This is a genomic window from Streptomyces sp. Tu6071 (genome assembly GCF_000213055.1).
In the GTDB taxonomy this organism is placed as follows: domain Bacteria; phylum Actinomycetota; class Actinomycetes; order Streptomycetales; family Streptomycetaceae; genus Streptomyces; species Streptomyces evansiae.
The window spans coordinates 6,663,340-6,719,469 of sequence record NZ_CM001165.1 but is presented as its reverse complement, the minus strand read 5'-3'; the positions used below and the strand labels follow the sequence as shown (position 1 = coordinate 6,719,469).

The window sequence follows — 56,130 nt, the reverse complement described above, 5'->3', positions numbered from 1 at the left end:
CGGACTCGCGGCCGAGCCGCCACACCTGCTCGACGACCCCGGCGGTGTCGGCGACGGGGAAGGTGTTCGCCATGGCGTGGACGGCGGTGTAGCCGCCCTTCGCGGCGGCGCGGGTGCCGGTGAGGACCGTCTCGGAGTCCTCGCGGCCCGGCTCGCGCAGGTGGGTGTGGAGGTCGACGAGGCCGGGGAGGAGCACGCGCCCGGCGGCCTCGACCACGGTCGCGTCGCCCGCCTCGATGCCGGGGCCGACCCGGGCGATCGTGTCGCCGTCGATGAGGACGTCGGCGCTTTCGCCGCCGAGGACGCGGGCGCCGCGGATCAGGGTCTTGTTCACGGAGGTCATGTGCTTACTTCTCCTCGGCCTGGACGGCGGCGGGTCGGCTGTGGGTGGGGGCGGGTTCCTGGCCGCCGAGCAGCAGGTAGAGCACGGCCATGCGGACGGAGACGCCGTTGGCGACCTGCTCGATCACGGTGCAGCGCGGCGAGTCGGCGACCTCGGCGGTGATCTCCATGCCGCGCACCATCGGCCCGGGGTGCATGACGACGGCGTGCTCCGGCATCCGCGCCATGCGCTGCCCGTCGAGCCCGTAGCGCCGCGCGTACTCGCGCTCGGTCGGGAAGTACGCGGCGTTCATCCGCTCGCGCTGGACGCGCAGCATCATGACGGCGTCCGCCCCGCCCAGGGCCGCGTCGAGGTCGTAGGAGATCTCGCAGGGCCACGTCTCCACGCCGACCGGGAGCAGGGTCGGCGGGGCGACGAGGGTGACGTGGGCGCCGAGGGTGTGGAGCAGGTCCACGTTGGAGCGGGCGACGCGGCTGTGCAGGATGTCGCCGACGAGGGTGACGCGGCGGCCCTTGAGGTCCGCGCCCATCGGCTCGGGGCCGAGGAGCCTGCGGCGGAGCGTGAAGGCGTCCAGGAGGGCCTGCGTGGGGTGCTGGTGGGTGCCGTCGCCCGCGTTGATGACGGCGGCGTCGATCCAGCCCGTCGTGGCGAGGCGCTGCGGGGCGCCCGAGGCGCCGTGCCGGACGACGACGGCGTCGACGCCCATCGCCTCCAGGGTCTGCGCGGTGTCCTTGAGCGATTCGCCCTTGGAGACGCTGGAGCCCTTGGCGGCGAAGTTGATGACGTCGGCGGAGAGGCGCTTCTCGGCGACCTCGAAGGAGGTGCGGGTGCGCGTGGAGTCCTCGAAGAAGAGGTTGACCACGGTACGGCCGCGCAGGGTCGGCAGTTTCTTGATGGGCCGGTCGGCCACCCGCGCCATTTCCTCGGCGGTGTCGAGGATCTGGACGGCTTCGTCGCGGGAGAGGTCGGCGGCCGAGATGAGGTGTCGCATCATCCGGGGCTCCTGGAGTACGGCTCGGTGAGGTGTGGGGGTACGGCGGCGGGGCGGCGCTCGGCGCGGCGGGACCGCTCACGGGCGTGCGGGCACACCGGCTCACCCGTTCGGGCGAGCGGGGGTCTGCGGGTGCGCGCTAGCGCGGGGCGGTGCCGCCGAGCAGCACGGCGTCGCGGCCGTCCTCCTCGGTGAGCTGCACCTTGACGGTCTCGCGCAGCGAGGTGGGGAGGTTCTTTCCGACGTAGTCGGCGCGGATCGGCAGCTCGCGGTGGCCCCGGTCGACGAGGACGGCGAGCTGGACGGCGCGGGGGCGGCCGATGTCGCCGAGGGCGTCGAGCGCGGCGCGGATGGTGCGGCCGGAGAAGAGCACGTCGTCGACGAGGACGACGAGGCGTCCGTCGAGCCCTTCGGCGGGGATCTCGGTGCGACCGAGGGCGCGGGCGGGCTTGAGGCGCAGGTCGTCGCGGTACATCGTGATGTCGAGCGAGCCGGTGGGGACCGGGCGTCCGGTGATCGCGGCGAGTTTCGCGGCGAGCCGCTCCGCGAGGTGCACCCCGCGGGTGGGGATGCCGAGCAGCACCACGTCGTCGGCGCCCTTGGCGCGTTCGACGATCTCGTGGGCGATGCGGGTGAGCACCCGGGCGATGTCGGGGCCTTCGAGCACGGGCCGGGGCCCGCCGGGCTCCTCGTCGAGGGGGTGGTCCTGGGTGTGGCTGTCCATCGAGGGACCTCCTTCTCCGCCTCACGGGACGGCTCTTAAAGGACGTCTGAATTGCGCCACCCACGCTACCAGGGGCAAGAATGAGGACGGGAACCCCCCTGCCCCCGGGCCCGGTGACGCCTGTCACCACGCGGGCAACGGGGTGTGGGGGTCCCCCGGGCGGAAGCCTGGGGGGCGGAGGTCCACCGGTTCCGCTTGACGCAGGCAAATCACGCTGCGTAACCTCACCGTGAGTCACCAGCCTTCTCGGCTGGGCCGCACATTGTCACAGTGTCCGGGGAGCTATATGTCCAGCGAATACGCCAAACAGCTCGGGGCCAAGCTCCGGGCCATCCGCACCCAGCAGGGCCTCTCCCTCCACGGTGTCGAGGAGAAGTCCCAGGGGCGCTGGAAGGCGGTCGTGGTCGGTTCGTACGAGCGGGGCGACCGCGCGGTCACCGTCCAGCGTCTCGCCGAGCTGGCCGACTTCTACGGGGTTCCCGTCCAGGAGCTGCTGCCGGGCACCACGCCCGGCGGTGCCGCCGAGCCGCCGCCCAAGCTCGTCCTCGACCTGGAGCGTCTGGCCACCGTCCCCGCGGAGAAGGCGGGCCCGCTCCAGCGGTACGCGGCGACCATCCAGTCCCAGCGCGGGGACTACAACGGCAAGGTCCTCTCGATCCGCCAGGACGACCTGCGCACCCTCGCCGTGATCTACGACCAGTCCCCCTCGGTCCTGACCGAGCAGCTCATCAGCTGGGGAGTGCTGGACGCGGACGCGCGCCGGGCGGTGGCGCACGAGGAGGGCTGAGTCCCGCCTCGACAGCGCGCGTGAAGGGTGAGCCGGATTGACCGGCTCACCCTTTCGGCGTAATCGCGGGCAGGCAGTCGGGAGCCGCGCGCGGGCCGGGGCCTCTCAGGCCGCCGCCACGCCCGGGTAGAGCCGCCCGATCACCTCCGGCAGGAGGCGGGCCGCGAGGCGCGGGGGCAGCGCCTGGAGGACGGCGAGGACGGGGGCCATGCGGTCCGGGAGGGCGCCGTCGCCGATGCCCGCGAGGTCGAGGGCGAGGGCGACCTCGGCGGGGCCGACACGGTCCGGGTCCAGGGCCGCCGCGGCCTCGGCGATCGCCGGGTCCACCGTGACCGGGCCGTGCGCGTGGGCGCGTACCACCGCCTCCGCGAGGTCCTTCAGGAGCTGTTCCACGGTCTCGGGGGCCGCGACGGCCGCCGTGACGGTCAGGTGCACGTTGGCGGGCGAGCCCGCCGCCGCGGGCTGCGGCTGGAGGTACCAGCCGGCCGTCCGCATCTCGTCGGCGACGACGAAGGGGTCCGGGCCGCCCGGCGCGGCGGCCACCGCGAGGAGCGAGGCGGCGGGCGTGCCGAGGACCCGCAGCCCCGGGACGCGCGCGACGCCGTCCGCGAGGGCGGTACGGGCGTGGTGCACGCGGACCGCGAGATCCGTGTACCCCTCGGTGCCGATCCGCTCGGTGACCGCCCAGGCGGCGGCGAGCGGCCCCGCCGACTTGGTGCCCTGGAGCGTCGCGTTGACGACCGGGTAGCCGGGCCAGTCGGCGTGCGCGAACCACCCGTGGCGGCGCAGTTCCGCGTCCCGGAAGAGCAGCAGCGAGGCGCCCTTGGGGGTGTAGCCGTACTTGTGCAGGTCGACGGAGAGCGAGGTCACGCCCGGCACGGAGAGGTCGAAGGGCGCGAGGTCCGCTCCCTCGGGCGCGCGACGCAGGTGGCCGAGGTACCAGCCGCCGATGCACGCGTCCACGTGGCACAGCACTCCGCGCGCGGCGGCCTCCCCGGCGATCTCGGCGACGGGGTCGAGGACGCCGTGCGCGTACGAGGGCGCGGAGGCGACGACGAGCGCGGTGTCCCCGGTGAGGGCCGCGCGCACGGCGGCGGGGTCGGGGCGGAAGCTCTCCGGGTCGACGGGGACGGTGACGACCTCCAGGCCGAAGAGGTGCGCGGCCTTGTGGAAGGCGGCGTGCGCGGTGGCGGGCAGCACGAGCCGAGGGCGCGTCACGCCCCGTACCGCGCGGGCGTGTTCGCGTGCCGTGAGGACGGCGAGGAGGCAGGACTCGGTGCCGCCGCTCGTGAAGGTCCCGGCCGTGCCGGGGGTCCCGCCGAGGAGCGCCGCGGCGCGGGCGACGAGGTCGTTCTCCAGGCGGACGACGCTCGGGAAGACGGTCATGTCGAGCCCGTTGACCCCGGCGAAGGCGCCGTGCGCGGCGGCGGCGAGCGCGTCGAGTCCGCTGTCGGCGGCGTCGTACACGTACGCGAGCGTGCGACCGCCCTTGACGGGGACGTCGCCCGCGCGCAGGGCGGCGAGGCGCGCGAGGATCGCCGCCTCGGGCGCGGGGAGCGCGGCGGGGCGGGGCAGTCCGAACGGGCTCATGCGGCTCCTTCCGGTCCGGGGCCCGCGCGGGGCGTGCTCCCGGGGAACGACAAGATCGGCGCTCACATGGTGTCCCCCGCGCCCCGCGCGCACAGCCCCTGCGGCGCGAATCCGGCCACGCCCCGCGCCGCCCGCCACGCCACGCGCCGCCCACCGGGCCCCCGTACGCCGACGGGCCCGTGCGTACGAGGTCCGGTCAGTCGACCGGGCCGCGCAGTTCGGGCTTGAGGTTCTTGAAGCGTCCGAGCAGACCGTTGACGAAGGCCGGGGAGTCGTCGGTGGAGAACTCCTTGGCGAGTTCCACCGCCTCGTCCATCACGACCGCGTCCGGCGTCCCGTCGACCCACACGAGTTCGTGCGCGCCGAGCCGCACGATGTTGCGGTCGACGACCGGCATGCGGTCCAGCGGCCAGTCCACCGAGTACTTCGCGATGACCTCGTCGATGCGGCGCGCGTGCTCCGCGTACCCCTCGACGAGCTCCATCGTGTACTCGCTGACCGGGGGCTGCTGGGTGTCGCCGCGGGAGTGGCGCACCCAGTCCGCGAGCACCGTGAGGACGTCGGTGCCGCGCTGGTCGGCCTCGAAAAGGATCTGGAAGGCGCGCTTGCGTGCCGTATTGCGAGCAGCCACAATCAGCCGTTCACTCGGCCGAGGTAGTCGCCGGTACGGGTGTCGACCTTGATCTTCTCGCCGGTCGTGATGAAGAGCGGGACCTGGATGGTGTGCCCGGTCTCCAGCTCGGCCGGCTTGGTGCCGCCGGTGGAGCGGTCGCCCTGGACGCCCGGCTCGGTGTTGGCGATGACCAGCTCGACGGCGGCGGGCAGCTCGATGTACAGCGGGTTGCCCTCGTACATCGCGACGACGGCCTCGAAGCCCTCCAGGAGGTAGTTGGCGGCGTCGCCGACGACCTTCGGGTCCACGTGGATCTGGTCGAACGTGTCCATGTCCATGAACACGAAGTACTCGCCGTCCTTGTACGAGAACTGCATCCCGCGCTTGTCGACGTTGGCCGTCTCGACCTTGACGCCGGCGTTGAAGGTCTTGTCGACGACCTTGCCGGAGAGCACGTTCTTCAGCTTGGTGCGCACGAAGGCGGGGCCCTTGCCGGGCTTGACGTGCTGGAACTCGACGACGGACCAGAGCTGGTCGTTGTCGAGCTTGAGCACCAGGCCGTTCTTGAGGTCGTTCGTGGAAGCCACGGTTGCGGAATCTCCTGGACGATGGGTCCTCTCCCCCAGGTCCTTGGGACCTCGGGAAGAGCTGGTGGACGACCGCGGCGCCGCCCCGGCCCGAGGGCCGTCTGCCCTAGAGCGCGAGCAGCTCCTTGGTCGTGATGGTGAGTAGCTCGGGCCCGCCGTCCGCCTCGGGGCGCACGACGAGTGTGTCATCGATCCGGACCCCGCCCCTGCCCGGGAGGTGGACCCCCGGTTCGACGGTGACCGGCACACAAGCGTCCAGTTTACCCATGGCGGACGGGGCGAGCTGCGGGTCCTCGTCGTTTTCCAGCCCGACCCCGTGTCCGGTGAGCGCGGGCAGGTCCGCTCCGTGCCCCGCCGACTCCAGCGCCTGGCGCACCGCGCGGTCCACGTCGCGGCAGGCCGCGCCGGGCAACAGGGCCTCGCGACCGGCCCGCTGGGCGGCGAAGACCGCGTCGTACAGCTCGATCTGCCACTCCTCGGGCGCCGTCCCGATGACGAACGTCCGCCCGATCTCGCTGCGGTAGCCGCGGTACGTGGCCCCCAGGCACACGGAGAGGAAGTCGCCCTCCTCGACACGGCGGTCCGTGGGCCGGTGCCCGGCGAGCCCGGCGTGCGGCCCGGTGGCGACGGAGGTGGCGAAGGCGGCGCCGTCCGCGCCGTGGTCGACGAGGCGGCGCTCCAGCTCCAGGGCGAGGTGGCGCTCGGTGCGCCCGACGAGGATCGACTCCAGGAGTTCGCCGAGTGCCTGGTCGGCGATCTCGGCGGCGATCCGCAGTGCCCCGATCTCCTCCTCGTCCTTGACGAGCCGCAGTTGCTCGACACCGCGCCCGAGGTCGCCCAGGCGCAGGCGCGGCGCCGTGTCGGCGAGGGTGCGGTGGCGGGCGACGGTGAGGTGGTGCTCCTCGACGGCGAGGATCTCGGCGCCGTTGGCCGCCGCGGTCTCGGCGGCGGCGACGGCGGGGTCCGAGGCCGGGCAGGCGAGGACGTGGACGCGCAGCGCCTCGTCCGCGAGGCCGCCGGGCGGGCTCGCGGCGAAGAGGATGTCGGGGCCGCCGCGCTCGGCGCCGAGCAGCAGGACGGAGCCCTCGGGGGCCTCGCCGCCGAGATAGCGGACGTTGGCGGGGCGGGAGACGAGCGCCGCCGTCTGGCCCGCTCCCGCGGACAACTGCCTCAGCCGGTCCCTGCGTGCCGCGTGCGCCTCAGCCATGGCCCGAGCCTAAGGGTGCCTGGCGGAGGCCGCCGGAGTTGTGCGTCCGACCGGGTAGCGGGCCCCGGGACGGCGTGCGCGCGGGGCGGCGGCGGGGGTCGGGGGCGGCGCGCTCACCGCGGGGCGGGGGCGCTCACCACGGCGGCGGGCTGGCTATCGCGCGGGCGAGGACGTCGTCGAGGCGCTGCGCCGTGGCGGGCACGTCGAGGTGCGAGTTGTCGATGATCGGCAGCCCCGAGCCGTACCAGCCCGCCATGCGGCCGTGGATGCTCGCGACCTCCTCGTCGCTGAGCCTGCGGTTGCCCGTGCGCGCGGCGTTGCGCTCCAGGACGACGTCGAGTCCGGGCAGGAGCACGACGGGCAGCAGCCCCGGGCCCACGTGCCGCTTCCAGCCGCCGAGCCCGACGACGGGCCGGTCGGGGAAGACGGCGTCGTCGATGACGCAGGAGATGCCGTTGGCGAGGAAGTTGCGCGCCGCGAAGCCGCAGGTGCGCCGGGCGAGCCGGTACTGCACCTCGGAATTGTCGTTCCACCCGGCCTGCGGATCGGCGAAGCCCGCGTGCACCCACTCGCGCACGTCGTCGAGGCTGATGTGCGCGGTCGGCACGGGCCGCCGGGCCGCCCAGTACCGCGCGACGGTCGTCTTGCCGGCCCCGGCGGGCCCGATGAGCAGTACGGCGAGGATCGTCGAGCCCGTCCCCGCCTGCGGCCCCGGCGCGACGCTCGGCGCGGCCACGGGCGCGTCCGGGGGCAGTGCGACGTGTCCGGTGGTGTCGGGCGGCAGCGTCCGCCCGCCGGGGTGCGGCGGGGGGACGTGGCCCGAGCCGGCCGGGAGCGGGACGGGGCCGGGGAACGGCGGGACGAGGCCGGGCGGCGGCGCGGGGGCGTCGATTCCCGGCACGGGTCCCGTGGCCGGGGTCGGCCGCAGCGGGAGGGTCGGCGGACCGCCGTGGTGCCCGTCGCCGTGCGCGGGGGCCCCCTGCTGCGGGCCGCCGTGCGACGAGGTCCCGTGCTGCGGAGCCCCGTGCCGCGGGCCGCCGTGCGGGGTGCCCCCGTGGGCCGGGCCCTCGGGGACGTGCCCGTGCGGGGGCCAGGAATCGTGAGGCGGGGTCGATCCCGCGGAATGCCGCATCCCGTGCCAACTCCGTCTCGTACCGGCTGCTTGCGGGCCCCTCGCGCGGAAAACCGCACGCGATGCCCGGTGCACGGTACCGTTCCCCGACCTCGCGCGGGAAAGCGTGACGGGCCGGAAGACGTCCGTACTCACCCCGTACGACGGCCTCCGGCCCGTGTGCGCTCCCCGACCGCTCAGTCCTTCGCGATCTCCCCGTACGCCGCCAGGAGCACCGCCGGGTCGGGGCCCTCCAGGACGGCCGGCTTGGCGAGGCCGTCGAGGACGATGAAGCGCAGGAGGTTGCCGCGCGACTTCTTGTCGAGCTTCATGTTCTCCAGGAGGCGCGGCCACTGGTCGCCGCGGTAGCCCAGCGGGAGGCCCACCGCTTCGAGGACGGCGCGGTGGCGGTCGGCGGTGGCGTCGTCGAGACGTCCCGCGAGGCGGCCGAGTTCGGCGGCGAAGTGCATGCCGACCGAGACGGCGGCGCCGTGGCGCCACGCGTAGCGCTCGTTCTTCTCGATCGCGTGGCCCAGCGTGTGCCCGTAGTTGAGGATCTCGCGGCGCCCGGCCTCCTTGAGGTCACCCGAGACGACCTCGGCCTTCACCCGGATCGAGCGCACGATCAGCTCGGCGGTGTGCGGGCCCTCGGGGCTGCGCGCGGCGACCGGGTCGGACTCGATGAGATCGAGAATGACCGGATCGGCGATGAATCCCGCCTTGATGACCTCCGCGAGTCCGCTCACGAAGTCGTGCACGGGCAGCGAGGCGAGCGCGGCGAGGTCGCACAGGACCCCGGCGGGCGGGTGGAAGGAGCCGACGAGGTTCTTCCCCTCGGCGGTGTTGATGCCGGTCTTGCCGCCGACCGCCGCGTCGACCATGCCGAGCACGGTCGTCGGCACCGCGATCCAGCGCACGCCGCGCAGCCACGTCGCCGCGACGAAGCCGGCGAGGTCGGTCGTCGCGCCGCCGCCGACACCGACGACGACGTCGGTGCGCGTGAACCCGGACTGCCCGAGCGCCGTCCAGCAGTAGGCGGCGACCTCGGCGGTCTTCGCCTCCTCGGCGTTCGGCACCTGGATCGCGATCGCCTCGTAGCCCTGCTCCGCGAGGTCGGCGCGGAGCGCCTCGCCCGTCTCGGCGAGCGCCTCGGGGTGGATCACGGCGACGCGCTGGGCCTTCTCGCCGATGAGGGCGGGGAGTTCGCCGAGCAGGTGGTGGCCGACGAGGACCTCGTAGGGCGCGGTGCCCTCGGTGCCGCCGATGGCGATACGGGTCGGGGCGGGCACCCGCCCGGTCTCCGGCGTGCTGTTCTCGCTCACGCTTTCCTCAGCTCCAGTGCGTCGAGGACCGCGAGCGCGACCTCTTCGGGGGTGCGGTCGTCGGTGGCCACGGTGGCGCGGGCGACCTCGGTGTACAGGGGGCGGCGGGCCTCCATCAGCTCGCGCCACGTGCGGCGCGGGTTGACGGCGAGCAGCGGGCGCGCGGTGGCGAGCCCGGTGCGGCGCACGGCCTCGTCGATGTCCATCGTGAGGAAGACGACGGGGTGGTCGCGGAGCAGGGCGCGGGTGCCCGGATCGAGGACCGCTCCCCCGCCGAGCGCGAGGACGCCCTCGTGCTCGGCCAGCGCGGTGCGCACCGCCGCGCGTTCGAGCGCGCGGAAGTGCTCCTCGCCGTCGTCCACGAAGATGTCGGAGATCTCGCGGCCCTCCGCGGTGACGATGTCGTCGTCCGTGTCGCGGTACACGAGGCCGAGCCGCTCCGCCACGAGGTGGCCGATCGTGGACTTGCCGACGCCCATCGGTCCGACGAGGACGAGCCGGGGGCCGGTCACCGGATCGGGAGGTTGTCGAGGTACGCGCGGACGTTGCGGCGGGTCTCGGGGACGCTGTCGCCGCCGAACTTCTCGGCGACGGCGTCGGCCAGGACGAGCGCGACCATGGCCTCGGCGACGATGCCCGCGGCGGGCACGGCGCACACGTCGGAGCGCTGGTGGTGGGCCTTGGTGGCCTCGCCGGTGGCCACGTCGACGGTGGCGAGGGCGCGGGGAACGGTCGCGATGGGCTTCATCGCGGCGCGGACGCGCAGGAGTTCGCCGGTCGTGAGGCCGCCCTCGGTGCCGCCCGAGCGCCCGGTGACGCGGCGGATGCCCTCGTCGGTGTTGACGATCTCGTCGTGCGCCTGCGAGCCGGGCACGCGGGCGAGCCCGAAGCCGTCGCCGACCTCGACACCCTTGATCGCCTGGATGCCCATGAGCGCCCCGGCGAGCCGTGCGTCGAGCCTGCGGTCCCAGTGCACGTGCGAGCCGAGCCCCACGGGGACGTCGTAGGCGAGGACCTCGACGACGCCGCCGAGCGTGTCGCCGTCCTTGTGGGCCTGGTCGATCTCGGCGACCATCGCCTTGCTCGCGTCGGCGTCGAGGCAGCGGACCGGGTCGGCGTCGAGCCTGTCGACGTCGGCGGGGGTCGGTACGAGGCCGTAGGGGGCCTTCGCCGCGGCGATCTCGACGACGTGACTGACGATCTCGATGCCCGCCGTCTCCTTGAGGTAGGAGCGGGCGACGGCGCCGAGCGCGACGCGCGCGGCGGTCTCGCGGGCCGAGGCGCGTTCCAGGATCGGGCGGGCCTCGTCGAAGCCGTACTTCTGCATCCCGGCGAGGTCGGCATGGCCGGGGCGGGGGCGGGTGAGGGGCGCGTTGCGGGCCGATTCCGCGAGGACCCCGGGGTCGACCGGGTCGGCGGCCATGACCTGTTCCCACTTGGGCCACTCGGTGTTGCCGACCATGACGGCGACGGGCGAGCCGAGGGTCAGCCCGTGCCGGACGCCGCCGAGGAAGGTCACCTCGTCGCGCTCGAACTTCATCCGCGCCCCGCGCCCGTAGCCGAGGCGCCGCCTGGCGAGGTGGTCGGCGACCAGATCGGTGGTGACGGGGACACCGGCGGGAAGTCCCTCCAGCGTCGCCACGAGTGCGGGGCCGTGCGACTCTCCCGCGGTCAGCCAACGCAGCCTGCTCAACGGTGCTCCTCCTGCTCGCGCGTGGAACTGCGGCGCGACCGGGTGCGCGGCCCTGGCCGGCCGCCTCCGATCCTCCCACGAAGCGGGGCGCGGATCGGAGCGGGTCCACGGAGCGGACCCGGGCGTGGCGGGCGGCGGCCCCGCCGGGCGGGGAGCGGTCCCGCACGCGGCGGGGAGCCGTCCCGCACTCGGCGGGGAGCCGTCCCGCACGCGGCGGGAAGCCGTCACCGGGCCGCGAGCGCCGCCTCCCCCGCTTCGCGCATCGCCGCGAGCGGCACCGGGCGGCGGCCCGTCATCCGCTCGACCTGGAGGACGGCCTGGTGGACGAGGAGGTCGAGCCCTCCGAGCACCTGGCCGCCGCGTGCCGCCCAGCGCGCGGCGAGCGGCGTCGGCCAGGGCTCGTACAGGACGTCGAAGAGCGTCCCCGGCGCCTCGGGCACGGCGTCCGCGAGTGCGTCCGTGCTGCCCGCCGGGGTCGTCGCGACGACGAGCGGCGCGCGCAGTCCCTCGGCCGCCTCGTCCCAGGGCGCCGTGCGGACGTCGACGCCGAGCCTCTCGCCCCAGCCGCGCATCTCGGCCGCGCGCGCCGCGCTGCGCACGTAGGCGACGACCTCGCCGTCGCAGACGCGGGAGAGCGCGGCGAGCGCCGAGGAGGCGGTGGCGCCCGCGCCGAGCACGGCCGCCGCGGGAACGCGTGTGACGCCGCGCTCGGCGAGGGCGGCGAGCAGCCCGGGGATGTCGGTGTTGTCGCCGCTGCGGCTGCCGTCGGCCTCGAACACGACGGTGTTGACGGCGTCGACGGACGCCGCGGTGTCGCTGATCCGGTCGAGGAGCGGCAGCACGGCCCGCTTGAGCGGCATGGTCAGCGAGAGCCCGGCCCACTCGGGCCCGAGCCCGTCGACGAAGCCGGGCAGGGCGGCCTCGTCGGTCTCGATCCGCTCGTACGTCCAGCCGCTCAGGCCGAGCGCGCGGTAGGCGGCGAGGTGGAGCTGCGGGGAGAGCGAGTGCGCGACGGGCGAGCCGAGCACGGCGGCGCGGCGGACGGCTCCGGTGCCGGGCCCCGCGCCCTCGTCAGCCTGTGGAGGCATCGAACTTGGCCTTCAGTTTCTGGAAATCGGCGTTGGTCTTCGCGAACTGGGTGTCCTTCTCGCCGTCCACGGCGACGAAGTACATCCAGCCCTCCTTCGTCGGGTTGAGCGCGGCGGCGAACGCTTCTTCCCCGGGGTTCCCGATCGGTCCGGGCGGCAGGCCCTTGTTGGTGTACGTGTTGTACGGGTCGTGATCGCTCAGGATCTCCTTGGTGGAAATCTTGATGTTGCTTCGCCCGGTGAGGTAGTTGTACGTTGAATCGAACTGGATGAGTCCGTTCGTCTCGGTGTTGCCGGGCTTGATGCGGTTGTAGATCACTTCCGCCATCTTGCGGAAGTCGTCGTGCGTCTTGCCCTCGGCGTTGACCATGCTCGCGACCGTGACGAGGTCGAGCGGACTGCCGAGTTCGAGCTTCTTCGCCTGTCCGACGACGTCGATCTTCTCGTACTGCTTATTGGCCTGGGCGACCATTTTCCGGAGCACGTCAGCGGGTTTCTGCCCCTTGCTGACGGAATACGTCGAGGGATAGAGGAAGCCCTCCAGCGGGTCCTTTATGTCCTTGTCGTCATCGGCCCACTTCGGCAGCCCGAGCTTTTTCCTGTCGCTCTTCGCGACGTCGGCCGTGGTGCCCTTCTTGAGGCCGAGACGGCCGTCGATCTGCGCGTAGATCCAGGCGTTGCGGTATCCCTCGGGAATGACGAGGGTCTTCCGGCTCTTGGGGTCCAGCATGAGCTCCACGGCGCTCTTGCCGGACATGCCCTTGTGGAGCGTGTAGAAGCCGGACTGGAGCGTGGTGCCCTTGTCGTTCGCCTTCTGCGCCGCCGTGAACGCCTCGACGCTCTTCACGACGCCCTTGTCCTTGAGCAGGTTGCCCATCGCGATACCGGTGGACCCGTCGGGGATCTCGATCACGACGGTGCCGCTGCCCTCGCCCGCGTAGTCCGGCGGCGGCCCGAAGCGGTCCTGGTAGAGCCCGTAGCCGTAGTACGCGGCCCCGCCGCCTCCGCCGATCAGGACGACGGCGACCACGAGGCAGGCGCAGCCGCCCCGGCGCTTCTTCGGTCTCTCGCCACCGCGCCGTCCCGCGCGACCGTCCCCGTCGCCGTCCTCGTCGTCGGCGAGGTCGTCGCGGTCGTCGTCGCGGCCCTTGGTGCGGCGCCCGGTGGCGCGGCCCGCGTCGCCGTCGCTCGCGAAGAAGGGGTGCTCGGGCTCGTCCGGGTCGGGGTCCCACTCCCCGCGCTCGGGCGCGGGGGCCTGCGTCTGGGCCTGCGCGACCTGGGCGGTCGGCGCCTGCGGCGGCTGGGGCCCGCGCTCGCCCGGAGGCTGCGGCGGCGGGTACGCCTCGGGGGTGGCGTAGGGGTCCTGGCCCTGGGGGTAAGCGGGCTGCCGCACCGCACCGTAGGGGTCGTGCGGGTCGGCTCCGTAGGGCACCTGCTGCTGCCCCGTGTCCCAGCCGTTGCCGTAGGACTGCGGGCCCTGCTGCTGGGGGTAGCCCTGCTGCTCGTAGCCCTGGGGCGGGAGGGGTTGCTGCGGCTGGCCCGCGTAGCCGGGCTGCTGGCCGTACTGCTGCTGGTCGTACTGCTGCTGCTCGTAGCCCTGCGGGGGCTGCTGCTGCGCCTGGGGGTCCTGCTGTCCGTAGCCCTGCTGCGGATACTGCTGCTGCCCGTAGCCCTGCGGGGGGGCCTGCGGGATCGGGCGGCCCCAGGCGTCGTACTGCTGCTGAGGCTGGGGCGGAGTGGGCTGCTGCGGGGGATACTGCTGTCCCTCGGGGCCGTAGGGGGCCTGCTCCTGCTGCCCCCAGCCCTGGTCCCCGTACAAGGGGTCCTCCGGGTGCCAGGGCTCCTGGCCCTGGCCACGCCCATACTCAGTCATCGGTCCCCTAGGGCCTGTCCGACAGTGACGCCGCGTCCAAGGGTCCCGAGACACGGAACCGGGCGGCCGCGGAACGGAGTCCCGGCGGTCGCCCGGTGGCGTCTTCACGGTCTCCGTCCCCGCTGTGCGTCCGCTGTTCGAATGCGGGCGCACCGCGGGAACGTTACCGTACCGCCATCAGCCAGTGGCCACGACGTCTTCCCCGGGGGGCAGCCCGGTGCGCTGTTCGGATTCGAGCGCGGTCTGAAGGATGATGACCGCGGCTGCCTGATCGATGACCGACCTGCCCTTTTTGGTGTTGACGCCCGAGGCGCGCAAGCCCTGACCGGCTGTCACCGTGGTCATCCGCTCATCGACCAATCTCACCGGAACGGGCGCGACCAGCAGGGCCAGGCCGCCCGCGAAGGCACGCACCTTCTTGGCGGCCGGGCCCTCGCCGCCGCGCAGCGAGCGCGGCAGCCCGACGACCAGCTCGATCGGCTCGTACTCGTCCACGAGGGCCTTGATCCTGCGCCGCGCGGCGGGCACGTCCCGCCCGGGGACGGTCTCGACCGGGGTCGCGAGGATCCCGTCGGGGTCGCAGGAGGCGACCCCGATCCGGGCGTCCCCGACGTCGATCGCGAGGCGGCGTCCTCGTCGCATCGGCGTCAGGCCGTCTCGGCGACGAGCCGCTCGACGGCGGCCACCGCCTCGGCCACGGCCTCGGGGTTCTGCCCGCCGCCCTGCGCCACGTCCGGCTTGCCGCCGCCCCCGCCGCCGAGGGTCTTGGCGGCGGTGCGGACCAGGTCACCGGCCTTGAAGCCGCGCTCGCGGGCCGCCTCGTTGGTCGCGACGACGGTGACGGGGCGCCCGCCCGTCACGGCGAAGAGCGCGACGACCGCCGGGCGGTCGCCCGGGATGCGGCCCCGCACGTCGAGCACGAGCCTGCGCAGGTCGTCGGCGGTCGTGCCGTCGGGGACCTGACCGGTCACGAGCGCGGTCCCGTGCACGTCCTTGGCGCCCGCGGCGAGCCCGGCGGCGGCCTGGAGCACCTTCTCGGCGCGGAACTTTTCGATCTCCTTCTCGGCGTCCTTGAGCTTGCCGAGCATCCCCGCGATCTTCTCGGGCAGTTCCTCGGGGCGGCCCTTGACCAGCTCCTGGAGCTGCGAGACGACCGTGTGCTCCCGGGCGAGGAACTGGTACGCGTCCACGCCGACGAGCGCCTCGATACGGCGCACGCCCGAGCCGATGGAGGACTCGCCGAGCAGCTTCACGAGGCCGAGCTGGGCGGTGTTGCGCACGTGCGTGCCGCCGCACAGCTCCTTGGAGAAGTCGCCGATCGTCACGACGCGCACCCGCTCGCCGTACTTCTCGCCGAACTCGGCGATGGCGCCCTGCTTCTTCGCCTCGTCGATCGACATGACCTCGGCCTGGACGTCCATCTCGTGCGCCAGGACCTCGTTGATGCGCTGCTCGACATCGGTCATGACGGCGGTCGGGACGGCCGCCGGGGAGCCGAAGTCGAAGCGGAAGCGGCCGGGCTGGTTCTCGGAACCGGCCTGGGCGGCCGTGGGGCCGAGCGCGTCGCGCAGCGCTTGGTGGGTGAGGTGGGTCGCGGAGTGGGCGCGCGCGATGGCGCGGCGGCGGCCCTGGTCGATCGCGGCCCACACGGGGGCGTCCACGGTGATCTCGCCGACCTGGACACGGCCCTTGTGGACGTGCACGCCGGGGACGGGCTTCTGCACGTCGCGGATCTCGACGACCGCGCCGTTGTCGAGCCGGATGCGCCCGGTGTCGCCGATCTGGCCGCCGCCCTCCGCGTAGAAGGGGGTGCGGTCGAGGACGACCTCGACCTCGTCGCCCTCGCTCGCGGCGGGGGCGGGCACGCCGTCCACGAGCAGGCCGACGATGCGGGCCTCGCCCTCCAGCTGGACGTAGCCGGTGAAGTCGGTGGCGCCCGCGGCGTCGGCGATCTCGCGGTAGGCGTGCAGGTCGGCGTGGCCGGTCTTCTTCGCCTGCGAGTCGGCCTTGGCCCGCTCGCGCTGCTCCTTCATGAGCCGCCGGAAGCCGTCCTCGTCCACGGACAGGCCCTGTTCGGCGGCCATCTCCAGGGTGAGGTCGATCGGGAAGCCCCACGTGTCGTGGAGGAGGAACGCCTTGTCGCCGGGGAGCACGGTCGAGCCGGTCGCGCGGGTCTCGGTGACGGCGGTGTCGAGGATGTTCGTGCCGGCCTTGAGGGTCTTGAGGAAGGCGGCCTCCTCGGCGAGGGCGACGGTCTCGATGCGCTTGCGGTCGGTGACCAGCTCCGGGTACTGCTGCCCCATCGTGTCGATCACGACGTCCACGAGGTCCTGGACGACCGGGCCCGTGGCGCCGAGGAGGCGCATGTTGCGGATGGCGCGGCGCATGATGCGGCGCAGCACGTAGCCGCGGCCCTCATTGCCGGGGGTCACGCCGTCGCCGATGAGCATGACGGAGGTGCGCATGTGGTCGGAGACGACGCGCAGCGAGACGTCGCTCGCGCCGGACGCGCCGTAGGCGACGCCGGTCAGCTCGGTGGCCTTGTCGATGACGACGCGCAGGGTGTCCGTCTCGTACATGTTCCGGACGCCCTGGAGGATCATCGCGAGGCGTTCCAGGCCGAGACCGGTGTCGATGTTCTGGCTCGGGAGGTCGCCGAGGATCTCGAAGTCGTCCTTGCCGCGCCCGGCGCCGCGCTCGTACTGCATGAAGACCAGGTTCCAGATCTCCACGTATCGCTCGTCGTTGACGGCCGGGCCGCCCTCGACGCCGAACTCGGGGCCGCGGTCGTAGTTGATCTCGGAGCAGGGGCCGCAGGGGCCGGGGACGCCCATGGACCAGAAGTTGTCGGCCTTGCCGAGGCGCTGGATGCGCTCGGCGGGGACGCCGACGACGTCGCGCCAGATCTGCTCGGCCTCGTCGTCGTCCTGGTAGACGGTGATCCACAGCCGCTCGGCCTCCAGGCCGAAGCCGCCGTCGGCGACGGAGGAGGTCAGCAGCTCCCACGCGTACTTGATGGCCCCTTCCTTGAAGTAGTCGCCGAAGGAGAAGTTCCCGCACATCTGGAAGAAGGTCCCGTGCCGGGTGGTCTTGCCGACCTCCTCGATGTCGGGCGTGCGCACGCACTTCTGCACGCTCGTGGCGCGCGGCGCGGGCGGCTTGACCTCGCCGAGGAAGTACGGCTTGAAGGGGACCATGCCCGCGGGGACGAGCAGCAGCGTCGGGTCGTCCGCGATCAGCGACGCCGACGGCACGACCTTGTGCCCGCGCTCCTCGAAGAAGCGCAGCCAGCGGCGGCGGATTTCAGCCGACTCCATCAGTGGTCCTCATTCCGGTTGTTCGGGGTGTTGGGGTGGACGGGGCGCCTCGGGTCCCGGGGGCGCTCCGTGTCCGCGGGCTCGACGCGGCCCTCGATGACGCGGGGTGCCTCGCGCCCCGCCTCGAGTGCCGGGCGGCGCGGGGCGGGAAGGGCGGGCGGCTCGCTCGTGAGGCCGAGCGCCTCGTCGAGTTCGGCCTCGCGCGCGGCCATGCCGTCGCGCACGTCCGCGGCGAAGGCGCGGAGCCTGCCGCCGGCTTCGACGGCGCGGTCCGCGGCCTGGGCAACGAGGGACTCGGGGGCCAGTTTGCGGAGCTTGGCGTGCGCCTTGGAGGTGGCCCAGACCCCCGCGGCCGCTCCGGCGGTGAACCAGAACGTACGGCGGAACATCGCGGCAGCGGTCCTTCCGGTGGTGGTACGGGGCGGGCGGGCGTCAGACGCCCTTGCGCCGGGTGCGGCGCCTGCCCTTGGCGGTACGGCCGACGACGGTGCGCGGCGGCGGCGGTGGTGGTTCGGCGCGGCGGCCGAGGGCGCGGCGCACTCCGTAGCCGAAGGCCGCGACCTTGACGAGGGGGCCGCCGAAGGTCGAGGCGACGGTGGTGGAGAGCGCGGAGGCGTTCGAGGTGACTTCCTGGACGTCCGAGGCGATCGCGTCGACCCGGTCGAGCTGGGTCTGCGCGGAGCGCACGGTCGCGGAGGCGTCGGTGAGCAAGGGGACGGCCTGCTCGGTGACTTCGGCGACCATCTTCGTCGTGGCCCGGAGCGTCTGCGCGAGCCGCGCGAGCGCGACCGCGAGGAAGGAGACGAGAATCGCCCAGAACACGGCCACCAGAAGCCCTGCCACCTCTCCTCCGGACACTGCGCACCGCCCCTTCCGCTCGTTCGTGCCGCTCGTGCGCGCGAGCGCACAGTCGTGGCACCGAGCCTATCGCGACGCGGGGTTGCTCCCGTCCGCGCGGGCCCGGCGGCGCCGGTTCGCGTCCGCTCGCGCGCGAAGGCGGGGGCGCGAACGCGAGCGGCCCGCTCCCCCGGCCGTGCGGACACGGCGGGGAGGCGGGCCGGAGTGCTGCGCGGTGCGCGGCGACCTCGGGGGGTCGTCAGCGGGCGTAGTACTCGACGACGAGCTGCTCGTCGCAGATGACCGGGATTTCCTTGCGGTTCGGGTCGCGGTCCAGGCGGAAGGCGAGGGCCTTCAGGTTGACCTGGAGGTAGCGCGGGGTCTCGCCGTCCGTGTCGTAGCCACCCTCACGGGCGACCTGGAACGGGTGCTTCGAGCGGCTGCGCTCGCGGACCATCACGACGTCGTCGGGACGGACACGGAAGGAGGGCTTGTCGACCTTCGTGCCGTTGACCTCGATGTGGCCGTGGACGACCATCTGGCGGGCCTGGTAGATGGTGCGGGCGATGCCCGAACGCAGGACCAGGGCGTCGAGGCGACGCTCCAGCTCGATGACCAGGGCCTCGCCGGTCTTGCCCTCGGCCTTGCGGGCGCGGTCGTAGGCGCGGGCCATCTGGCGCTCGGAGATGTCGTACTGCGCGCGCAGACGCTGCTTCTCCAGCAGACGGACCTTGTAGTCGCTGTTCTGCTTGCGGCCACGGCCGTGCTCACCCGGCGGGTAGGGACGGGCCTCGAAGTACTTGACGGCCTTCGGCGTCAGCGCGATGCCGAGCGCACGGGACTTCTTGACCTTGGGACGCGACTGGTTAGGCACGTTCTCCAGACCTCCGAAATAGGTTAGGTTAGGCTCACCTTACTCAAGGAGATCGCATGTCTCGCCCTGGGAACACCACGCGCATCACGAACGCCCGTCGCGCTCGAAAAGGCGACGCATCGACGGAGGTCCGATCAGATCGTGGTCAGCCGCGTCCCCGCCCTGACAGCCACGGCGGCCAGGACGCCCACGACGGGAGTCTTGAGGGGGACTCCCACAGGGAAAGGGGGCTTGAATCCACCCGGATGCCGTCAGCAGCCGAGCGCACACGAACTCTCGTACAGGGTACATGCTCCGCGGTGCTGCTCCTGCCGGGCCCCGAGACGGCCGGCTCGCTCCCGCTCGTGCCCGAACTGCGCACCGTGACGCCCGAGGGCGACCTCCACCTCGTCTACTCCGCCACCGCCCCCGTCGTACGGGCCGCCTCGCGCGCGCGGGGGGACGAACTGCCCGTCGTCCTGGAGCTGACCGACGTCGCCCCCGTCTCGGTCCCCCACCGGGTACGGGGCCGGGCCTGGGTCTCCGGCTGGCTCACCCGGCTGCCCGACAACGCGCCCGAGGCCCACGCCGTCGCGGGACCGGCCGGACCCGGGGGCCCCGCCTGGGCGACGCTGCGCCTGGAGCCGTACGAGATCCGCGTCGACGACCTGTGGGACGTCGCCCGCGTCGACGTCGAGGACTTCGCCGCCGCCGCGCCCGACCCGCTGCGCGAGTACGAGGCCGAACTCCTCCAGCACCTGCACGCGGCGCACGCGCCGCAGGTGCGGCAGTTGCGCGGCCTGCTCGGCGAGCGGGCCGCGGCCGACTGCCCCGCGGTGGTGCCGCTCGCGCTCGACCGCTTCGGGCTGCGCGTCCGCTTCACCGGTGTGCGCTGCTTCGACGCGCGCTTCGACTTCCCCGAGCCGGTGAACGACGTGCACGGGCTGCGCCGCGCCATGGCAGCGCTCTTCGACGCGGCGGACGACTTCGCCGCGGCGGACGACTCCGACCGGCCCCGCGGCTGAGCGACGCCCGGGGAGCCCGTACGGACGGGACCACGGCCTCGGGGGAGGGGCCGCCGTCCGAGGGGGGACGGGCCGCGGGCCGGACGCGCGCGTCACGGGTCAGGCCCGGCCGCGCTCCGCCGCCTCGCGCACGTACGCGTTGCGCACCCGGATCAGCCGGGGCATGTACCGCCCGAGCGCGATCCGTTCGGCGATGCGGCCGAGCGGTCCGAGCGGCGCGGCGAAGTCGACGACGTCCCGCATGACGGTGCCGCCCGCGCCGTCCGGGGCGAAGTGGTGCGCGTGGTGCCAGCGTGCGAAGGGGCCGCGCACCTGCTCGTCCACGAAGTACCCGGGCCGCTCGTACGCGCTGATCCGCGAGGTCATCCGCCAGCGCACGCCGTAGTGCCGGGCCAGCCACGTCACCGTGTCCCCCGGGCCCATGCGGCCCGACGTCACCCCCGCGACGGCCCGTTCACCCGATCCGGCCATGGACTCCTGGTGCAGGTCGACGTCGAGCGACACGTCGAAGACCGTCTCGGGCGGCGCGGCGATCCGGGTCGTGAGCGTGAAACCGGCCATCGCCGCTACTCCCCCGTCCCGCGCAGGCGCTCCCGCACCATCTCCACGACGTCCGCGTACCGCGCCTCCGCCCCGTACCGCGTCGGCGTGTAGTACTGCCGGTCCTTGAGCGCGTCCGGGGCGTACTGCTGCGCGGCGATCGCTCCGGGGACGTCGTGCGGGTACACGTACCCCTGCGCGTGGCCGAGCTTCTTGGCGCCCTTGTAGTGGCCGTCGCGCAGGTGCGGCGGGACGGGGCCCGCGAGGCCCTTGCGGACGTCTTCGAGCGCGGCGCCGATCGCGAGCGTCGCCGCGTTGGACTTCGGGGCGAGCGCGAGCGCGATGGTCGCGTGGCTCAGCGTGAGCGCGGCCTCGGGGAAGCCGATCATGGCGACGGCCTGCGCGGCGGCGACGGCGGTGGGGAGCGCGGTCGGGTCGGCGAGGCCGATGTCCTCGCTCGCGGAGATCATGAGGCGCCGCGCGATGAAGCGCGGGTCCTCGCCGGCCTCGATCATGCGGGCCAGGTAGTGCAGCGCCGCGTCCACGTCCGAGCCGCGGATGGACTTGATGAGGGCGCTCGCGACGTCGTAGTGCTGGTCGCCGTCGCGGTCGTACTTCAGCGCCGCCTTGTTGACCGTCTCCTCCAGCGTCCGGAGGGTGATCTCCGGTTCCTTCTTGGCGAGCGCGGCCCCGGCGCCCGCCTCCAGGGCGGTCAGCGCGCGGCGAGCGTCCCCTCCGGCGACCCGCAGCAGGTGCTCCTCGGCGTCGTCGGGGAGCGTGACCGCGCCCTTGAGGCCCCGCTCGTCGGTGAGCGCGCGGTGCAGCAGGGCGCGGATGTCCTCGTCCGTGAGCGGTTCGAGGGTCAGGAGCAGGGAGCGGGACAGGAGCGGGGAGATCACGGAGAAGTACGGGTTCTCCGTCGTGGCCGCGATGAGGGTGACCCAGCGGTTCTCGACGGCGGGCAGCAGGGAGTCCTGCTGGGCCTTGCTGAAGCGGTGGATCTCGTCGAGGAAGAGGACCGTGTCCTTGCCGTAGCCGCCGCTCGCCCGGCGGGCCCCGTCGATGACGGTGCGGACCTCCTTGACCCCGGCGGTGATCGCGGACAGCTCGACGAAGCGGGCGTTGGTCGCCTTGCTCACGACGTACGCGAGTGTCGTCTTGCCGGTCCCCGGCGGGCCCCAGAGGATCACCGAGGAGGCCCCGGCGGGGCCGCCGCCCCCCTCCCCCACGAGCCGCCGCAACGGGGAGCCGGCCCCCAGCAGGTGCTGCTGGCCGACCACCTCGTCCAGGGTGCGCGGGCGCATCCGGACGGCGAGGGGGCTGTTGCTCGGGTCCTTCTCCTGGCGCTCTTCGGCGGCAGCGGTGAACAAGTCGGGTTCCACGCCGAAAGCCTAAAGGACGGCACCGACAGCGCCTCGGGCGCGCTCGGTGCCGTCCTCACCTGGCCGTACGGACCGGCTCAGCTCGTCCAGAAGTCCCACCAGCGCAGCAGGATGAGGAGGCCGATGATCCCGAGGTGCAGGACCGGCAGCACCCAGGGGAACTCGCCGAAGAAGCCGCGCGCCCAGCGGGGGGCCGGGAGGTAGCCGTTGCGGACGTTGTGCGCGGTGACGTACCAGAACATGATGATCGTCCCGACCCAGGCGAGGCAGCACCACAGGCACAGGGCGTTGATGTTGTACAGCGACTGGTACTGGAGCCAGGTGACGAAGCCGACACCGAAGAGCGTGCCGAAGTTGAAGGTGAGCCAGTACCAGCGCGGCATCCGGGCCCCGGCGAGCAGGGTCATGCCGACGCAGATCACCACGGAGTAGGTGGCGAGGCCGAGCATCGGGTTCGGGAAGCCGAAGGCCGCCGCCTGGTCGCTCTTCATGACGCTGCCGCAGGAGACGACCGGGTTGAGGCTGCACCCGGGGGTGAAGCTCGGGTCCTCCAGGAGCTTGAACTTGTCGAGCGTGATGACCCAGGCGGCCAGCAGGCCCGCCGCGCCGGTGAGCACCAGCATCACGGCGAAGGCACGCGAGGCGCCGAGCCGGGAGACCGGGCCCCCGGGGTGCCGGGGGTCGTGCTCGTGGTCGACCTCGTCGCTGACTTCCATCGTGTCGCTCATCACGCCGTTTCCGTCGCTCGGTTGCGGGGGCTTCTGCATTGTGCCCCACCCGCCTGAGAACGGGAGGGCCCAAAGGGGCACCGGAAAAGCCACCACCCCGGCGAGCGGCCCGAGTTCGCCACCCCGCGCGTGAGGCAATCCACTCCGTGGAGTGGTTTCGGGGGCGGCGGGTTGACGATCGGCGGACGCGGAAGGCGGTACGGGGCGGGGCGCCGTACGCGCGTGAGGGCTCGTACGCGTGAGGGCTCAGCCCCTTCCCGTACGCGTGAGGGCTCAGCCCCCTCCCGTACGAGCGCCCCACCCGGGACCGGCGCCCGGCGCCCCGCCGTACCGCCCCGTACCACCGCCCCGCTCAGCCCAGCAGGCGCTGGATCTCCGCGACCGCCTGCGCGAGCGGCACCGCGTGCTGCTCGCCGGACTCCAGGTCCTTGAGCTGGACGCTGCCGTCCACGAGGTCGCGCTCGCCCGCGATGAGGGCGAGGCGGGCGCCCGAGCGGTTCGCGCTCTTCATCGCGCCCTTGAGACCGCGACCGCCGAAGGAGAGATCGGTCGCGATCCCGGACCGGCGCAGCTCGGTGACCTTCTCGAAGAGCGCCCGGCGGGCGGCCTCGCCGAGCGGGATCGCGTACACGCTCGTGACCGGCGGGAGGTCGAGCACGACGCCCTCGGCCTCCAGGGCGAGGACCGTGCGGTCCACCCCGAGCGCCCAGCCGACCGAGGGCAGCTCGGGCCCGCCGAGCATCTCGGAGAGCCCGTCGTAGCGCCCGCCGCCGCCGACCGCGGACTGCGAGCCGAGTCCGTCGTGGACGAACTCGAAGGTCGTGCGCGTGTAGTAGTCCAGGCCGCGGACGAGCTTCGGGTCGTCCTCGTAGCGGACGCCCGCGCCGTCCAGGAGCGCGCGGACCTCCTCGTGGTACGCCTTGCACGCGTCGCACAGGTAGTCGGCGAGGAGCGGGGCCCCGGTGAGCTGGTCCCGGACCTCGGGGCGCTTGTCGTCGAGGACGCGCAGCGGGTTGATCTCGACGCGGCGGCGGGTCTCCTCGTCGAGGTCGAGAGCGCGCAGGAAGTCCTGGAGCGCGGCGCGGTAGACGGGGCGGCACGTGGCGTCGCCGAGCGAGTTGAGCAGGATGCGGTGCCGGGTCAGCCCGAGCGAGCGGTACGCCTGGTCGGCCAGGATGATCAGCTCGGCGTCGAGCAGCGGGTCCTCGGCGCCGATCGCCTCCGCGCCGACCTGCGAGAAGTGACGGTAGCGGCCCTTCTGCGGGCGCTCGTAGCGGTACTGCGAACCCGAGTACCAGACCTTGACGGGCAGGTTCCCCGTCTTGTGGAGGTTCGACTCCAGGACCGCGCGCAGCACGGCCGCCGTGCCCTCGGGGCGCAGCGCCAGTTCGTCGCCGCCCTTGGTCGTGAAGACGTACATCTCCTTGCTGACGATGTCGGTGGACTCACCGACACCGCGCGCGAAGAGCCGCACGTCCTCGAATCCGGGCGTCTCGATGTAGCCGTACCCCGCGTCCCGCAGCGGCGCCGCGATGGCCTCGCGGACGGCGAGGAAGCGGCCGGAGTCGGGGGGCAGGAGGTCGTAGGTGCCCTTGGGTGCCTTGAAGGTGCTCACGGTTGTTCGCTGTCACATTCCTCGTCGGGGGAACGCCTCGGCGGCGCTCCCCTGGCCGGCCGCCACCTGCCGCAGATACGGGTTGGTGGCGCGTTCACGGCCGATGGTCGTCTGGGGACCGTGTCCGGACAGGACCACGGTCGAGTCGTCGAGCGGCAGGCACACACGGGCCAGCGAGCCGAGGATCTCGTCCGGGTCGCCGCCGGGCAGGTCGGTGCGTCCGATGGAGCCGGCGAAGAGCAGGTCCCCGGAGAAGAGCACGGACGGCAGGTCCGCGCCCTCGGGGGTCCTGAAGGTCACCGACCCCTTGGTATGCCCGGGGGCGTGCGCGACGGAGAAGTCGAGCCCGGCGAGGCTCAGGCGGGCCCCGTCGCCCAGCTCCTCGATGTCGGAGGGTTCGCCGACCGTCAGCTCCCCCATGAGCGGCATCCCGATGGAGCGGCCGATGCCGGCCTCGGGGTCGCTCATCATGAAGCGGTCCGCCGGGTGGATCCAGGCGGGGACGTCGTGCGCCCCGCAGACCGGGACGACCGAGGCGACGTGGTCGATGTGGCCGTGGGTGAGGACGACGGCGACGGGCTTGAGCCGATGCTTCGCGAGCGTCTCCTCGACCCCCGCGGTGGCCTGGTGGCCCGGGTCGATGATCACGCATTCCTCACCGGCGGCGGGGGCGACCACGTAGCAGTTGGTCCCCCAGGCCCCGGCGGCGAAACCGGCAATGAGCACGTTCGTCCTTTGTGTCCACGGGTGAGCGGGGCCGCATCGGGCGCGCGGCCGGGTTCGAGACTACCGGCGGTGCCGATTCCACAGCCAACCCGTATACGGTACGGGGCACACACGGCCCCCCGTCCGAACAGGGTTACGGACGAGTAGACGACGAGGAGACACCCGGTGGTCAGCAACGATCAGCGGCGGCGCCAGCTCGCCCGGGAGAAGTTCTTGCGCCAGCAGGAGCGGCGGCAGACGGCACGGCGGCGGTCGCGCCGCCGCAACGCGGTCATCGCCTCGACCGTCGTGGTGGTGCTCGCCGCGGGCGGCGGCGCCTGGGCCGCCGGAGCCTTCGACAAGGACAAGGCGGACGACGGCAAGAAGGCCGAGGCCGCCGCGACACCGAGCGCGAGCCCGAGCAAGGCGCCCGACCCCTGCGACAAGCCCGCGGCCGGTTCGGTCAAGAAGCTGTCGTACAAGAAGGAACCGGCGCTCACCGTCGACAAGTCGGCCGACTACACGATGACGCTCGGGACGACGTGCGGCGACATCGGGATCGCGCTGGACGCGAAGAACGCCCCGCACACCGTGAACTCCTTCGACTACCTCGCGGGCAAGGGCTACTTCGACCACACGAAGTGCCACCGCCTGACGACGGCGGGGATCTACGTCCTCCAGTGCGGCGACCCGTCGGGCAACGGCACGGGCGGGCCCGGCTACACGCTCCCGGACGAGAACCTGAAGTCCAAGAAGCTCAAGGGCAACGTGTACCCGGCGGGCACGGTCGCGATGGCCAACCAGTACAACGCGCAGACGAAGGAGGGGCGGCACACGGGCGGCAGCCAGTTCTTCCTCGTCTACCAGGACAGCCAGCTCCCGCCCGACTACACGCCCTTCGGCACCATCTCGGCGGACGGCATGAAGGTGCTCAAGAAGATCGCCGACGCGGGCGAGAACACCGGGCAGGGCGACGGGGCGCCGAACGCGACCGTGGTGATCGACAAGGCCACCGTGCGCAAGTCCTGATCATGGGGGGCGGCTTTACCGCGCGTACGGGCAAGTCCGCCGCTCAAGAATGCGGACAGCCGCCCCACAGGTCGCCTATGTTGGCCGTGACGAAAATGTGGACGATGCCGAGGGCCCCCCACCAGGGGCCCGGCATCATGTGGATGGAGGCGCTGTGAGCAGCGACCCGTGGGGCCGAGTCGACGAGACCGGGACCGTGTACGTGCGGACCGCCGAGGGTGAGCGGGAGGTCGGTTCCTGGCAGGCCGGTTCGCCCGCCGAGGCCCTCGCGTACTTCGAGCGCAAGTACGAGGGACTCGTCGTCGAGATCGGGCTGTTGGAGCGCCGGGTGCGGACGACGGATCTCTCGGCGAAGGACGCCCAGGCCGCCGTGGAGCACCTGCGCGAGCAGGTGCGCGGCGCGAACGCGGTGGGTGACCTCGAAGCGCTCGACAAGCGGCTCGAAAAGCTCCTGTCGACGGTCCAGGAGCGCCAGGAGGTGCGGAAGGCCGAGCGCGCCAAGCAGAGCGAGGAGAGCCGCAAGGCCAAGGAGGAGCTGGTCGCCGAGGCCGAGCAGCTCGCCGAGAGCGAGCAGTGGCGGGTCGCCGGGGAGCGCCTGCGGGCCCTCGTGGACATCTGGAAGGGGCTGCCGCGTCTGGACCGCAAGTCCGACGACGAGCTGTGGCACCGCTTCTCGCACGCCCGCTCCGCGTTCTCCAAGCGGCGCAAGGCGCACTTCGCGGCGCTCGACGCGCAGCGCGAGGACGCCCGCAAGGTCAAGGAGGGCCTGGTCGCCGAGGCGGAGTCGCTGTCGGGGTCGACCGAGTGGGGCCCGACGGCGGCGCGTTACCGGGATCTGATGACGCGCTGGAAGGCGGCGGGGCGCGCGCAGCGCGAGGCGGAGGACGAGCTGTGGACCCGGTTCCGGGCCGCGCAGGACGTCTTCTTCTCGGCGCGCAACGAGCTGTTCGCCGAGCGCGACGTCGAGCAGGGCGAGAACCTCAAGCTCAAGGAGGTGCTCGCCGACGAGGCCGAGAAGCTGCTCCCGGTCAAGGACCTCAAGGCGGTCCGGGCCGCGTTCCGGGGCATCAACGAGCGCTGGGAGGCCATCGGTCACGTGCCGCGCGACGCGCGGCCGAAGGTCGAGGGCCGTCTGCACGCGGTGGAGCGGGCGATCCAGGAGGCCGAGGAGGCCGAGTGGCGCCGCACCAACCCCGAGGCGCGTGCCCGTGCCGCCGGGCTGACCGGTCAGCTCCAGGGCGCCGTCGACAAGCTGCGCGCGCAGATCGCGCAGGCGGAGTCGGCGGGCAACACGGCCAAGGCCGCGAAGCTGCGCGGTGAGCTGGAGGGCCGCCAGGCCCTGCTCGACCAGGCGCTGAAGGGCCTGGAGGAGTTCGGGGGCTGAGCGGCTCCGTACGGTACGAGGAGGGGCCCACCGGTACGTTCCGGTGGGCCCCTCCTCGTGTGCCCGTTACGGCCGGCGGGCCGAGGTCACGCGGTAGACGTCGTACACGCCCTCCACGCCCCGCACCGCCTTGAGCACGTGCCCGAGGTGCTTCGGGTCGCCCATCTCGAAGGTGAACCGCGAGGTCGCCACGCGGTCGCGCGAGGTCTGCACGGCCGCCGACAGGATGTTGACGTGCTGGTCGGAGAGGACCCGGGTGACGTCCGAGAGGAGCCGCGAGCGGTCCAGTGCCTCGACCTGGATGGCGACGAGGAAGACCGAGGACTGCGTCGGCGCCCACTCGACGTCGAGCATCCGCTCCGGCTGCTTCGAGAGCGAGTCCACGTTGACGCAGTCCTTGCGGTGCACCGAGACGCCGTTGCCGCGCGTCACGAAGCCGACGATCGGGTCGCCGGGGACCGGGGTGCAGCAGCGCGCGAGCTTGACCCACACGTCCTCGACGCCCTTGACGATGACGCCGGGGTCGGACTTCGCGCGGCGCTTGCGGCGGGCGCGCGAGGGCGGCTGGGACTCGGCGAGGTCGTCCTTGGTCTCCTCCTCGCCGCCGTAGGACTGCACGAGCTTCTGGAGCACGGTCTGCGCGGGCACGTGGCCCTCGCCGATCGCCGCGTAGAGCGAGGAGATGTCCGCGTAGCGCATCTCGTGCGCGAGCGTGACGAGGCTGTCGCTCGTGAGGATGCGGTGGATCGGCAGGTTCTGCTTGCGCATCGCGCGGACGATGGCGTCCTTGCCCTGCTCGATCGCCTCCTCGCGCCGCTCCTTGGAGAAGTGGCCGCGGATCTTGTTGCGCGCGCGGGGCGACTTGACGAAGCCGAGCCAGTCGCGCGAGGGGCCCGCGCCCGCGGCCTTGGAGGTGAAGACCTCGACGACGTCGCCGTTGTCGAGCGTCGACTCCAGGGGGACGAGGCGGCCGTTGACACGCGCGCCGATCGTGCGGTTGCCGACCTCGGTGTGCACGGCGTACGCGAAGTCGACGGGCGTCGCCCCGGCGGGCAGCGCGATGACGTCGCCCTTGGGCGTGAAGACGAAGACCTCGTTGCGCGAGAGGTCGAAGCGCAGCGACTCCAGGAACTCGCCGGGGTCCTCGGTCTCCTTCTGCCAGTCGAGGAGCTGACGCAGCCAGGCCATGTCGTTGATGGCGCCGTCGTCCTTGCCGGACTTCTTCGGCGCGTCCGTGCGCACCTTGGAGGCGCCCGCGACGGCCTCCTGCTTGTACTTCCAGTGCGCGGCGATGCCGTACTCGGCGCGGCGGTGCATGTCGAAGGTGCGGATCTGGAGTTCGACGGGCTTGCCGCCGGGCCCGATGACCGTCGTGTGCAGCGACTGGTACATGTTGAACTTGGGCATCGCGATGTAGTCCTTGAACCGGCCGGGGACCGGGTTCCATCGCGCGTGCACGGTGCCGAGTGCCGCGTAGCAGTCGCGGACGGTGTCCACGAGGACGCGGATGCCGACGAGGTCGTAGATCTCCGCGAAATCACGGCCTCGGACGATCATCTTCTGGTAGACGCTGTAGTAGTGCTTCGGGCGGCCCGTGACGGTCGCCTTGATGCGGGCGGCGCGCAGGTCGGACTGGACCTCGTCGGTGACGACCGCGAGGTACTCGTCGCGCTTGGGGGCGCGCTCGGCGACGAGGCGGACGATCTCGTCGTACATCTTCGGGTAGAGGATCGCGAAGGCGAGGTCCTCCAGCTCCCACTTGATGGTGTTCATGCCCAGCCGGTGGGCGAGCGGTGCGTAGATCTCCAGGGTCTCGCGGGCCTTCTTCTCCTGCTTCTCGCGCTTGAGGTAGCGCATCGTGCGCATGTTGTGCAGGCGGTCGGCGAGCTTGATGACGAGGACGCGCGGGTCCTTGGCCATCGCGACGACCATCTTGCGGACCGTCTCGGCCTGCGCGGCCTCGCCGAACTTGACCTTGTCGAGCTTGGTGACCCCGTCCACGAGGAGCGCGACGGTGTCACCGAAGTCCTCACGGAGCGTGTCGAGTCCGTACTCGGTGTCCTCAACGGTGTCGTGAAGCAGCCCGGCCATGAGTGTGGCGGGGTCCATGCCGAGTTCGGCGAGGATCGTGGTGACGGCGAGCGGGTGCGTGATGTACGGGTCGCCGCTCTTGCGCTTCTGTCCGCGGTGCCAGCGCTCGGCGACCTGGTAGGCGTGCTCGATCTGGCGCAGGGTCGCCGTCTCGATCTTCGGGTCGTTGCCGCGCACGGTACGCAGCAGGGGCTCCAGGACCGGGTTGTACGGGTTGGAGCGCTGCACGCCGAGGCGCGCGAGGCGAGCGCGGACGCGGTTGGAGGAGCCGCCGCGGTGCGTCACGGGCGGCGCGGGGCGCGGCTGGGCGCCCGAGGGGCGCCCGGAGGCGCCCTGCGCCGAACCGCCCGGCGCCGGCTTCTTGGCGGGCGGGGCGGGCTTCGGCGCGGCCTCGGGGTCCTGGGCGCCGGTGGTGAGTGACTGGGCCTCGTCTGGCAAGAGCGCTCCTCCTGTAGGCCCCTGGCGACCTGCCCGTGGGCGCGAGCGCGTGGTGCGTGCGTCCCGGACGTGGTCCGGAGGCTGCCATCGTAGCGAGAGCCGGGCGCGCTGCCGCGCGGGCGGGCGGTTCGGCGGGCGGTGCAGGGCCACTGCGCCGCTTGCGGGGAAAACGTCCCCTTCGGGGGCTTTATTTCACTTTCGCCACGCGTCCCATGGTTGATCGCCGGGGGGCCGTGGTCAAGCGGTGCGGCGAAGGGGCCGGTCCGCCGCGGCGGCGGACCGGCCCCTTCGTGTGTCGCTGCGCCCCGCTCAGACCTGGAGGAGTGCCTCCAGGGGCGCCCCGTCGAGTACGGGGGCGAGCCGCGCGCGTCCGTCGAGGAAGCCCAGCTCCATGAGCACGGCGACCCCGGCGACCTGGGCGCCGGCCCGGCGGATGAGGCCGAGGGACGCCTCGGCGGTGCCGCCGGTGGCGAGGACGTCGTCGATGACCATGACGCGGTCGTCGGGGCCGAGGTCCTCGGCGTGCACCTCGATCTCGGCGGTGCCGTACTCCAGGTCGTACCGCTGCGAGAGCGTGGCTCCCGGGAGCTTGCCGGCCTTGCGGACCGGCACGAAGCCGAGCCCGGCGCGGACGGCGGCGGGGGCGCCGAGGATGAATCCGCGGGCCTCCAGGCCGACGACCTTCGTCGCGCCGTGCTTCAGGCACAGCCCGGCGAGGGCCTCGGTGAGGGCCGCGAAGGCGCCCGGATCGGCCAGGAGCGGGGTGATGTCCTTGAACACCACGCCCGGCTCCGGGTAGTCCGGGACGTCCCTGATGCGGCTGAGCAACAGCTCGCTGATGTCGGTCATCGGCGCTTTCCGGTCGTACGTCCGTCCCGGCCGTCACGGCCCCGGGCGGGGGCGACGACCGGTCCGGCCGCCGCGGTGGCCCCCTGGGGTCCGTCGCCGTCCCGCGGGCCGTCGCCGGGGCCCTCGCCCCGCTCGGCGGCGGCGCGCTTGGCGAGCACCCGCTTGGTGAGGGCCTTCATCTGCGGCTCGCGGCTCTTGAGGTCGGAGACCAGCGGGGTCGCGATGAAGATCGACGAGTACGCGCCGGCCGCGAGACCCACGAACAGCGACAGCGAGATGTCGTTGAGCATGCCGGCGCCGAGGAAGCCGCCACCGATGAAGAGCAGCCCGGCGACGGGGAGGAGCGCGACGACCGTGGTGTTGATCGAGCGCACCAGCGTGCCGTTGATGCTCAGGTTGGCGACTTCCGCGTAGGTGTGCCTCGTCTGCTTCGTGATGCCCTTCGACTGTTCCTTGAGACTGTCGAAGACCACCACGGTGTCGTAGAGCGAGTACCCGAGGATCGTGAGCAGACCGATCACGGTGCCGGGGGTGACCTCGAAGCCGACGAGGGCGTAGACCCCGACCGTGATGGTGATGTCGTGGATCAGGGCGACGAGGGCCGCGACGGCCATGCGCCACTCGAAGGCGATCGCCAGGTAGATGACCACGAGCACCATGAAGATGCCGAGGCCGGTCCACGCCTTGTTGGCGACCTGCTCGCCCCAGGAGGGGCCGACGAGGTCGGCGTTGATGTCCTCGGCCTTGACGTCGAGGTCCTGGGCGAGCTTGTCCCTGATCTCGTCGGACTTGCCGGTGTCGATGCCGCTGATCTGGACGCGCATCCCGCCGTTGCCCAGCTCCTGGACGATCGCGTCGTGCCCGGACGCGTCCTCCGCGGACTGCTCGGCGGCGGCTGCCGAGACGCTCGTCTTCGGCGTCGTGAAGACGGCACCGCCCTCGAACTCGATCCCCATGTGCAGGCCGCGCACCGAGAGCCCGACGATCGCGGTGATCGTGATCAGGATGGAGATGCCGTACCAGATCTTGCGCTTGCCGATGAAGTCGTAGCCGATTTCACCGCGGACGAGCCGGGCGCCGAGTGTGCCGAGTCGCGACATGTCACGCCTCCTTGGGGTGATCGGCGTGGACGCGGGGGGTGCGCGTGCGGCGCAGCGGCGGCTTGGCGCCGAGCCGCTTGGGGTCGAACCCGGACCAGGGATGGCCCTGGCTGAAGAACTTCCGGCGGGCCAGGAGCGTCAGCAGCGGCTTCGTGAAGAGGAAGACCGTGACGACGTCGAGGAGCGTGGTGAGACCCAGCGTGAAGGCGAAGCCCTGCACCTTGCCGACCGTGACCACGAAGAGGACCGCGGCGGCGAGGAAGGAGACGAAGTCGGAGACGAGGATGGTGCGGCGGGCACGCGGCCAGCCGCGCTCGACGGCGGGCCGCAGGGTGCGGCCCTCGCGCACTTCGTCCCTGACGCGTTCGAAGAAGACGATGAAGGAGTCCGCGGTGATACCGATCGCGACGATCGCCCCGCAGACGGCCGGGAGGTTGAGCGCGAAGCCGATGCCCGGACCGAGCAGCGTCATGATCGTGTACGTGAGGATGCCGGAGACCACGAGGGACGCGATCGCGATGAGCGCGAGACCCCGGTAGTAGGCGACCAGGTAGATGATGACGAGCGCGAGGCCGACGGCGCCCGCGATGAGCCCGGCGTGCAGCTGCTCACCGCCGAGGGCGGCGGTCACCGTGGTGACGGTCTCCTCGTGGAAGGTGAGCGGCAGGGCGCCGTAGGAGAGGACGTTGGCGAGGTCCTTCGCCGATTCCTGGCTGAAGCTGCCGGAGATCTCGGCGCTGCCGCCGAGGCGCTCGCTGACGCTGGGCGCGGAGACGACGTCGCCGTCGAGGACGATGGCGAACTGGTTCATCGGGGACTGCTGCTGCGCGAGCTTGCCCGTGATCGAGGAGAACTTCTTCTTGCCCTCCCCGTTGAACTTCATCTGCACGATCCACTGGTTGCGCTGCGTGTCCAGCACCGCGTCGGCCTTGGAGACGTTCTTGCCCTCGACCTCGGCCGGGCCGAGGAGGTACTTGGCCCACTGACCGCCCTCGTTGCCGCAGGCGACCATCGACGCGGTCGGCTTGACGCCCGTGGTGGCCTTGACGCGCTGGGCCTTGTTGGAGCAGTCCAGGGAGCCGAAGAGGGCCGTCGTCTTGTCGTCGGGCGCGGCGGAGGCGTCCGGCGAGGGGCTGGCCTTCGCGTCGGCGTCCTTGTCGCTCTTGGCGTTCGCGGACGGCGTGGCGTCGGCCTTGAGGGCCTGCGGGACGGCGCGGCCCTGCGGGGAGGCGTCACCCGAACCGGCGGAGGCGCTCGAACCGGCGCCCGGCGAGGCGGTGGAGCCGCCCGCGCCCGCGCTCGACTTCGGCGAGGGGCTGGTCTTGCCGGAGGGGCTCGACGACGCGGACGGACTCGGGCTCGCCGAGGGGTCGGCGGCCGGGGTCCCCGCGGCGACCTGGAGGACCGGGCGGAAGTAGAGCTGGGCGGTCGTGCCGACCTGCTCCCTCGCCTGCTTCTCGTTGGTCCCGCGCGGGATGTTGACCACGATGTGGTCGTTGCCCTGGGTCTGGACCTCGGCCTCGGAGACACCGAGCCCGTTGACACGGCGGTTGATGATGTCGACCGCCGTGTCCATGTTGGTCTTGTTGACCGCGTTCTTCTGCCCCGGCTCGTTCTGGGCCTTGAGCGTGATGCTCGTGCCGCCCGCGAGGTCGATGCCGAGGCGGGGCGTCGTGTGCCCGGAGAGGAACATCCCGCCCGTGAGCGCCACGAGGGCGACCAGGATCAGAGCGAGTGCGCGGCCAGGCTTGGACTGGCTGCTGCTGCGCCCTCTGCTCTTGTTAGGTGCTGCCACCTTCTCGTTTCTCCCTGTCCAACCGCCCCGCACGGTGTGAAGAACCGGCTGGGGCGGCCCTGAAGTGATGTGGGGAATCCGCGTCCGTCCGCCCACGACCGGGCAAGGTTGTCATGGTCGTGGGCGTCCGGGTGCCACCGTCCGCGCAGGCCCGTGTGCCACGGCATGCCCCGAGCGCGCCGGACCGCTCGCCCGGCGCGGACCTCGGTCCGTGCCTTACTTGCCCTCGGCCTCGCTGTCGGCCTTCTTGGCGGAAGTGTCCTCGGCCTTGTCGGCGAGCGCCTCGGCGGGGGTGGAGTCCTTGGACAGGTCGATGCGCGCGTCCTCGTCCTCGTGCTCGGCCGCCTCGCCCCCGGTGAGCGAGGACGCGTCGTCGGGAACGACGGCGTCGAAGTCCTCGCCGTCGCTCACGATGCGCTCCCACTCCTCGTCGCCGACGACCGAGCCGATGGCGTTCTTGGCGTAGCGGGCGTGGACGCCGGGCGCGACCTCCAGGAGCACGGTGTCCTCACCGACCTCCTTGACCAGCGCGTACATGCCGCCGATCGTGCGCACGCCGGAGCCGGGCTGCATCTCGCTCCGCATGTTGGCAGCGGCCTGCTGCTTGCGCTTCGCGGAGCGGGTCATCAGGAACATCGCCCCGATGATCAGGACGAAGGGGAGGAGGGAGACGAGGGAGGAGGGCACGGTAGGGAGTCCTTAGCACGACCGCGCGATGCTGCGGCCTGTCGGGATCGGGGGGCACGCCGGCCACAAGGGACGGCATCGGCGGAGTCTAGGCGAGTCTCCGTCGAGGGAACAACGTTCAGCATCGCACCGCAGTTCCTTGTGTGGCCACACTCGTGCCGCTCGGGCCGGTAACTCGTGCGGCCCGGGACGGTGACGCGTGCGGCTCAGGCCGGGAAGAGCCCGGCTTGTCCTGGTGCGCCCTGGGGTGGGGCGAGCCCGAGGTGGGCCCACGCCGCGGGAGTGGCGACCCGGCCGCGCGGAGTGCGGGCGAGGAGGCCCTCGCGCACCAGGAAGGGCTCCGCCACTTCCTCCACCGTCTCACGTTCCTCGCCGACGGCGACAGAGAGAGTGGAAAGCCCCACAGGGCCGCCGGAGAAGAGCTTGAGCAGCGCTTCGAGCACGGCGCGGTCGAGGCGGTCGAGCCCGCGCGCGTCGACCTCGTACACGCCGAGGGCCGCCGAGGCGATCTCCACGGTGATGTGTCCGTCCGCCTTGACCTGCGCGTAGTCGCGGACGCGGCGCAGCAGCCGGTTGGCGATACGGGGCGTGCCGCGCGAGCGCCCGGCGATCTCGGCGGCGCCCGCCGCGTCGATCGCGACGTCGAGGAGCCGCGCCGAGCGATGGATCACACGCTCCAGCTCGGCGGGCGCGTAGAACTCCATGTGCGCGGTGAAACCGAAGCGGTCGCGCAACGGCGGGGGCAGGAGCCCGGCCCTGGTCGTGGCGCCGACGAGGGTGAAGGGCGGGAGGTCCAGCGGGATCGCGGTGGCCCCGGGGCCCTTGCCGACGATGACGTCGACGCGGAAGTCCTCCATGGCCATGTACAGCATCTCCTCGGCGGGCCGGGACATGCGGTGGATCTCGTCGAGGAAGAGGACCTCGCCCTCCTGGAGCGAGGAGAGGATCGCGGCGAGGTCGCCCGCGTGCTGGATCGCGGGGCCCGAGGTGATGCGGATCGGGGCGGCCATCTCGGCGGCGATGATCATGGAGAGGGTCGTCTTGCCGAGCCCGGGAGCCCCGCTGAGCAGGACGTGGTCGGCGGTGGCGCCGCGCGCGCGGGCGGCCTTGAGGACGAGGTCGAGCTGCTCGCGCACCTTCTCCTGGCCGATGAACTCGTCCAGGTCCTTGGGGCGCAGGGCCGCCTCGACGGCGGTGTCCTCGGTGTCGGCCCCGGCGTCGACGAGCCGGGGGTCGGCGCCGGGGGCGCTGTCCGGTGTCTCGTCGTCCCAGTTCACGGTGGCCTCTGTTTCTCTCGTCGGTACGCGCGGGATGCGCGTCGGTCGGCGCGTGCTCCGGCGGGCGCGTGCGGCGCGGCGGGCGCGTGTGCCTCGGCGTGCGCGTCCGGCTCGGTCGGCGCGGCATGCGCGCCGGTCGGTGCCGGTCGCGTCCCGTCCGGCGCGTGGGGCGCGTGGGGCACGCCGCCCCGCGTGCCTCAGCGGGGCGTCACTTGGTGCGGTTGAGCGTTTGCAGGGCCGCGCGCAGGAGCGGGCCGATCTCGGGGACGCCCTCCTGTGCCTCGGCCTGCGGGGTGACCGCCTCGACGGCCTCCTCGGCCTCGCGCGGCTGGTAGCCGAGGCCGACGAGTGCGGTGTGCAGTTGCTCGGTCCAGGGCGGCGGACCGGCCGCGGCGCGGCGCTGGGCGCCGAGGGTGCCCGTGCCGAGCGGCTGCCCGAGGCGGTCCTTCAGTTCGAGGATGAGTTTCTGCGCGCCCTTCTTGCCGATGCCCGGCACGGCCGTGAGCGCCTTCTCGTCGGCGGTGGAGACGGCGAGGCGCAGCGCGTCGGGCGAGAGCGTGGCGAGCATCGCCTGGGCGAGCCGGGGGCCCACGCCGCTGGCGGTCTGGAGGAGTTCGAAGGTCTGCCGCTCGTCGTCGTCGGCGAAGCCGTAGAGCGTGAGGGAGTCCTCGCGCACGACGAGCGAGGTGGCGATGCGGGCCTGCTCGCCGATCCGGAGCGTCGAGAGCGTGTGCGGGGTGCACTGCACGGCCATCCCGATCCCGCCGACCTCGACGACGGCGCTCGTGGGGCCGAGGGCCGCGACGGGCCCGCTGACGAAGGCGATCACCGGGCGGCCTCGGCACACTGCGCGGGCCGCGCCCCGCGGGGGCGTGGGGAGTTCATCGCACGACCTTTCGTACGGGGGGCGCGGTGCGGGCCGTGGAGCGGGCCCGTTCGTGCGCCTCCTGGAGCCTGTTCTTGGTGGGGGCACGCCAGATGTGGCAGATGGCGAGGGCGAGGGCATCGGCGGCGTCGGCCGGCTTCGGCGGCGCGGCGAGCCGCAGGAGGCGGGTCACCATCGCGCCGACCTGCGCCTTGTCCGCGCGCCCGCTGCCGGTGACGGCGGCCTTGACCTCGCTCGGCGTGTGCAGCGCCACGGGCAGCCCGCGCCGCGCGGCGCACAGCATCGCGACGGCGCTGGCCTGGGCGGTGCCCATCACGGTGCGCACGTTGTGCTGGCTGAAGACCCGCTCGATCGCCACGTACTCGGGCCGGTGCGTGTCGAGCCACTCCTCGATCCCGGCCTCGACGGCGAGCAGCCGCCGCGACAACTCCGCGTCGGCGGGGGTGCGTACGACACCGACGCCGACCATCGTCAGCGGTCTTCCCGGCACTCCGTCGACGACGCCGACCCCGCAGCGGGTCAGCCCCGGGTCCACCCCGAGCACGCGCACCGCACCACCCCCTCGCTCACCGGTCCGAACGGCCCGTGCCACGTGCGGTGCACGTTACTGGCCGCCACCGACACTAGCCGCCCGCAACGACACGGCGCGGGCCCGGGGCGTGTCGCCCCCGGCCCGCGCCGTGCGCGGCTCGTGCGCGGCTCAGGCGTCGACCTTCTCCATGACCTCGTCGGAGACGTCGAAGTTGGCGAAGACGTTCTGCACGTCGTCGCTGTCCTCCAGCGCGTCGATGAGCTTGAAGATCTTGCGGGCGCCCTCCTCGTCCAGCTCGACCTGCATGGTCGGGACGAAGTTGGCGTCGGCGGAGTCGTAGTCGATGCCGGCCTCCTGGAGCGCGGTGCGCACCGCGACCAGGTCGGTGGCCTCGCTCAGCACCTCGAAGCTGTCACCGAGGTCGTTGACCTCCTCGGCGCCCGCGTCGAGGACCGCGCCGAGGACGTCGTCCTCGCCCAGTTCACCCTTGGGGACGATGACGACGCCCTTGCGGTTGAAGAGGTAGGAGACGGAGCCCGGGTCGGCCATCGAGCCGCCGTTGCGGGTCATCGCGACGCGCACGTCGGAGGCGGCGCGGTTGCGGTTGTCGGTGAGGCACTCGATGAGGACGGCGACACCGTTGGGCCCGTAACCCTCGTACATGATCGTCTCGTAGTCGGCGCCACCGGCTTCGAGACCGGCACCGCGCTTGAGCGCGGAGTCGATGTTCTTGTTGGGGACCGACTGCTTCTTCGCCTTCTGGACGGCGTCGAAGAGCGTCGGGTTGCCGTCGATGTCGGCGCCGCCCATGCGCGCCGCGACCTCGATGTTCTTGATGAGCTTCGCGAAGAGCTTGCCGCGCTTGGCGTCGATCACGGCCTTCTTGTGCTTCGTCGTCGCCCATTTAGAGTGGCCGGACATCTGCCTGTCTCCTTCGCGTTACCCATTCACCTACGAACCCGAGAGATCCTACCGGGACCCGCCGCCGCTCCTCGCCCGCACCATCGCGGTGAAGAGCGCGTGCACGCGGTGGTCGCCGGTCAGCTCCGGGTGGAAGGCGGTGGCGAGGGCGGTGCCCTGCCGGACGGCGACGGGCCGTCCCTCGTACGTGGCGAGCACCTCGACCCCGGCGCCCGTCGACTCGGCCCACGGCGCGCGGATGAAGACCCCGTCGACGGGCGGCCCCTCGACGCCCGCGACGGGCACGGGCGCCTCGAAGGACTCGTTCTGCCTGCCGAAGGCGTTGCGGCGCACGATCATGTCGATGCCGCCGATCGTCTCCTGGCCCGCGCGCGGGTCGAGGATCTTGTCGGCGAGCAGGATCATCCCGGCGCACGTCCCGTAGACGGGGAGCCCGTCGGCGACGGCGGCGCGCAGCGGCTCCAGCAGGCCGAAGAGGCGCGCGAGCTTGGAGATCGTCGTGGACTCGCCGCCGGGCAGGACGAGTCCGTCCACGGCCGCGAGTTCCTCCGGGGTGCGTACGGGCACGGGGCGCGCGCCCGCGGCGGTGAGCGCGGCCGTGTGCTCGCGCACGTCGCCCTGGAGCGCGAGCACCCCGATCAGCGGCTCACCGGCCGGGGCCGCGCCGGTCAGCGGTTCACCAGCCACGGTTGGCGTACCGCTCGGTCTCGGGGAGCGTGTCGCAGTTGATGCCGACCATGGCCTCGCCGAGGTCGCGCGAGGCGTCCGCGATGACCTTGGGGTCGTCGTAGAACGTCGTGGCGCGGACGATCGCGGCGGCGCGCTTGGCGGGGTCGCCGGACTTGAAGATGCCGGAGCCGACGAAGACGCCCTCGGCGCCGAGCTGGCGCATGAGCGCGGCGTCGGCGGGGGTCGCGACGCCGCCCGCGGAGAAGAGCACGACGGGCAGCTTGCCCAGCTCCGCGACCTCCTTGACGAGTTCGTACGGGGCGCGCAGTTCCTTCGCCGCCGCGTACAGCTCGTTGTTGTCGCAGCCGCGCAGCTTCGCGATCTCGCCCTTGATCTGCCGCAGGTGGCGCACGGCCTCGACGACGTTGCCGGTGCCCGCCTCGCCCTTGGAGCGGATCATCGCGGCGCCCTCGGCGATGCGGCGCAGGGCCTCGCCGAGGTTGGTGGCACCGCACACGAAGGGGGTCGTGAAGGCGAACTTGTCGCTGTGGTTGACCTCGTCGGCCGGGGTGAGCACCTCGGACTCGTCGATGTAGTCGACGCCGAGCGCCTGGAGGACCTGCGCCTCGACGAAGTGGCCGATGCGGGACTTGGCCATGACGGGGATCGAGACCGCCTCGATGATGCCCTCGATCATGTCGGGGTCGGACATCCGGGCAACGCCGCCGTCCTTGCGGATGTCGGCGGGGACCCGCTCCAGTGCCATGACGGCGACAGCCCCGGCGTCCTCGGCGATCTTCGCCTGCTCGGGCGTGACGACGTCCATGATGACGCCGCCCTTGAGCTGCTCCGCCATCCCGCGCTTGACGCGCGCGGTACCGGTCACAGGGCTGGTCTCAGTAGTTTCAGGCACGACGAACCTCACAGGAAAACCGCTGGTGGAAGACACCAGAAGCAAACTCCCGGCCACCGTCCGCCGACAAGAGCCAATCCCGAGGTCGTGGCCCCCGCACGCCCCGGACGGGCCGGGACGCCCGCGGGTCCCGCTACGCCGAGACGCGTTCCGCGAGCGGCCCCGGTGGCTCGTCGTCCATCTCGAAGGCCATCGGGAACGGCGCGTGCCCCGCGAGCCGGAACCACCGCACGGTCCGGTGCCGCCGCAGGGACCGCGCGGCGCGTACCGCGTCGTTGTGGAAGCGCCGCGCCATCGGCACCCTGCGTACCGCCTCGGCGAGTTCCTGGAGCGCCGCCTCTCCCCCGGGCGCCTCGCGCACCGCGGCGATGTCCTCCGCGTCCCCGAGCACGGCCCGCAGCGCCTGGCTCAACTCGCTCTCGGCGACCTCCCGTTGCTCCTCCTCGGCCTGGCGCGCCGCGAAGGCGGCCTCGTAGAGCACGAGGGAGGCCGCGGGGTCGAGCAGCCCGGAGGTGGCGAGTTCCTGGGCGACGGAGACGCGCCGCAGCAACTGCGCGTCGAGCCCGGCCCGCGTCGCGTCGATGCGCGCGTGCAGCCGGTCGAGCCGCCCCGCGGTCCAGCTCAGATAGACGGCGATGAGCAGCAGCGCGAGGCCGGCCCACACGAAACTTGTGATCACCGCACCAGCCTAAGGGGAGGCGGCCGGGCCCCGGGGCGCGTTCGGGGAGCGGCCTCCGGCCCGTACGGCACGCGCACGCGGGCTCCGCTCCCCCGGCCCCGCTACTCCCGCGCCAGCCCGAACCGCCGCCGCAGGCCGCGCTGTTCCTCCGGCGCGACCGAGGCCGCGCCGTCCGTGACCGTCTCGTAGACGGCGAGGATGTCCGCGCCGACCGTGGACCAGTCGAAGCGCCGCACGTGCGCGGTCGCCGCCGCGCGCAGCTCCGCGCGCCGCTCCGGGTCGCCGAGCAGGCGGACCGCCGCGTCGGCGAGCGCTTCGGCGTCCTCGTTCGCGAACAGCTCGCCCGCCGCGCCCTGGTCGAGAACCTGGGCGAAGGCGTCGATGTCGCTCGCGAGGACGGGCGCGCCCGCCGACATCGCCTCGACGAGGATGATCCCGAAGCTCTCGCCGCCCGTGTTGGGCGCCACGTAGAGGTCGACGCTGCTCAGGAAGCGCGCCTTGTCCTCGTCGCTCACCATGCCGAGGAACTCGACGCGGTCGCGGTACGCGCGCGGGAGCGGTTCGAGGGCTTCCTCGGCGTCCCCGCGCCCGGCGACGAGCAGCCGCGTGCCGGGGCGCGCCTCGAGGATGCGGGGCAGGGCGCGCATGAGGACCGGGAGTCCCTTGCGGGGCTCGTCGATGCGCCCTATGAAGCCGATCGTGCCGCCCTGCCACTCGGGCTTCGGCTCGGCGTCGGCGAAGAAGGAGACGTCGACGCCGTTGGGGATGACGACCGCGTCGCCGCCGAGGTGTTCCACGAGGGTGCGCCGCGCGTACTCGCTCACGGCGATGCGCGCGCTGATCTTCTCCAGCGCGGCCTGCAGGATGCCGTACGCGGCCGTCATCGCGCGCGAGCGCGGGTTCGACGTGTGGAAGGTCGCGACCATGGGGCCGCGCGCGGCCCAGCAGGTCAGCAGCCCGAGCGAGGGCGAGGAGGGCTCGTGGATGTGGATGACGTCGAAGCGGCCGTTCTGGATCCAGCGGCGGACCCGCGCGGCGGAGAGGATGCCGAAGTTGAGCCTTGCTACCGAGCCGTTGTACGGGACGGGCACGGCGCGGCCCGCCGAGACGACGTAGGGCGGGAGCGGGGTCTCGTCGTCGGCGGGCGCGAGCACGGACACCTCGTGGCCGAGCCGGATGAGGTGCTCGGCGAGATCCCTGATGTGGAACTGGACGCCGCCGGGCACGTCCCAGGAGTACGGGCAGACGATGCCGATCCTCACGGGCCCACCTCGGCGGGCGGCCCCTCGCCCGCGGTCCGGGGCGCTTCGGACGTACGGGGCTCCCCGGGCGTGGCCGCGTCGGCCCCCGTCCCCCCGCGCGCCGGGTCCTTGGCCGGGTCGAGGTCGGCGAGCCAGAACTTCTGGAGCATGTGCCAGTCCTGCGGGTGCGCGGCGACACCGGTCGCGAAGACGTCGGCGAGCGCCTGCGTCATGACGGCGGTCTTCTCGGCCCGCGAGCCCGCCCCGGGCGGCGTGATCTCGGGGTGCACGCGCCCGCGCATGACCGGGGAGTCGTCGTACCAGAGGGTGACGGGCAGGAGCGCGGCCCCGGTGTGCTGCGCGAGCATCGCGGGCCCGGCGGGCATCCGGGTCGCTTCGCCGAGGAAGTCGACGGGGACGCCGGAGGCGGAGAGGTCGCGGTCGGCGACGAGGCACACCATGCCGCCCGAGCGCAGCCGCCGCGCGAGGGTCCCGAAGGCCGCGCCTCCCGTGTGCGGCAGGACCTCCATGCCGAGGCCCTCGCGGTAGGCGACGAAGCGGTCGTAGAGGGACTCGGGCTTGAGCCGCTCGGCGACGGTGGTGAACGGGATGCCCAGCTCGGTCGTGACCCAGGCTCCCGCGAGGTCCCAGTTGGCCAGGTGCGGGAGGGCCAGTATCACGCCGCGTCCCTCGGCGAGGGGCACGTCGAGGTGGTCGAGGCCGTCGGGCGCGAAGCCGAGCCTGACGCGGCGCTCGCTCCAGGCGGGCAGCCGGAAGGACTCCATCCAGTACCGCAGGTACGAGCGCATCCCGGCGCGCGAGAGCCGGGAGATCTCCTCGGGGCTCGCGCCGGGCACGACGCGGCGCAGGTTCGCCTCCAGTTGGCGCACGCCCTTGCCGTGCTTCTTCCAGGTCTGGTCGGCGACGGAGCGGCCGAGCGCGACGGCGGCGGGCTCGGGGAGGGTGCGTACCGTCGCCCAGCCCAGGCCGTAGAGCCGGCCGGCGACGTCGTCCTTGTCCGGCAGGCGGCGGGCGAGTCCGCTCGGCAGTCGGCTCACGAGGTGGCCTCACTCTCCTGGAGGTGCTGGGCCGCGGCGTCGGCCTCGGCCGCCTCGCGGCGCACGGTGACGACCCGCTGGACGATGGTGACGAGGGAACCGGCGGCGACGACCCACAGCGCGATGGGCAGCAGGACGTCGATGTGCGGGACGCCGAAGGTGACGCGGAAGCCCGCGAGACCGGCGAGGACGAGGGTGATGACGAGGCGCTCGGCGCGCTCGACGAGCCCGTTGACGGCGACGGGGAGGCCGATCGCCTCGCCGCGCGCCTTCGTGTACGAGACGACCTGGCCGCTCGCGAGGCAGAAGATGGCGACGGCGGCGAGCATGTCGTTGTCGCCCTTGCCCGCGTACCAGAGCGCGAAGCCGCCGAAGATCGCGGCGTCGGCGACGCGGTCGAGCGTCGAGTCGAGGAACGCGCCCCAGCGGCTGGAGATCTTCGCCTGACGGGCCATGTTGCCGTCCACGAGGTCCGAGAAGACGAACAACGTGATGACGATGGTGCCCCAGAAGAACTCACCGCGCGGGAAGAACACGAGGGCCCCCGCGACGACGCCCGCCGTGCCGATGAGGGTCACGGTGTCCGGGCTCACCCCCCGCCGGAGCAGGAACGCGGCGAACGGCGTGAGGACACGCGTGAAGAACGCACGCGCGTACTTGTTCAGCATGGCCTTTCCAGAGGGTTCGGGTGCCCTGCGGCCACCACGGCCACCGGCTGCCCCATCGTAGTCACGCCCGGCCCCTGCCGTGGGCCCGGACCCGGCCGCCGCACGCCGCGCTCCCTCCACCGTACGAAGAACCGACGGTCCTACCGGCGCGACCTGGCAAGCCCCCGTGCGCCCCCCGGCGCCGCCTCCCGCTTCGCGGAATCGGTGACGTCCCCCGTACGGCCGGATACGCTGATGAACTGATCAACAGGTGTGCGGGCGGCGGGAGTCGGGAAGGCCCGACGAGACGGCCCCGCAAGGCGCCGCAGTGATGGGGGCAGGATGAGCAGCTTCGACTTCAGTCCGGGGGCGCAGGTGCCGCTCGCGGGCGGCGCGGGCCAGACCGCCCCGACGGGCGCGCTCGCCTCCGCCGCGTACCGCGACGGCCCGGTGGACGCGATACTCGGGGCCAACACCGAGTGGCACAAATGCGGCGTCTCGGCGCCGAGGGTCAAGCTGCTGCGGCCCGATCTCGGCGAGGCGTTCGCGCACGCGGTGCAGAACCGGCTGCTCGGCGGCGGGCGCAAGCCGCTCATCCAGTCCTTCGGGATGGAGCCGCAGGTCGTCGTCGAGCACTGCCTCGCGGCGAACAGCATCCGGCGGGCCAGGGACACCAGACTCACCGTGATCATGGTCCTGTTCGGGGTGCTGTTCCTGCCCGGCCTCCTCCTCTACCTGGGGGTCTTCGCGCTGCGCCGCAGCGTCGCCGACTCCACGAACAAGCGCGCCGGGCTCCTCGTGACCCCGCTGCTCATCGCGCTCGGCGTGCTCGGCGTGCTCTTCCTCCTCAAGATGCCCTTCGGCGGCTTCTGGGCCTGGTACCTGCGGGCCTGCGTCGTCGCGCCGCCGGTCGGCTGGTGGTTCGCCAAGCGGGCCTGCGAGGCGACCGCGCGGGATCTGCGGGAGCGCTGGGCGGGGCTGCTCTCGGGCGGCGGCATCGGTGCGAAGATCCCCGAGGCGGTGCCGCGCGACCCGAACCAGAAGGCCGCCGAGGTGCTGCGCCAGTCGCTCGCCAAGCTCTCCGCCGAGCAGCGCTCCAACTCGGTCTTCTACGCCGGACCCAAGGGCATCCTCGGCCTCGGCACCCGGTGGGGCAGCTGGCAGCTCGCCGAGGAGCTGGTCCCGCGCGAGCCCGGCAGCGAGATCCATCCCTTCCGCAGCTACGACGTGATCCGGGCGATCCACGACCAGCTCAAGCTCCTCGCGCGCGGCCCGCTGCACACCGGCGGCTTCCCCGAGCCGGACGTGCGGCACTGGATCGTCACGCCGATCGGCGAGAACGCGGACTCCGTCTCGCGTCCCGAGGGCACCCACGTCGACGACTTCCAGATCCGCGACCACGAGGTCCAGCGGATCTGCAACGAGCAGCAGTTCGACGCCGGTGACCGGCACTACCTCGGGACGCAGTTCACGCTCTGGGACGGGCAGCTCGTCATCACGATGATGACGACGGTGACCGTGCTCCACGAGACGCTGCGCATCGAGGTCACCGGGCACGCGCTCGGCCCCGTGCACTCGCTCTTCATGGGCAAGCCCTCGCCGAAGAAGATCACCAAGCCGAAGGCGGTGCGGTTCTGGGAGACGAAGGACCACATGCTCCCGCTCGTCGACGCGAACGAGGTCGTCCGGCTCGCGGCCCGCGCCCCGCTCACGTGGTACCCGCCGGTGCTGGAACACCTCGGCGGCAAGCTCTCGCTGCCCGAGCCCTTCGGCCTGCGGCATGCCTGGGCGGCGCAGCCCTGGCGGCACCGCTTCATGGCGGACGACGCGCTGCGTGCGGCGACCCCGGTGCTGCGCGTGGTGCACCAGGCGGCGCTGCGGGTGCTCGACGAGCACGGCGTGGACACGACGAAGTTCGGCGCCCGCTCCGGCGCCCTGAGCGGCGGCGTCCAGGAGGCGGCACCGCGCAAGGCGGACGTGTACGACGCCTGAGCCGCCACGCGGAGGGCGGCAGGCGGGACGGACGAGGACGGCCGGCGAGGGGCCGGGCGGTACGGGTACGGGGCGCGCCCCGTACCCGTACCGCCCGGCCCCTCGCCCGTCCCGCCGCCTACGGCCTGTTCTTGCCCGGCCACGCCTCCGCGAGCATCCGCCGGGTCTCGCCGAGGAGTTGCGGCAGCACCTTCGTCTGGCCCACGACGGGCATGAAGTTCGTGTCCCCGCCCCAGCGCGGCACGACGTGCTGGTGCAGGTGCGCGGCGATGCCCGCGCCCGCCACGGTGCCCTGGTTCATCCCGATGTTGAAGCCGTGCGCCCCCGAAGCCGCCCGCAGCGTCTCCATCGCCTGCTTCGTGTGGACGGCGAGTTCGTCCGTCTCCTCGCGGGTCAGCGCGGTGTAGTCGGCGACGTGCCGGTAGGGGACGGCCATGACGTGCCCGCCGTTGTACGGGTAGAGGTTGAGCACCGTGTAGACGTGTGTGCCGCGCGCGACGACGAGCCCGTCCTCGTCGGACTTGCCGGGGATCTCGCAGAAGGGGCAGCCGTCGCCCGCCGCCGGGCCGCTCGGCTTCCCCTCGCCCTGGATGTACGCCATCCGGTGCGGGGTCCACAGCCGCTGGAACGCGTCGGGCGTCCCCACTCCGATCTGCTGCTCCGGGTCACTCGTCATACGACGCAGCATATGGCGTCACCCTCGCGGGGCGTGTCGGCCGTCCCCGGCGGCCGAGTGCCCGCGCCAAGCTGGCCCCGTGCCCCTCTCCCCCGTCTCCGGACACGCCCCGCACCGCGAGGGCCCGCTCACTTTCGCGGCACTGCTCCTGCTCGCGGCCTACTCCGTCCGCGTGCTGGCCACCAGCCTGCCCGGCTGGGCCAAGGACCTCCTCCACGCGGCGATGGCGCTCGCCTGGGCGGTGGCCCTCCTCGACCTCGCGGTGCGCTGGCGCGACTCCCGGCTCGGGGTCGCGTACCCGCGCCACCATCCCCTCTCGGTGGTCGTGGCACTGCTCCCGCTGCTGCGCCCGCTCCAGTTCGTCCCCATCTACGAGGGGGTGCGGCGCAGACGGCGGCGCCCGGCGCTGTCGGTGCCGGCCCGCGTCATCGTCTACACGGGCCTCGCCGTCGTCCTCATCGGCTTCACCGCGGCGCTCACCGTGTACTGGGTGGAGCGGAGCGCGCCCGGCGCCTCGATCCGCTCCTTCGGGACGGCGGTGTGGTGGGCCTGCGCGACGCTCGCGACCGTCGGCTACGGGGACGCGGTGCCGGTCACGCCGGGGGGCCGTGTCGTCGCGGTCGCGCTGATGGCGTGCGGGGTGGCGCTGCTCGGAGCGGTCACGGGCGCCTTCTCGACGTACCTCCTGCGGGTCTTCGACGACGAGAGGGGCCCGCGCGACGAAGGGAACGGGGACGGGCGAGGGCCCTCGCGGGAGTGATCCCCGCGCGGGCCCCCGCCCTGCCGCTTCGCTCAGACCTGGACGCGCCGCTCGACGACGTCGAGGAGCTTGGCGATCGCCTCGTCCTTCGGGATGCCGTTCTCCTGCGAGCCGTCGCGGTGGCGGAAGGAGACGGTGCCCGCGTTCATGTCGTCGTCGCCGACGATGACCATGAACGGCGTCTTCTGCTTCTGGTGGTTGCGGATCTTCTTCTGCATACGGTCCGAGGAGGCGTCCACGTCGACGCGCAGGCCCTTGCGGCGCGCCTCGGCGGCGAACTCCTTGAGGTACGGGACGTGCGCGTCGCCGACCGGGATGCCGACCGCCTGCACGGGGGCGAGCCACGGCGGCATGGCGCCCGCGTAGTGCTCCAGGAGCACGGCGAAGAAGCGCTCGATGGAGCCGAAGAGCGCGCGGTGGATCATGACGGGCCGCTGCCGCGAGCCGTCGGCGGCGGTGTAGGAGAGGTCGAAGCGCTCGGGCAGGTTGAAGTCGAGCTGGACGGTCGACATCTGCCAGGTGCGGCCGATCGCGTCGCGCGCCTGCACGGAGATCTTCGGCCCGTAGAACGCGGCCCCGCCCGGGTCGGGCACGAGCGGCAGGCCCTGCTTCTCGGCGACCTGCTGGAGGGTCGCGGTCGCCTCCTCCCACACCTCGTCGGAGCCGACGAACTTCTTCTCGTCCTTGGTGGACAGCTCCAGGTAGAAGTCGTCGAGGCCGTAGTCGCGGAGCAGGTTGAGGACGAAGGTGAGCGTCTTGTCGAGCTCCTCCGCCATCTGCTCCTTGGTGCAGTAGATGTGCGCGTCGTCCTGCGTGAAGCCGCGCGAGCGGGTCAGCCCGTGCACGACGCCGGACTTCTCGTACCGGTACACGGTCCCGAACTCGAAGAGGCGCAGCGGCAGCTCACGGTAGGAGCGCCCGCGCGCGTCGAAGATCAGGTTGTGCATCGGGCAGTTCATCGGCTTGAGGTAGTAGTCCACGCCCTCGTCGAGCTGCATGGGCGGGTACATGCCGTCCGCGTACCAGTCGAGGTGGCCGCTCTTCTCGAAGAGGGCGCCCTTGGTGGTGTGCGGGCTGTAGACGAACTCGTAGCCCTCCTCCTCGTGCCGGCGGCGCGAGTAGTCCTCCATCGCCCGGCGGATGATGCCGCCCTTGGGGTGGAAGACGGCGAGCCCGGGGCCGACCTCCTCGGGGAAGGAGAAGAGGTCCAGCTCGTTGCCGAGCTTGCGGTGGTCGCGCTTCTCGGCCTCGGCGAGGAAGTCGAGGTGCGCCTTCAGCTCGTCCTTGGAGGGCCAGGCGGTCCCGTAGATGCGCTGGAGCATCGGGTTCTTCTCGCTGCCGCGCCAGTACGCGGCGGCGTTGCGCATGAGCTTGAAGGCGGGGATGAGGCGAGTCGTGGGCAGGTGCGGGCCCCGGCAGAGGTCCTTCCAGCACAGCTCGCCGGTCTTCGCGTCGAGGTTGTCGTAGATCGTCAGCTCGTTGCCGCCGACCTCGACGGCGGAGCCGTCCTCGCTGGTCGAGCCGCCCTTGAGGCCGATCAGCTCCAGCTTGTACGGCTCGTCGGCGAGCTCCGCGCGGGCGTCGTCCTCGCTGACCACGCGGCGCGAGAAGCGCTGGCCGCGCTTCTGGATCTCCTGCATCTTCTTCTCGACGGCCTTGAGGTCCTCGGGCGTGAAGGGCTTCTCGACGTCGAAGTCGTAGTAGAAGCCGTCCTTGACCGGCGGGCCGATGCCGAGCTTGGCCTCGGGGAAGATCTCCTGCACGGCCTGCGCCATGACGTGCGCGGTCGAGTGCCGCAGGATGTTGAGACCGTCCTCGGAGGAGATCTCGACGGGTTCGACGGTCTCGCCCTCGCCCAGCACGTACGCGAGGTCCCTCAGCTCGCCGTCCACGCGGGCGGCGACGACGGTGCGCTCACCGGGGAAGAGGTCGGCGGCCGTCGTCCCCGTCGTCACCACACGCTCGTCCCGCTCGGAATCGCGCTGGATGATCACACGGACGTCTGACACCGGTCTCTCCTGACTGGAAATGGACACGTGCCAAGGCACACGGCACGCGTGGCTCTCATGCTACCGGGCCCCCTGTTCCCGCCCCTCCGGCACTTCTTCCGGCGCTGCCCTCCCCCAGCCCCTCCGGCGATCGAGGAACGGGGTACGGGGCGGGCCACGCGGCCGAGCCTCGGGAAGGGGGCGCGCACACGCGAGGACCCCACTCCCGCACAACGCCCCGCCCCCGACTGACCACCCGGAGGAACGGGTATCCATTCGTCGGCGACAGGGGCGCCAACCACCGACCCGCCAGGAGAGGTTGACAAGAATGAGCTGGTACGAGGGACCACTCGCCGCCTACACCGCGACCCCCACAGGCCCCCGCACCGCGAAGGACCGCGTCCTGTCGGCGGCGGTCGTGGTGCAGGACCACGCGGACGCCCCGCCCCGGTTCGAGCGCTGGCTCGTCTGCCCCGGCGTCCCGGTGCCGCGCTCCGCGCGGGCGGCACTCGGGCTGAGCGAGGACCACATCCGCCGCAACGGCCGCTGGCCGGCCCCCGTGATGGACGAGGTGGCCCGCTCGCTGCACGAGCACGCGCTCACGGGCCGCCCCCTCGTCGTCCTCGACGCCCCCGCCACGCTCGCCCTGCTCGACCGCGAACTGCGCCGTCACCGGGCGACCTCGCTGACGGAGCGGCTCGGCCCGAAGCCGCTGCGGGTCCTGGACCCGGGGCTGCTCGACACACAGCTGGATCGTTTCCGCAAGGGAAGCCGCGAGCTGGAGAGCCTGTGCTCGGTCTACCGGGTGCCGGGCGGTGATCCGCGCGACCCGGCGGCGCGCGCGCTGGCCGCGCTGAACGTCGTACGGGCCCTCGGGCGGCGTTTCGCGGCCCGTCTCGGGCGTCTCAACGCGGCCGAACTCCACGCGCTCCAGGCCACCTGGAGCACACGCGGACCGGCCGCGCCCTGGTTCGGGCTCCAGGCGACGCGCACCACGGGGACGGAGGAGGGCTGGCCGCTCGGCCCCGCGCTGACGGGCGCGGCGTAACACCCCCGGAAAAGAAAGCAGCCGGTCCGTCAACTCGACGGACCGGCTTACCCGGTGGGCGATACTGGGTTCGAACCAGTGACCTCTTCGGTGTGAACGAAGCGCTCTTCCACTGAGCTAATCGCCCGGGACGCAAGGAACCATACAGGGCCCGGAGCCCTTCGTTCAAACCGCTTCCCCGCGCCCCCGGGGGCCCTCGTCCGCCCTGGTGAGCAGGGCGCGCAGCGCGCGCTGTCCCGCGCGCATCATGAGCCGGTGGTTGAGGCGCAGCAGCGGGCGGCCCGGCAGCGACAGGAGCCGCAGCAGGGGCGTCACGACCTCGACCCGCTGCTCGAACTCGGCGAGCGTTCCCGCACCCCGGGGGCTCAGCCGCCACCCCAGCTCCCCGCGGATGTCCCCGTCGACCGCCGCCCGCAGCACCCCGACGCCGTCGGGGCCCGGCGCCCCGGACGGTCCGGGCAGCTCGCGGATCGTCACGCGGAGGTCGTACGGGAGCACGGAGCGGATGCGCGCCGAGCCGCTGCGGCCGTCCGGGGCGGCGCGGGCGGTGCGGACCTGCGGCCACCAGCGCGGGTACTCCTCGGGCCGTGCGAGGACCGCGTACACGCGCCGCGGCTCGGCGGGGAGCAGCCAGCGACTGCGGAAGCGGTAGTGGTACGGGCGCATGGCGTCAGTCTGCCCCTCGGGGCGGCGCGGAACGCCTAAGCGAGCCGGGACGCGCATCCGAGGCCCGGAGGCACCGTCGGGCGGTGGACGGCCTCAAGGGCACGGGCGTGCGTCGCGGTCCGGACATGACCGCGGCCCGGAGGCTTGGAAGCCTCCGGGCCGGTCCCGGGGTGGGCGATACTGGGTTCGAACCAGTGACCTCTTCGGTGTGAACGAAGCGCTCTTCCACTGAGCTAATCGCCCGGACGCAGGGAGAACATTACCCCATGTCAGGGGGTGCTCCGGCCTCCGCGCGTCACGCGGGGGCGCCGGTCGCTCACTCCTTGATGTTCCAGGGCAGCTCCAGGCCGAAGCGGACCACGTACACGAGGACGAGCGCCGCGATGACCACCAGGCCGATGCTGGTCAGGATGATGTTGCGGCGGCGGACCCTGGGGTCGAGCGCCTTGTGCGCGGCCTCGGTGACCTTCCGCTTGGTCCAGCGGAGCACGAGCTGGGCCCAGACGAACTCGGTGGCCCAGATCGCCATGCCGCCGAAGATCACCACCCAGCCCGGTCCGGGCAGGACGAGCATGAGGACGCCGGCGACGACGACCGCGAGCCCGACGACGAAGACGCCGACCTGCCAGCTGAGGTGCAGCGTGCGGCGCTCGCGGACGAAGCGCGGTGCCCGCGAGCCGAGGCCCTTCCCGCCCGGCCCCGGCGCCCCGCCCTCCGACTCCTCCGGCGTGCCGCCCACCGGCATCCCCGGCGCGCCGCCCACCGGCTTCCCCGGCGTCGAGCCCTCCGGCTCGGGCGTCTGCTCCTGCACGTCAGGCTCGCTTCTCGTCTCGCCCATGAACCCCGTCCCCCCGGCCCCGGGCCGCCCCCGAGGTGGGTCCGGACTCTACCCGAGTGGCGCCACAACCGGAACGGAGGTAAGGCGACAAAAAGGACTCACCCGTACGAGTGACGCAAAGCACAAGAAACCGCCCAGAGGGGTTTACAACGGCACTGTAGGTGGCATGTCGATTTCGCCGACGTGCGAATCCCCGAGCGCACACTGAGCGAAAGGCCCTGGCGCTTATGAACACCACGGTGAGCTGCGAGCTGCACCTGCGCCTCGTTGTGTCGAGCGAGTCGTCCCTGCCGGTCCCGGCAGGGCTGCGGTATGACACGGCCGATCCCTACGCCGTGCACGCCACCTTCCACACCGGAGCGGAGGAGACCGTCGAGTGGGTCTTCGCCCGCGATCTCCTCGCCGAGGGCCTGCACCGGCCCACGGGTACCGGCGATGTCCGCGTCTGGCCGTCCCGCAGCCACGGTCAGGGCGTCGTCTGTATCGCCCTCAGCTCGCCCGAGGGCGAGGCGCTGCTGGAGGCCCCCGCGCGGGCCCTGGAGTCCTTCCTCAAGCGGACCGACGCCGCCGTGCCACCCGGCACGGAACACCGTCACTTCGACCTCGACACGGAGCTGTCGCACATCCTGGCCGAGAGCTGAGCGAACCGGGAGCGGCAGCCGCCGGAAGCCCGACGCCAGGAGGCCCACTCGACGACCCGCACCGCCCGACTCGGGGCGGCGGTACGGGTACCGCCCCGCCCACGGTCCGCCGTGGGAGGAGTACGGCACGGCCGCCGTTCCGGTACGACCGGGACGGCGGCCGTGTCGTGTCCGGACCCGGCCGGGACTAGCATCGGCCGTCACCGGCGGGCAGGGGGCCCGCCTCGGGGGCAGGGGTCCACGGTGCTGATCACACACGACACGCGGTGCGCGCTGGAGGCGGTGGTCGACCTGGTCAACAGCGCCCCCGCCGAGGGGCGGGCCGAGTCGCTCGCCTCGGTGGCCGAGCTGGAGGAGTTCGTACGGGCGCACCACCTGAGCGACACCGGGGTGCTCGACACCTCGGACCTGCGGGCGCTGCACCACGTGCGGGCCCGCTTCGCGGAGGTCTTCGCCGCCGCGGACAGCGCGAGCGCGGTACGGATCATCAACGAGCTGGTGGCGACGGCGGGAACCACGCCTCGGCTCACCGACCACGACGGCTACGACTGGCACGTGCACTACTTCGCGCCGGGCGCCTCGCTCGCCGACCACCTCGCCGCCGACTGCGGCATGGCGCTCGCCTTCTTCGTCGTCGCGGACGAACGCGAGCGGCTGCGCCGCTGCGGGGCCCCGGACTGCGGCCGGGCCTTCGTCGACCTCTCGCGCAACCGCTCCCGCCGCTACTGCGACAGCCGCACCTGCGGAAACCGCCTCCACGTCGCCGCCTACCGCGCCCGGCGCAAAGAGGCGACGGCGAAGTAGCCGCCCCGCGCGTAGCCGCCGCCGCGCGCGAGCTCGCCCACGGCGCACAGAGGGCCCACAGGGAGCCCCCAGGGGCGTGACCCGCCGGGGCGGCAGGTTCCGGCGGGACCAGCGGCCCCGGCGGGACTCGGCCCGGCGAGCGGGCAACACCCGGCGCGTGCCCGGACGCCCCCGTACGGTGGCGCCTCAGCTCAGGTAGAGGTCGTGGACCGCGCCCATCAGCAGGAGCAGGCCCACCACCGTCAGGAAGATCATCAGCGGGGGCTGCGAGAGGGCGAAGAGGCACCCCCTCTCGTTGCCGGTGGGAGTGGGGTGCCCCTGCGTCACGGCCTCGGGCTTCTCCTCCGGGGCGGGGGCGTCCGGCTCGGCGGGGACGCGACCGGGCGCGTGGGGAGCCGACCGGACGGGGGCGGGTGTCGTGGCGGCGGACGGTGGGCGGGGAGCGGGAACGGCGACGCCGGGGCACTCTGCGCGGTGCGACGGGACGGGCAGGGGCGGAACGGAGACCGCTGCCGCCTGCCCCTCGTCCAGGGAGGTCTCGGGCATGACGCAGCGATCATGGCCCACCCGCCCCCGCTAGGCGGCCCGAAATGCCCCTCGCACCGCGGAATTCACCGGTTCACGCGTACGAGTTCTATTGACACAGCGTGACGGAGCACCCGGAGCTGCCGTGTTTCCCGGCGATTCGAACAGCCGTGTCTCACTCCTCGGAACGCGCGAACGGGGCCCGCGCGGGCTCAGATCCCGTGCTTCTTCAGGATGGCCTCGATGTCGCTGAAATCCTCGTCCGGCTTGGCGCCGCGCGAGGAGCCCGTCGAGCGGCCCGCGTCGCCGGAGGCCGGCCGGGCGGGGGCACGCCCGGGGAGGGCAGGCCCCGAGGCCGCGGGAGCAGTGGCCTCGTTCTCGCGCGCCGCGCGGGCCGCCGCGCGGCGTTCCTTGCGGGTCCCGTACTTGCGCCGCTCGACCGAGCGCGTCGCGAGGAAGAGCAGCCAGGCCGCCCCGAGCACCACGAAACCGGCCCAGGCCGTGGGGCTGAACGCGGTGTGCGCGAGCCACTTGACCACGCCGGTCATGACCAGGCCGATGGGCACGAGCGAGTAGGCGGCGATGCGCGCCGCGCTCAGGAAGCGCTTGCGGTAGGCGGTGACGGCGGCGATACCCAGGCCGGCCACCGATACGGCGGAACAGATCGTCTCGGCGAGCATCCGGGCCCCTCCAGGCATCTCCGTACGGCATCCACCGGCTCCGCGCCCGCGCGCCTCACCGGTTCTCTCTCCCCTCCATCGTGCACCGTCGCGGAGGCCGACGACATGGGGACAGCCCCACCCCGGGCCGAAATGGGGGACTTCTCAGGGTCGCCGCGCGGCAAGGATCAGGGTTTTCCCAGGGTCGCGCCCGGGAACCCCCGCGTGAGCGGGCGTGGCGCCCGCCGATGGGAAACTGGTCCGATGAACGAACCGACGCCCGCTCCCACCGCCCCCTCCCCCGTCGTCCTCGACGTCTGGTGCGAGCTCCAGTGCCCCGACTGCCGCTCCGCCCTCGCGGACCTGGACGCCCTGCGCGCGCGGTACGGCGACCGCCTGGAGATCCGGCTGCGCCACTTCCCGCTGGAGAAGCACAAGCACGCCTTCGCCGGGGCCCAGGCCGCCGAGGAGGCGTTCGCGCAGGGGCAGGGCTGGCCCTTCGTCGCCGCCGTGCTGCGCCGCGTCGAGGACTTCGCCGCCGCGGGCGAACCGTTCCTCGTCGAGACCGCCGGTGGACTCGGCCTGGACGCAGAGGAGTTCGACACCGCGTTGATCGACGGGCGGCACATCCTGACCGTGGACGCCGACCAGGCCGAGGGCAAGGCGCTGGGCGTGAAGGGCACGCCCACGTACGAGATCGGCGGCACGCTCCTCGACGGCAGCAAGACGCAGGAGGGGCTGCGGGAGCGGATCGAGGAGATCGCGGACGGACTGCTCGCGGACTGAGCGCGGGGGGCGGGTCTCCGCGGGGAACCAGCCGCGCCCGCGCGGAGGCCGGCCCCCCGCCACCCGTGCCGCGCCCGGGACGGGCCTCGGCCACCGGGACCGCGCCCGAGGAGTCGGGACCAGGCACCGCTCCGGACGCCTGGGCCCACCTCGCCCGGGTCACCGGGGAACACCCGTCCCTCCGCCCGGTCCCTCCCCCGCGCCTCCGCCCCGCTCAGATCAGCGGTTTCACGAAGTGGTGCTGGAAGGGCCGGTACCCGAGCGATGCGTAGAGCCGCAGCGCCGGGGTGTTGCGCGTGTGGACGTTGAGTTCCGCCGCGCGGTGGCCCTCCGCGAGGCCGTCCGCCTCGGTCCACCGCAGCAGGGAGCGGCCGTGTCCCCGGCCCCGGTGCTCCTCGGCGACCTCGACGGACATCACGTAGACGTCCGTCTCGCGGTCGGTGACCCACAGGGTGCCCACCGTGGCGCCCTCGTGCTCCAGGACCCAGAGCCGTTGTCCGTGGCCGCGCGGGCCCTCGGGGAAGGCGGCGGCGAGGTCGTGCGCGGAGCGTTCCGCGGCCTGCTCCTCGCCGAGCCCGAGGTGCTCGCGCAGCACTTCGGCGTGCGCGATGCGTTCGTGCTCCCGCCACGCGTCGAACTCGGTGTCGGTCATGCGGCGCGCGACGGAGCCCGCGGGCAGTGCGGGCGCGCTCCCCCGGAGCACCTTGCGCAGCACGCGCGCGTCCTCCGCGTACCCGAGCGAGGCGGCGAGCCGCAGCCCGGCCCCGGACCCGGCGGGCACCACGCCCTCGGAGCGCCGGCAGCCCCAGCCGCGCAGCACCTCCTCGGCGGCGAGCACGGCGACCGCCGCGCGGCCCCTGCCCCGGTCGGGCTCGGCGACGCGGAGGCCGACTATGGACCCCAGCCCGTACTCGGGACGCGCGCTGAGGACGAGCCCGCCCACCGGACGGCTGTTGACGCGGATCTCGTACGCACGGTGACGGGCCCCGCCGGGATCGTGCTGAAGCGGCTCGGTCGGCCGCAGGGTCGTGGTCATCAGGGCCTTTCTACCCCGGCGCCCGGCCGCCCCACCAGGGTGCTCAGGCGGGGTCCTGATCGGCCGCGGCGCGCTCGGCGAAGACACGCATCGCCTTCGCCGTGACGGGGCCGGGGGCCTGCGCGAGCGTGCGGCCGTCGACGCGGTGCACGGCCTGCACGTCGCGCGTCGTGGAGGTCAGGAAGACCTCGTCGGCCCGCTCCAGGACGTCGAGGGGCAGGTCCCGCTCCTCCGCGCCCGTCCACTCGGCGACGAGGGCGCGTGTGATGCCCGCGAGGCAGCCGGAGGCGAGGGGCGGGGTGCACAGGGTCCCGTCGAGCACGACGAAGACGTTGGAGCCGGTGCCCTCGCAGAGCTGTCCGACCGTGTTGGCGAAGAGCGCCTCGGACGCGCCGTGCTCGTGCGCGCGGGCGAGGGCGAGGACGTTCTCGCCGTAGGAGGTCGTCTTGAGGCCGCTCAGCGCGCCGCGCTCGTTGCGCACCCACGGCACCGTGACGGCGGCGGTGGTGTCGGGCCGCGGCGCGATGGCGCCGGCGGCGACGATGAGGGTCGGCGCCTCCGTGCCCCGGTCGGAGCTGAGCGGC

At 72.8% G+C, this 56,130-nt stretch carries 56 protein-coding genes and 2 tRNA genes (2 of these 58 cut by a window edge); 10 read left to right on the top strand and 48 right to left on the bottom strand.

Going from position 1 to position 56,130, the window contains the following annotated elements:
- The 3 genes from STTU_RS28550 to pyrR all read right to left on the bottom strand — a co-directional run.
- Window positions 1–334 carry the 5' end (the start) of a dihydroorotase gene (locus STTU_RS28550; RefSeq protein WP_043257813.1) on the bottom strand. It extends 953 nt beyond the left edge of the window, so 334 of the gene's 1,287 nt are visible here — the first part of the coding sequence; its start codon is at window positions 332–334; the stop codon falls past the left edge of the window.
- A gap of 13 nt (window positions 335–347) precedes the next feature.
- Window positions 348–1,337, bottom strand: a complete 990-nt coding sequence (locus STTU_RS28545; RefSeq protein WP_037931607.1) for an aspartate carbamoyltransferase catalytic subunit — start codon at window positions 1,335–1,337, stop codon at window positions 348–350.
- 136 nt (window positions 1,338–1,473) lie between these two features.
- Window positions 1,474–2,058 carry a bifunctional pyr operon transcriptional regulator/uracil phosphoribosyltransferase PyrR gene (gene pyrR / locus STTU_RS28540; RefSeq protein WP_007829320.1) on the bottom strand — a complete coding sequence of 195 codons (585 nt, stop codon included), beginning with the start codon at window positions 2,056–2,058 and terminating at the stop codon, window positions 1,474–1,476.
- A 286-nt stretch (window positions 2,059–2,344) separates the two neighbouring features.
- Between pyrR and bldD the strand changes: the two genes are divergently transcribed.
- The gene (gene bldD / locus STTU_RS28535; protein ID WP_007829306.1) at window positions 2,345–2,845 is read left to right on the top strand and encodes a transcriptional regulator BldD; all 501 of its coding nucleotides are present in this window, start codon (window positions 2,345–2,347) and stop codon (window positions 2,843–2,845) included.
- A gap of 105 nt (window positions 2,846–2,950) precedes the next feature.
- Here bldD and STTU_RS28530 read toward each other — a convergent pair whose 3' ends face one another.
- From STTU_RS28530 to rpsD, 15 genes are all read right to left on the bottom strand, one after another.
- On the bottom strand, window positions 2,951–4,435 hold the full coding sequence (locus STTU_RS28530; protein WP_043256589.1) for a pyridoxal phosphate-dependent decarboxylase family protein: 1,485 nt from the start codon (window positions 4,433–4,435) through the stop codon (window positions 2,951–2,953).
- 196 nt (window positions 4,436–4,631) lie between these two features.
- Window positions 4,632–5,066 (bottom strand): transcription antitermination factor NusB, encoded by a 435-nt coding sequence (nusB, locus tag STTU_RS28525; protein ID WP_007829303.1) that lies wholly within the window; start codon window positions 5,064–5,066, stop codon window positions 4,632–4,634.
- Window positions 5,067–5,068: 2 nt separating this feature from the next.
- Window positions 5,069–5,635, bottom strand: a complete 567-nt coding sequence (gene efp, locus STTU_RS28520; RefSeq protein WP_007829302.1) for an elongation factor P — start codon at window positions 5,633–5,635, stop codon at window positions 5,069–5,071.
- A gap of 106 nt (window positions 5,636–5,741) precedes the next feature.
- Window positions 5,742–6,842 (bottom strand): aminopeptidase P family protein, encoded by a 1,101-nt coding sequence (locus STTU_RS28515; protein ID WP_007829301.1) that lies wholly within the window; start codon window positions 6,840–6,842, stop codon window positions 5,742–5,744.
- Window positions 6,843–6,975: 133 nt separating this feature from the next.
- A complete protein-coding gene (locus STTU_RS28510; protein ID WP_234019332.1) occupies window positions 6,976–7,974 on the bottom strand; it encodes an AAA family ATPase in 999 nt (332 codons plus the stop codon).
- A 176-nt stretch (window positions 7,975–8,150) separates the two neighbouring features.
- Complete coding sequence (gene aroB, locus STTU_RS28505) at window positions 8,151–9,275, bottom strand: 3-dehydroquinate synthase (RefSeq protein ID WP_234019331.1); 1,125 nt, start codon at window positions 9,273–9,275, stop codon at window positions 8,151–8,153.
- Complete coding sequence (locus tag STTU_RS28500) at window positions 9,272–9,787, bottom strand: shikimate kinase (RefSeq protein WP_043256586.1); 516 nt, start codon at window positions 9,785–9,787, stop codon at window positions 9,272–9,274. The genes aroB and STTU_RS28500 overlap by 4 nt, the downstream gene beginning before the upstream one ends.
- Window positions 9,784–10,968, bottom strand: coding sequence for a chorismate synthase (aroC, locus tag STTU_RS28495; RefSeq protein WP_043256585.1), 1,185 nt, complete (start codon window positions 10,966–10,968; stop codon window positions 9,784–9,786). Before aroC ends, STTU_RS28500 begins: the two co-directional genes overlap by 4 nt.
- Before the next feature lie 224 nt (window positions 10,969–11,192).
- Window positions 11,193–12,056: a shikimate dehydrogenase gene (locus STTU_RS28490; RefSeq protein ID WP_052862432.1), complete on the bottom strand. Its 864-nt coding sequence runs from the start codon at window positions 12,054–12,056 to the stop codon at window positions 11,193–11,195.
- Entirely contained in the window at window positions 12,040–13,929 is a 1,890-nt protein-coding gene (mltG, locus tag STTU_RS28485; protein WP_007829295.1) for an endolytic transglycosylase MltG, read from the bottom strand. The genes STTU_RS28490 and mltG overlap by 17 nt, the downstream gene beginning before the upstream one ends.
- A gap of 177 nt (window positions 13,930–14,106) precedes the next feature.
- Entirely contained in the window at window positions 14,107–14,571 is a 465-nt protein-coding gene (ruvX, locus tag STTU_RS28480) for a Holliday junction resolvase RuvX (RefSeq protein ID WP_007829294.1), read from the bottom strand.
- A gap of 5 nt (window positions 14,572–14,576) precedes the next feature.
- Entirely contained in the window at window positions 14,577–17,246 is a 2,670-nt protein-coding gene (alaS, locus tag STTU_RS28475; RefSeq protein ID WP_007829293.1) for an alanine--tRNA ligase, read from the bottom strand.
- A complete protein-coding gene (locus STTU_RS28470; RefSeq protein ID WP_007829292.1) occupies window positions 17,246–17,635 on the bottom strand; it encodes a hypothetical protein in 390 nt (129 codons plus the stop codon). The genes alaS and STTU_RS28470 overlap by 1 nt, the downstream gene beginning before the upstream one ends.
- A 43-nt stretch (window positions 17,636–17,678) precedes the next feature.
- Window positions 17,679–18,104, bottom strand: coding sequence for a DUF948 domain-containing protein (locus STTU_RS28465; protein WP_007829290.1), 426 nt, complete (start codon window positions 18,102–18,104; stop codon window positions 17,679–17,681).
- A gap of 238 nt (window positions 18,105–18,342) precedes the next feature.
- A complete protein-coding gene (rpsD, locus tag STTU_RS28460; protein WP_007829289.1) occupies window positions 18,343–18,957 on the bottom strand; it encodes a 30S ribosomal protein S4 in 615 nt (204 codons plus the stop codon).
- A gap of 245 nt (window positions 18,958–19,202) precedes the next feature.
- On the opposite strand from rpsD, the gene STTU_RS28455 reads away from it, so the two are divergent.
- Complete coding sequence (locus STTU_RS28455) at window positions 19,203–19,961, top strand: DUF2470 domain-containing protein (RefSeq protein WP_043256582.1); 759 nt, start codon at window positions 19,203–19,205, stop codon at window positions 19,959–19,961.
- A 99-nt stretch (window positions 19,962–20,060) separates the two neighbouring features.
- Here the strand turns inward: STTU_RS28455 and STTU_RS28450 are convergent, their stop codons facing one another.
- From STTU_RS28450 to STTU_RS28430, 5 genes are all read right to left on the bottom strand, one after another.
- Entirely contained in the window at window positions 20,061–20,522 is a 462-nt protein-coding gene (locus tag STTU_RS28450) for an SRPBCC family protein (protein WP_007829287.1), read from the bottom strand.
- Window positions 20,523–20,527: 5 nt separating this feature from the next.
- Window positions 20,528–21,883: a replication-associated recombination protein A gene (locus tag STTU_RS28445; RefSeq protein WP_007829286.1), complete on the bottom strand. Its 1,356-nt coding sequence runs from the start codon at window positions 21,881–21,883 to the stop codon at window positions 20,528–20,530.
- 77 nt (window positions 21,884–21,960) lie between these two features.
- Window positions 21,961–22,599, bottom strand: a complete 639-nt coding sequence (locus tag STTU_RS28440) for a vitamin K epoxide reductase family protein (RefSeq protein ID WP_052862555.1) — start codon at window positions 22,597–22,599, stop codon at window positions 21,961–21,963.
- A 364-nt stretch (window positions 22,600–22,963) separates the two neighbouring features.
- Window positions 22,964–24,226, bottom strand: coding sequence for a histidine--tRNA ligase (hisS, locus tag STTU_RS28435; protein WP_007829280.1), 1,263 nt, complete (start codon window positions 24,224–24,226; stop codon window positions 22,964–22,966).
- A gap of 12 nt (window positions 24,227–24,238) precedes the next feature.
- Window positions 24,239–24,952: an MBL fold metallo-hydrolase gene (locus STTU_RS28430; RefSeq protein ID WP_009063426.1), complete on the bottom strand. Its 714-nt coding sequence runs from the start codon at window positions 24,950–24,952 to the stop codon at window positions 24,239–24,241.
- Window positions 24,953–25,117: 165 nt separating this feature from the next.
- On the opposite strand from STTU_RS28430, the gene STTU_RS28425 reads away from it, so the two are divergent.
- Complete coding sequence (locus STTU_RS28425) at window positions 25,118–25,960, top strand: peptidylprolyl isomerase (RefSeq protein ID WP_007829278.1); 843 nt, start codon at window positions 25,118–25,120, stop codon at window positions 25,958–25,960.
- A 154-nt stretch (window positions 25,961–26,114) separates the two neighbouring features.
- Window positions 26,115–27,344: a DUF349 domain-containing protein gene (locus STTU_RS28420; protein WP_043256577.1), complete on the top strand. Its 1,230-nt coding sequence runs from the start codon at window positions 26,115–26,117 to the stop codon at window positions 27,342–27,344.
- A 66-nt stretch (window positions 27,345–27,410) separates the two neighbouring features.
- Here STTU_RS28420 and STTU_RS28415 read toward each other — a convergent pair whose 3' ends face one another.
- From STTU_RS28415 to pgsA, 15 genes are all read right to left on the bottom strand, one after another.
- Window positions 27,411–29,873: a RelA/SpoT family protein gene (locus STTU_RS28415; protein WP_007829275.1), complete on the bottom strand. Its 2,463-nt coding sequence runs from the start codon at window positions 29,871–29,873 to the stop codon at window positions 27,411–27,413.
- Between the two features lie 309 nt (window positions 29,874–30,182).
- Window positions 30,183–30,722 carry an adenine phosphoribosyltransferase gene (locus STTU_RS28410; protein ID WP_043256576.1) on the bottom strand — a complete coding sequence of 180 codons (540 nt, stop codon included), beginning with the start codon at window positions 30,720–30,722 and terminating at the stop codon, window positions 30,183–30,185.
- Window positions 30,719–31,822: a protein translocase subunit SecF gene (gene secF, locus STTU_RS28405; RefSeq protein WP_007829271.1), complete on the bottom strand. Its 1,104-nt coding sequence runs from the start codon at window positions 31,820–31,822 to the stop codon at window positions 30,719–30,721. The genes STTU_RS28410 and secF overlap by 4 nt, the downstream gene beginning before the upstream one ends.
- A gap of 1 nt (window position 31,823) precedes the next feature.
- The gene (secD, locus tag STTU_RS28400) at window positions 31,824–33,617 is read right to left on the bottom strand and encodes a protein translocase subunit SecD (RefSeq protein WP_043256575.1); all 1,794 of its coding nucleotides are present in this window, start codon (window positions 33,615–33,617) and stop codon (window positions 31,824–31,826) included.
- A gap of 216 nt (window positions 33,618–33,833) precedes the next feature.
- Window positions 33,834–34,304: a preprotein translocase subunit YajC gene (gene yajC / locus STTU_RS28395; RefSeq protein ID WP_007829267.1), complete on the bottom strand. Its 471-nt coding sequence runs from the start codon at window positions 34,302–34,304 to the stop codon at window positions 33,834–33,836.
- Window positions 34,305–34,510: 206 nt separating this feature from the next.
- Entirely contained in the window at window positions 34,511–35,581 is a 1,071-nt protein-coding gene (gene ruvB, locus STTU_RS28390) for a Holliday junction branch migration DNA helicase RuvB (RefSeq protein WP_007829265.1), read from the bottom strand.
- Window positions 35,582–35,789: 208 nt separating this feature from the next.
- Window positions 35,790–36,410, bottom strand: coding sequence for a Holliday junction branch migration protein RuvA (gene ruvA, locus STTU_RS28385; protein WP_007829263.1), 621 nt, complete (start codon window positions 36,408–36,410; stop codon window positions 35,790–35,792).
- 52 nt (window positions 36,411–36,462) lie between these two features.
- Entirely contained in the window at window positions 36,463–37,017 is a 555-nt protein-coding gene (ruvC, locus tag STTU_RS28380; RefSeq protein ID WP_043256574.1) for a crossover junction endodeoxyribonuclease RuvC, read from the bottom strand.
- 150 nt (window positions 37,018–37,167) lie between these two features.
- Complete coding sequence (locus tag STTU_RS28375) at window positions 37,168–37,920, bottom strand: YebC/PmpR family DNA-binding transcriptional regulator (protein WP_007829259.1); 753 nt, start codon at window positions 37,918–37,920, stop codon at window positions 37,168–37,170.
- A gap of 48 nt (window positions 37,921–37,968) precedes the next feature.
- A complete protein-coding gene (pdxT, locus tag STTU_RS28370) occupies window positions 37,969–38,607 on the bottom strand; it encodes a pyridoxal 5'-phosphate synthase glutaminase subunit PdxT (RefSeq protein ID WP_052862431.1) in 639 nt (212 codons plus the stop codon).
- Window positions 38,597–39,502: a pyridoxal 5'-phosphate synthase lyase subunit PdxS gene (pdxS, locus tag STTU_RS28365; protein WP_029396552.1), complete on the bottom strand. Its 906-nt coding sequence runs from the start codon at window positions 39,500–39,502 to the stop codon at window positions 38,597–38,599. Before pdxS ends, pdxT begins: the two co-directional genes overlap by 11 nt.
- Before the next feature lie 133 nt (window positions 39,503–39,635).
- Window positions 39,636–40,181: a hypothetical protein gene (locus STTU_RS28360; RefSeq protein ID WP_007829241.1), complete on the bottom strand. Its 546-nt coding sequence runs from the start codon at window positions 40,179–40,181 to the stop codon at window positions 39,636–39,638.
- A gap of 101 nt (window positions 40,182–40,282) precedes the next feature.
- Window positions 40,283–41,443: a glycosyltransferase family 4 protein gene (locus STTU_RS28355; protein WP_043256573.1), complete on the bottom strand. Its 1,161-nt coding sequence runs from the start codon at window positions 41,441–41,443 to the stop codon at window positions 40,283–40,285.
- Complete coding sequence (locus tag STTU_RS28350; RefSeq protein ID WP_043257808.1) at window positions 41,440–42,447, bottom strand: phosphatidylinositol mannoside acyltransferase; 1,008 nt, start codon at window positions 42,445–42,447, stop codon at window positions 41,440–41,442. Before STTU_RS28350 ends, STTU_RS28355 begins: the two co-directional genes overlap by 4 nt.
- A gap of 29 nt (window positions 42,448–42,476) precedes the next feature.
- Entirely contained in the window at window positions 42,477–43,148 is a 672-nt protein-coding gene (pgsA, locus tag STTU_RS28345; RefSeq protein ID WP_007829238.1) for a phosphatidylinositol phosphate synthase, read from the bottom strand.
- A 321-nt stretch (window positions 43,149–43,469) separates the two neighbouring features.
- Here pgsA and STTU_RS28340 point away from each other — a divergent pair, with 321 nt between their 5' ends.
- Complete coding sequence (locus STTU_RS28340; RefSeq protein ID WP_007829237.1) at window positions 43,470–45,119, top strand: hypothetical protein; 1,650 nt, start codon at window positions 43,470–43,472, stop codon at window positions 45,117–45,119.
- 118 nt (window positions 45,120–45,237) lie between these two features.
- Here STTU_RS28340 and STTU_RS28335 read toward each other — a convergent pair whose 3' ends face one another.
- Window positions 45,238–45,807 (bottom strand): HIT family protein, encoded by a 570-nt coding sequence (locus STTU_RS28335; protein ID WP_043256571.1) that lies wholly within the window; start codon window positions 45,805–45,807, stop codon window positions 45,238–45,240.
- A 67-nt stretch (window positions 45,808–45,874) separates the two neighbouring features.
- On the opposite strand from STTU_RS28335, the gene STTU_RS28330 reads away from it, so the two are divergent.
- The gene (locus tag STTU_RS28330; protein ID WP_007829235.1) at window positions 45,875–46,555 is read left to right on the top strand and encodes a potassium channel family protein; all 681 of its coding nucleotides are present in this window, start codon (window positions 45,875–45,877) and stop codon (window positions 46,553–46,555) included.
- Between the two features lie 32 nt (window positions 46,556–46,587).
- Here the strand turns inward: STTU_RS28330 and thrS are convergent, their stop codons facing one another.
- Window positions 46,588–48,564 carry a threonine--tRNA ligase gene (gene thrS / locus STTU_RS28325; protein WP_043256569.1) on the bottom strand — a complete coding sequence of 659 codons (1,977 nt, stop codon included), beginning with the start codon at window positions 48,562–48,564 and terminating at the stop codon, window positions 46,588–46,590.
- Window positions 48,565–48,871: 307 nt separating this feature from the next.
- On the opposite strand from thrS, the gene STTU_RS28320 reads away from it, so the two are divergent.
- Window positions 48,872–49,591, top strand: a complete 720-nt coding sequence (locus tag STTU_RS28320) for a DNA polymerase III subunit epsilon (protein WP_007829231.1) — start codon at window positions 48,872–48,874, stop codon at window positions 49,589–49,591.
- 55 nt (window positions 49,592–49,646) lie between these two features.
- Here the strand turns inward: STTU_RS28320 and STTU_RS28315 are convergent.
- The 4 genes from STTU_RS28315 to STTU_RS28300 all read right to left on the bottom strand — a co-directional run bounded on the left by STTU_RS28315 (window position 49,647) and on the right by STTU_RS28300 (window position 51,095).
- Window positions 49,647–49,718 (bottom strand) — tRNA-Val (locus STTU_RS28315).
- 38 nt (window positions 49,719–49,756) lie between these two features.
- Entirely contained in the window at window positions 49,757–50,257 is a 501-nt protein-coding gene (locus STTU_RS28310; RefSeq protein ID WP_007829229.1) for an SRPBCC family protein, read from the bottom strand.
- 171 nt (window positions 50,258–50,428) lie between these two features.
- Window positions 50,429–50,500: transfer RNA gene (locus STTU_RS28305), tRNA-Val, on the bottom strand.
- Between the two features lie 73 nt (window positions 50,501–50,573).
- A complete protein-coding gene (locus STTU_RS28300) occupies window positions 50,574–51,095 on the bottom strand; it encodes a TIGR02611 family protein (RefSeq protein ID WP_007829227.1) in 522 nt (173 codons plus the stop codon).
- 227 nt (window positions 51,096–51,322) lie between these two features.
- On the opposite strand from STTU_RS28300, the gene STTU_RS28295 reads away from it, so the two are divergent.
- Window positions 51,323–51,736, top strand: a complete 414-nt coding sequence (locus tag STTU_RS28295; protein ID WP_003959770.1) for an SsgA family sporulation/cell division regulator — start codon at window positions 51,323–51,325, stop codon at window positions 51,734–51,736.
- A gap of 243 nt (window positions 51,737–51,979) precedes the next feature.
- Window positions 51,980–52,540 (top strand): CGNR zinc finger domain-containing protein, encoded by a 561-nt coding sequence (locus STTU_RS28290; protein ID WP_007829211.1) that lies wholly within the window; start codon window positions 51,980–51,982, stop codon window positions 52,538–52,540.
- A 186-nt stretch (window positions 52,541–52,726) separates the two neighbouring features.
- Here STTU_RS28290 and STTU_RS28285 read toward each other — a convergent pair whose 3' ends face one another.
- Window positions 52,727–53,086 carry a hypothetical protein gene (locus tag STTU_RS28285; protein ID WP_043256565.1) on the bottom strand — a complete coding sequence of 120 codons (360 nt, stop codon included), beginning with the start codon at window positions 53,084–53,086 and terminating at the stop codon, window positions 52,727–52,729.
- 191 nt (window positions 53,087–53,277) lie between these two features.
- Complete coding sequence (locus tag STTU_RS28280) at window positions 53,278–53,745, bottom strand: hypothetical protein (RefSeq protein WP_007829207.1); 468 nt, start codon at window positions 53,743–53,745, stop codon at window positions 53,278–53,280.
- A gap of 243 nt (window positions 53,746–53,988) precedes the next feature.
- On the opposite strand from STTU_RS28280, the gene STTU_RS28275 reads away from it, so the two are divergent.
- Window positions 53,989–54,510, top strand: coding sequence for a DsbA family protein (locus STTU_RS28275; protein WP_007829206.1), 522 nt, complete (start codon window positions 53,989–53,991; stop codon window positions 54,508–54,510).
- Window positions 54,511–54,724: 214 nt separating this feature from the next.
- On the opposite strand, the gene STTU_RS28270 is transcribed toward STTU_RS28275, so the two are convergent.
- Both STTU_RS28270 and STTU_RS28265 read right to left on the bottom strand, forming a co-directional pair.
- A complete protein-coding gene (locus STTU_RS28270; protein ID WP_007829205.1) occupies window positions 54,725–55,546 on the bottom strand; it encodes a GNAT family N-acetyltransferase in 822 nt (273 codons plus the stop codon).
- 43 nt (window positions 55,547–55,589) lie between these two features.
- A protein-coding gene (locus STTU_RS28265; RefSeq protein ID WP_010263594.1) for an aminotransferase class IV crosses the window boundary here: on the bottom strand, window positions 55,590–56,130 show its 3' portion. The gene runs 293 nt beyond the window's last position; 541 of the gene's 834 nt are visible here — the last part of the coding sequence; its start codon lies off the right edge, out of view; it ends in the stop codon at window positions 55,590–55,592.

Coding starts and splice junctions, on each gene's coding strand:
- STTU_RS28545 (WP_037931607.1), bottom strand. CDS start 1,337: ATGATGCGACACCTCATCTCGGCCGCCGACCTCTCCCGCGACGAAGCC.
- pyrR (WP_007829320.1), bottom strand. CDS start 2,058: ATGGACAGCCACACCCAGGACCACCCCCTCGACGAGGAGCCCGGCGGG.
- bldD (WP_007829306.1), top strand. CDS start 2,345: ATGTCCAGCGAATACGCCAAACAGCTCGGGGCCAAGCTCCGGGCCATC.
- STTU_RS28530 (WP_043256589.1), bottom strand. CDS start 4,435: ATGAGCCCGTTCGGACTGCCCCGCCCCGCCGCGCTCCCCGCGCCCGAG.
- STTU_RS28515 (WP_007829301.1), bottom strand. CDS start 6,842: ATGGCTGAGGCGCACGCGGCACGCAGGGACCGGCTGAGGCAGTTGTCC.
- STTU_RS28510 (WP_234019332.1), bottom strand. CDS start 7,974: ATGCGGCATTCCGCGGGATCGACCCCGCCTCACGATTCCTGGCCCCCG.
- STTU_RS28490 (WP_052862432.1), bottom strand. CDS start 12,056: ATGCCTCCACAGGCTGACGAGGGCGCGGGGCCCGGCACCGGAGCCGTC.
- mltG (WP_007829295.1), bottom strand. CDS start 13,929: ATGACTGAGTATGGGCGTGGCCAGGGCCAGGAGCCCTGGCACCCGGAG.
- ruvX (WP_007829294.1), bottom strand. CDS start 14,571: ATGCGACGAGGACGCCGCCTCGCGATCGACGTCGGGGACGCCCGGATC.
- alaS (WP_007829293.1), bottom strand. CDS start 17,246: ATGGAGTCGGCTGAAATCCGCCGCCGCTGGCTGCGCTTCTTCGAGGAG.
- STTU_RS28470 (WP_007829292.1), bottom strand. CDS start 17,635: ATGTTCCGCCGTACGTTCTGGTTCACCGCCGGAGCGGCCGCGGGGGTC.
- STTU_RS28455 (WP_043256582.1), top strand. CDS start 19,203: ATGCCGTCAGCAGCCGAGCGCACACGAACTCTCGTACAGGGTACATGC.
- STTU_RS28450 (WP_007829287.1), bottom strand. CDS start 20,522: ATGGCCGGTTTCACGCTCACGACCCGGATCGCCGCGCCGCCCGAGACG.
- STTU_RS28440 (WP_052862555.1), bottom strand. CDS start 22,599: ATGGAAGTCAGCGACGAGGTCGACCACGAGCACGACCCCCGGCACCCC.
- STTU_RS28410 (WP_043256576.1), bottom strand. CDS start 30,722: ATGACCGACATCAGCGAGCTGTTGCTCAGCCGCATCAGGGACGTCCCG.
- secF (WP_007829271.1), bottom strand. CDS start 31,822: ATGTCGCGACTCGGCACACTCGGCGCCCGGCTCGTCCGCGGTGAAATC.
- STTU_RS28375 (WP_007829259.1), bottom strand. CDS start 37,920: ATGTCCGGCCACTCTAAATGGGCGACGACGAAGCACAAGAAGGCCGTG.
- pgsA (WP_007829238.1), bottom strand. CDS start 43,148: ATGCTGAACAAGTACGCGCGTGCGTTCTTCACGCGTGTCCTCACGCCG.
- STTU_RS28340 (WP_007829237.1), top strand. CDS start 43,470: ATGAGCAGCTTCGACTTCAGTCCGGGGGCGCAGGTGCCGCTCGCGGGC.
- STTU_RS28335 (WP_043256571.1), bottom strand. CDS start 45,807: ATGCTGCGTCGTATGACGAGTGACCCGGAGCAGCAGATCGGAGTGGGG.
- STTU_RS28320 (WP_007829231.1), top strand. CDS start 48,872: ATGAGCTGGTACGAGGGACCACTCGCCGCCTACACCGCGACCCCCACA.
- STTU_RS28310 (WP_007829229.1), bottom strand. CDS start 50,257: ATGCGCCCGTACCACTACCGCTTCCGCAGTCGCTGGCTGCTCCCCGCC.
- STTU_RS28300 (WP_007829227.1), bottom strand. CDS start 51,095: ATGGGCGAGACGAGAAGCGAGCCTGACGTGCAGGAGCAGACGCCCGAG.
- STTU_RS28295 (WP_003959770.1), top strand. CDS start 51,323: ATGAACACCACGGTGAGCTGCGAGCTGCACCTGCGCCTCGTTGTGTCG.
- STTU_RS28285 (WP_043256565.1), bottom strand. CDS start 53,086: ATGCCCGAGACCTCCCTGGACGAGGGGCAGGCGGCAGCGGTCTCCGTT.
- STTU_RS28280 (WP_007829207.1), bottom strand. CDS start 53,745: ATGCTCGCCGAGACGATCTGTTCCGCCGTATCGGTGGCCGGCCTGGGT.
- STTU_RS28275 (WP_007829206.1), top strand. CDS start 53,989: ATGAACGAACCGACGCCCGCTCCCACCGCCCCCTCCCCCGTCGTCCTC.
- STTU_RS28270 (WP_007829205.1), bottom strand. CDS start 55,546: ATGACCACGACCCTGCGGCCGACCGAGCCGCTTCAGCACGATCCCGGC.